We start from the raw sequence: 54,305 nt of genomic DNA on the forward strand, positions 1-54,305 counted from the left end.
GATCCTGACTAGCACCTCGTCCCCGCGAATCTCGCCGACGTCGAGGTATTCCAGGCTGACGGTCTTCACCGCGCGCATCACCGTGGCATGGGTGTCCGGCATGGTCGCTTCTTTCAGCCGTGTGCGGGTTCCGGGAGTATTAGGGCTGGTCGGTGGGGCGGATGACGATCTCGTTCACCGCGACCCGGCGGGGGCTGGTCACGATGAACGCGGCGGCTTCAGCGACGTCCTCGGCGTGCAGCGCCTCGACCTCACCGAACATCGAGGTGAAGCCCTCCGCGGCGCCTTCCTTCTGGTCGAACAACTCGCTCTCGGTGCGGCCCGGCTCGATGACGGAGAAGCGGACGTTACGGGTGGTGTACTCCTGACGCCATGCCTCGGTGGCCGAGGTGACGGCGAACTTCGTCGCGGTGTACGCGTCCTGAAGATCAACGAGCTCGACGTCATCACCAACGATGTCGTCGAAGCAGCCCGCAGCACCCTCGTCATCGGCACCACCTGACCCGACACGGACCGCAGCGAGAACGACGACACAGAGCGAAGCTGCTCACCGTAGTTTCGGGACGGAGTTAGCGGGCATTCGAGCCGTAAACAAGTCCCGACTGAAAATCGCGTTTCGCGAGGTTGGACGTGACGGTGGACAGCTAGGCCCCTACAAGTGAGTTTCGCAAGCTGTTACCGAATCGACATAGGTATCTCATAGACATCCAGCGGCCCTTGGGAGTTAGCTGACCCTAAATCGCCACCGAGCCGGACGAGTGTGACTAGCCGAGAACTCTTCCTTGATTCTCGCGCGTCGACGCTCTCACGCCCCTCTCGCGGTAGAGGAACTTCAGCTCAACGGAAGGAAGTCGATGTCATCCAACGGACGTGTATCAACCTCTCATCGTGGTCGTCTACGCCTAGCGGGCGTCGTCTCTGCGCTAGCTCTAGCGGTCGCATTGGTAGCGGTCCCGACTTCTGCAAACGCATACACGCACACAGGTCTGAGATGGGCGACGCCGAATCTCAGGATCGATACTTCGGGGGCCAGTGGGGCGTCGAAGACAGCTCTCAGTTCAGCGATAAGCCACATCTCTGACAGGACCGACGTATTGCTTCTCGGAACGAGTGCGACGGATCCAACCTGGAAAGCGAGGAATGGCAACTACGGCGCCACGGGCTGGGAGGGCTTGAACAGCACGACGCAACTGGCGGGAAGGACCTTGTCCTCGCTCAGCAGGGTAAACACACACTACGTCGCGAACACCACCGCGAACCAAGCACGAATTCGAGTCATCTGGCTGCACGAGCTTTCCCACGGACTCGGTTTGGGCCACGTGACCTCAAAGACACGCGTCATGTACACCTCCGCTTCGGTTGCCTACAACAATGGGGTCCGCAACCTGACGAGCGATGAAATCAACGGGATCAACACCCTCTACTGAGATGAGAGAAGAATGAGAATTTCGAAGACGCTGACACTGCCTGTCGCTCTCGTGGCCCTCGTCAGCATTAGCGGGTGTGCCGTCCCTACGACGACGACCGATGGATCGCGCGCCACGCTCTATTCGTCGGTCAGCCAGCTTTCGGACGATAGCGACATTGTCGTTGTCGGCCACGTTGGAGAGCAGGAGACGGCGCGAGACATCGACGACGAACTCGAGTTCACCATCTCTAAGGTCCACGTTGACGAAATCGTCAAAGCGGACGGGTCATTGCACGTCGGGGACGTCGTTGAGGTTCGACAAGTAGGCGCCCTACCTGATCCGGACGCAGACGAGATCTCCGTTCCGCCCACGCCGCTTCTCGATGGGGGGGGAACGTATCTCCTGTACCTCACGGCGTCTGGCCTGCCCGCGCCGTACGATACCCAGTTCTATGTCACCGGAGCTAATGCGGGTGCGTACCACGGTTCGTCCGCGTTTAGTCGGCAGGCGGAGGAGACCGTGACCTTCGAAGCGGTAGATCCGACAGAGGGCGAGGATCTGCCCGCGGAGTTGACGCTCGATGAGGCGGAGGCCGCGGCCGAGTGAGCCGTCCGTATCGCTCAAGGGGCCCCGGACTGACCGGGGCCCCTTTTTGTCAATGCGGCTCGAGGGGCATCGCCGGCTGACAGTGAATCTTCATTTGTGGCCCCAGGCCGCACGAACGCGATCGCGCATTTCATCGTGGGCGCCCGACGGCGGGAGACTCGCCCCCGATACGAGCTGGCCGTGACCTTCCAGCCGACGCTCGATCCGGCCGACCTCGCTCTTGGGAATGCCGGTGATCTGCGCGATATCTCTGATGCTGCGCTTCTCATGCAGGAGCGGATAGGCAGATCCGCGACATACGTCATCGCCCAGTGGATCGGCATGCCGATCGAGTCGGGTTCGACTACGTCCACTCCCTCGTCGATGACCATTCCCGGCTGGCCTAGGTCCTCGACGACGAAAAATGACCCACCTGCGCGGCGTTCCTCGAACGAGCGATCGCGTATTTCGCCGGCCACGGGATCACTCGTATCGAGCGGTTGATCACCGATAACGCCTGGGCTTACCGGTTCTCGCTGCGCGAGATCTGCACCACACACGACATCACACAGAAGTTCATCAAACCGCACTGCCCCTGGCAGAACGGCAAAGTCGAACGCTTCAACCGCACCCTGCAAACCGAATGGGCCTACCGGCAGATCTTCCTCACCAACACCGACCGCTCCACCGCCCTTGCGCCGTGGCTCGAGCACTACAACACTGAACGACGCCGCTCAGCCCTCGGAGACCGCCCACCAACCGCCCGACTGCAACCAACGTCATGACCGAGTACATCTAGAGCGTGTTGCTAAACGGCCATGCGCAGGCGCCGGCGGTCTAGGCGCTCGGTGGTGCTGCGTGATGCTCTCGGCTCGTCGGAGTGTGGGGCGCACGGCCGTCGCGTCAGGAGTCGGAACTGGGCTGCCGGTCGGGCTCGGTGAGCAGGAGGCGCAGCCTGGAGCGTGTCATTGCATCGACGTCGAGCCGGTCGAGGATGAGTCTGGGCGTTCTCTGCGATGAGGTGACCGGGGTCGGCAGGGGGCTGGCGCGCCCGAAACCTTGCCAGCGAGCGGCGAAAAGGGGTCGGTAGTTCCGTCCCCTCCTAGTACGTCGTCTCGTGTCCTGATCACTGGCATCGAGTCCGCCCGTAGGCGGGGATTGAGAAGACTTGACGCTCAGCATCGCCGGATGATCATCACGGTCGAGGGCCCAAATGCTGCCGGTAAAATGACCTGGTGTCCCGCGAACGTCGTTCGCGGACCCCCCTTATCGGTCAGAGGGCGGCGAGGAGGGCGTTGCACGTCTGTTCACAGCGCCGGCACGCCTCCGCGCATACGCGACAGTGCTCGTGCATGCCGGCGTGCTTCTCGCACTCTTCAGCGCAGCGGACGCACGCGTCCCGGCACACTTCGACAAGAGCCCGGATAAGGACGGTGTCAGAGGTGGGCCGGGCGAGGACCTTTCCCGTCGCGGCGCAGACGTCGGCGCAGTCGAGGTTACGGCGGATGCACTCGCGCAGGTCCACGACCATGTCTTCGGCGAGGCAGGCGTCGGCGCACGATGTGCAGATGACCTCGCACTCGATGCATGCAGCGATGCAATCCGCGAGAAGCGCGGTATCCACACCGTTGCTGCCGTCGGGGTGGGTCTTGAGCATGTTCTCAATGAAGGTCGTCATTGTCACTTCTCCTGTCGTGTGGTTGCCGCCTCACGACGAGGGTACGAGGAGAAGACACGTTCCCGACAGGGCTTGTGAGGTCACCACATCGAGGCGGCAGATGATGTGGTGGCCCCGTCCCGGCTTGCTGACGACGTCAGTCGTGGCGAAAGTTCATCAGCTATCCCACACGGGTGTCCAGGTCGCTCCGAAGTCGGACGTGACGCTGATTCCGCGATCGTCCGTGACGAAGGAGCGCTGACCTGTTGGGTCCACCGTGATCACTCCCGGGCCCGTAAGAACGGTGGTGGCGCGCAGGGCGCGCGGAGGCGGAGAGATGATGACTCGTTTCGGAGAGGAAAGCCGAGAACCGGGTCTGCGGGTCTGTTACAGGGACGCGAGGAGCTCCTGCATCATGACGATCTCCTCGGTCTGGTCGGCGACGATCTTCTCGGCGAACTCGACGGCGTCAGCGTTCTGGCCGTTGTCCACTTCGCCTTGAGCCATGCTGACCGCGCCCTGGTGGTGCTCGATCATCTGCTCGAGGAACAGGGTCGAGGCTTCGGCGCCGGTCGCCGCTTCGAGCGCGGCCATGTCCTCCTCGGACATCATGCCCCCGTGGTCCATTCCCTCCATTCCCTCCATGCCCTCGACGCCCCAGTTGGCAAGCCACGAGTTCATCTTCTCGATCTCCGGCTCCTGTGCTGCCTTGATCTTCTCCGCGAGAGCGGCGACCTCCTCATTGACGCCCTCCTTCTCCAGGAGAACGTCTGACATCTCGATCGCCTGCTCGTGATGCATGACCATCGCGGACGCGAACATCGTGTCCGCGTCGTTGACGTCCGCCGAGGAGGCGCTCTCCGAGGGGGAGGAGGAGCTTCCATGGTCCATGCCGGCCATCCCATCATCGGACCCGGCGCTGGAGCACCCGGCGAGGACAAGAGCGGTGGCGAGAGCGGTTGATGCGACAGCGACTCTGCGCGTGTTCATGATGTGTTCCTTCTTTCAGTGGGTGCAGGTAATTTCCCGCGCCGCTGACGGCGCGGTCGGTTTCTGTGCTGTGCAGAACCGGGAAACCGGTCCGACTGATGGAGAGAACGTGTAAAGACCGTGTGGGCAGCATCCGCAGCGGCGGTCCGCGCCGGTCGCGGTCGGTCGCGAGAATGCCCCTAGGTGGATGAGAGGGCCTAAGCGGGCGATGTGGCAACGGTGTATCCCGCCTCCGCGACGGCGGCGTTGATCTGATCAGCGGTGATCGGAGCGGTGCTCGTGACGGTCACCGTCGAGGAACCGCCGACGTTGAGCTTCACGTCCACGCCGCTGACACCGTCGATGCCCGCAAGCTCCTTGGTGACGCTCTGCACACAGTGCCCACAAGTCATGCCGTCGACGAGGACCTCGGCGCTCACGGGGCCGGCAGTGACCGACGATGTCGCCGGAGCGGCATCCGTCGCGCAGCAGACGCAAGACGAGTTCGCGTCTGTCAGTCCCAGATCGTTTCGTTCTGTCGCGCACATGGTGTTGTTTCTTTCGGTCAGGACCGCACGAGGCGCGCGATCGCAGCGCTCTCCTCATGGAGCTTCTTCAGCTACCGCTCCGCCTTCGGCGCTGGCTTCCGCGACGCAGTGGCTGAGATGGTCATTCGGGAGTGGAAGTGCCACATTCTCGGGCGCTTTCGTAGCGGCAGAAATTTGAGTGAGGATATCGATGCAATACACGTCGTCCTCGACCATGCGAACGATCCCGTGCACCTGTCCTTCGGCCGGATTGAGCCGCTCGGTCAGATCGCTCTTGTTCTCGACATACCCACTCATGCGCATACCCCCCAGGGGTACAAGCATACGGGTTGTTTCGAGCTGTGGTTAGCCCGTTCAGCTTCCCGGGCGAGTGCGGCAGCGGAGGCGGCCAGTAGCCGTGATGCACACCCACCTCTGCTACTCCGAGTTCGGCATCGTCATCGAGGCGATCCGTGGACTCGACGCCGGCGCGGCGAGCATCGAGGCGGTGCGCAGCCGCATGCAGATCGTCGACGACATCGCCGCGAGCGGCTTCGGCCACGGCCGCGGCCGGGCGTCGACGGCATTCACTCGCCGCACGTACCGAGCACGGCGGAGGTCGTCGACCTCATCGAGCGAGCGCTCCCCGCCGTGCCCGACCGGTGCTGTGAATCAACCCGGGGTCAGTGGGCGCCCGAGAGGCCGCGGTGGCGTTGGGCGACGCCCGCCGTGCCGTACGGGTAGTCGTCGACACGCGGAGTGCTCGCGTCGGTGAGGCGCTGCGTCTCCTCGTCCGAGAGCACGAGGTCCGTCGCGGCCATGTTGTCGCGGAGCTGCTCGACCGTGCGGGCGCCGAGGATGACGCTCGTCACGGCTGGGCGGTCGCCGAGCCACCGCAAGGCCACCTGCGACGACGAGACGCCGTGCCCGTCCGCGATCTCCTTCACGGCATCGACGACGTTCCACGTGCGCTCGTCGGAGTTGCGCTCCTGCCACGCCTCCATGCCGCGCGTCGGATTCTCACCCAGACGCGTCGAACCGGTCGGCGGCACGTCGCGCTCGTACTTGCCGCTGAGCCAACCGCCGCCGAGGGGCGACCACGGCAGCAGTCCGATGTTCGCGTCGAGGGCTGCGGGGACGACCTCGTGCTCGATGTCGCGGACGAGCAGATTGTACTGCGGCTGCAGGGTCACGGGGGCGGCGAAGCCGTGCGCTTTCGCGACGTGCACGGCCTTCGTGAGCTGCCAACCGAGGTAGTTCGAGAAGCCGTAGTATCCGATCTTGCCGGCGCTCACGGCGTCGTCGAGGAAGCGCAAGGTCTCCTCGATGGGCGTGTGGGCATCCCACGCGTGCATCTGGTAGAGGTCGATGTGGTCGACGCCGAGCCGCGAGAGCGAAGCGTCGAGGGCGGTGCGGAGGTGGCGGCGCGAGAGGCCGACGTCGTTCGGCCCGTCGCCCATGGGGAAGCGGCCCTTCGTCGCGATGACGAGCTGGGCTGCCTCCGTCGGGTGCTCGGCCAGCCAATGTCCGATGATCGTCTCCGAGACGCCGGCGCTGTAGACGTCGGCGGTGTCGATAAAGGTTCCACCGGCCCCGACGTAGGCGTCGAGGATCTCGTGCGACGTCTCCTCCGTGGCCTCCGCCCCGAACGTCATGGTGCCGAGGGCCTGCTCGGAGACGGCAGCTCCTGAGCCACCGAGAGTGCGGTACTGCATGCATGCTCCTTGTCGTCGTGGTCGGCGCGCAGCCGGAGCCACGACGCCTCGGCAAGTCTCGGCCCCGGGGGGAAGTGGCGCAAGGCCTCGACGCGGTTGATCCATAGCGTTCGGCTAGACGCGGCAGGGAGTCGCCACAGCGGATTCGCCCAGACTCGGTGGACGGACACGAGCACGATGGAAGGACGACCTCATGGCGCGCATCCCGGAACCGGAGCGGACACCCGACGGACCACGATACGAGGGGCGGAGCCTCGACAGACCGGACGAGGAGGTCGTGGACCAGGGATTGCGCTTCGACGTGGGAACGCTCGTGACCCGCCGCAACGTGCTCGCATTTCTCGGCCTCGGAGTGGGCACGCTCGCGCTGGCCGCGTGCTCCGGGGGACGTGGTGCATCGTCGACCGCCTCCACGGCGTCGGGATCGGCGTCGGGATCGGCGACGTCGGGCACGACGTCCGCCGGAGAGATTCCGGATGAGACGGCAGGACCGTACCCGGGAGACGGGTCGAACGGTCCAGACGTCCTCGCGGATTCCGGGATCGTGCGGAGCGACATCCGCTCGAGCATCGGCGGCGGAGCGACGGCCGCCGGGGTGCCGATGACGCTCACACTCACGATCCTCGACATGGCCGGAGGGGACGCGGCCTTCGAGGGCGTCGCCGTGTACGTGTGGCACTGCGACGCAGCAGGCGGGTACTCCATGTACTCGGACGGAATCGAGAACGAGACCTACCTCCGGGGCGTCCAGGTCGCTGACGCCGACGGCACCGTGACGTACACCTCGATCGTCCCGGCTTGTTACACGGGCCGCTGGCCCCACATCCACTTCGAGGTGTACCCGGACGTCGACTCGATCACCGACTCGGCGAACGCGGTCGCGACATCGCAGGTCGCGCTCCCCGCGGACATGTGTCGCGATGTGTATGTGCTCGACGAGTACGCGGGCTCGACGAGCAACCTCCAGCAGGTGAGCCTCGACGCCGACAACGTCTTCGGCGACGACGGGGGAGCGTCACAGCTCGCGACCGTTACGGGAGACCCGTCCTCCGGCTACACGGTCACGCTCACGGTGCGTGTCGACACCACCACGACTCCGACAGCCGGTTCGGCACCGGCTGGGGGTCGTGGCGATGGCGGCGGCGTTCCGCCGGAGCGCGGCTGAGGTCGTCAGAGATCGAGGGAACCGACCGTCAGGATTCCGGCGAGGAGCGCCACGACCAGCGCCCACAGTGTTAGCAGGACGGCCGAGAGTCCGACCACGACGACGTAACCACCGAGCACCGTCAAAACGTCGCGCACGCGCGATCGGGTGGTTGGGGGAGTGAACGTGCGCCGTAGCGCTTCCCGGGCCCATCGGTGGAGACTGCCGGAGGCGCTGCGTGCAGGGGACAGGGCGGAGGACTGTCCGCGAGGGGTGTTCGTCTGTGTGGTGATCGTGGTCATAGAGATCGTGTGGCTAGCCGTGAGGGCGGGGAGGACGGTGGCGGAGAAGGGACCGGCCCGGGGCGCCGGTCGACCGAGCGGCCCCGGGCCGGCCTGCGTCAGGCGTCGATCGCTTGCGGCGCCGCCGACTCGTCGGTCTCGACGGCGATCTTCCGCGGCTTCGCGCGTTCGGCGACCGGGATGATCACCGAGAGGACACCGTTCGCGTACGCCGCCGAGATGCCGTCGACATCCACGCCGTCGCCGAGCGTGAACTGGCGGAGGAATGAGCCGGCTCCACGTTCGCGAGCCAGCCACCGGACGTCGTCCCGTCCGTCGGCTGTGCGTTGGGCGCGGATGGTCAGCTGGGTGCCATCGACGTCGATGTCGATCGAACCGGGATCGATGCCCGGGAGATCGGCGTTCAAGACGTAGCGGTCACCGTCGCGGAACAGATCGACGGGCATGAATCGAGGTGCCCGAACGGAGTCCAGGACGGCCGCGGCGAAGCGATCCAGTTGGCTCATCGGGTCGAAGGTCAGTGCCATTGAGGATTCTCCTTTCATGCGGTGCACGGGTGCGCCCGTGCGGTACGGATACGCGATCAGGAGCTGGCCGCTCCCTTGCTGATGATGGAGATTATCTGTATTTTCGGTTGCAGATTTTTTATACGACGAAAACGTGAACCACGCAAGTCCTGGAGGGGCATCGAATGGTGGATCGGGATCCGGCGGCCCCCGTGTACGGCATCGCGGTCGCGGCGGGCCTGCTCGGAGTGCCCGAGGCCACGCTGAGACTGTACGAGAGCAAGGGGCTCCTGGAGCCGTCGCGCACTGCTGGCGGCACCCGTCGGTACAGCGACGACGACCTCGAGAGATTGCGCCGGGTCGCCGACCTGCGGGACGAGGGAGTCAACATCGCCGGGATCCGGCGCGTCCTCGACCTCGAGGACGAGAATCAGAATCTCCGAGATCGAGCGCTCGAGGACGACGGCGGGTCGGATCGCGAGTGACTCGATGGCGGGGTGGAGGAGCTCAGAGGCGATGTCCGATTTCCGCTAGCCCTGCACACTCGTGTGAGGCAGGCTGAGGTCATGGACTTCTGTGAGCGGTATCGCGTGATCGAGTCGCGCGACGCGCGGTTCGACGGTCGCTTCGTGACCGCGGTCCGCTCCACGGGCATCTACTGCCGCCCGAGCTGCCCCGCCCGCACGCCCAAGGCCGCCAACGTCACCTTCTACCCCACGAGCGCCGCCGCGCACCTCGCCGGCTTCCGCGCGTGCAAGCGGTGCTTGCCCGAGGCGACTCCCGGCAGCCCCGAATGGAACCTGCGCGAGGACGCAGCGGCCCGGGCCATGCGACTCATCGCCGACGGCGTCGTGGAGCGGGAGGGAGTCGACGGTCTGTCCCGCCGGCTCGGGTACTCGACGCGGCAGCTCAACCGCATCCTCGTCGCCGAACTCGGCGCCGGGGCCATCGCCCTCGCTCGAGCGCAGCGCGCCCAGAACGCGCGGGCTCTCATCACGGGGACGACCATGCCGATGGCCGACGTGGCGTTCGCCGCCGGCTTCTCGAGCATCCGGCAGTTCAACGACACCGTCTCCGAGGTCTTCGACCTCACCCCCTCCGCTCTGCGAGCCCGCTCGAGCGCGGGGCGGAATGCCGTGCCAGAGGCGGCCGGATCGATCCGGCTCTCGCTGCCGTACCGCGAGCCGCTCGACGTCGACGGCCTCTTCGGGTGGTTCACGCCGCGCGCCGTGCCGGGGATGGAGCTCTCGTCCGCCCGGAGGTACGCCCGCACGGTCCGCCTCCCCAAGGGCGCGGCCTTCGTCGACCTGAGCGCGCTCGAGCGCGTCACAGGCCGCCCACGGATCGACGCCCTCGTGCGCTTCGAGAACCTCGGCGACCTGCCGGCCCTCCTCGGCCGGGTCCGGCGCCTGCTCGATCTCGACGCCGACCCCGCCGCGGTCGACGACGTACTCGCTCGAGACGCACGACTGCGCTCCGCGGTGGAGCGGGTGCCCGGCATCCGCGTGCCCGGTGCGCTCGATGCGGGCGAGATGCTCATGCGCGCGCTCCTCGGCCAGCAAGTGACGGTCTCCTCCGCGCGCACGCAGCTCACGCGGCTCGTCGAGGCGCTCGGCGAGCAGGTGTCGGCGGCGGTCGCGCCGCCCGGCGATACAGGGACCGCGTGGCGGTTGTTCCCCCGGCCCCAGGCGATCGCGGAGCACGCCCACGAGGTCCTCCGCGGACCCGCCGCACGGACGGACACCGTGCGTCGCGTCGCCGCAGCACTCGCCGATGGTTCGCTCGCCATCGGCCTCGCCGATACGCGCGACGACGTCACCGAACGCCTCACCGCGATCCGCGGCATCGGCCCCTGGACGGCCGACTACGTGGTCCTCCGGGCGCTGAGCCACCCCGATGTGTTCGTGCGGAGCGACGTCGCGATCCGTGCCGGCGCGCGTGCCCTCGGTTTCCCGGACACCGACCGGGGGCTCGGCGCGGACGCCGCCGCCTTCGCCCCGTGGCGGAGCTACTTCTCCCTGCATCTCTGGCGGGCGGCCACGGATGCGCCGCCGCGCCGCCCCGCACCACCCCGACGGAAGGACATCGAATGACCGCGACAGCCGTCGTGCACACGATCGACACGCCCGATGGGGCGTTCACACTGCTCGAGGACGAGGTCGGGCGGGTGCTCTCATCCGGGTGGACGGACTCCGCGGAAGCGGTGCTCGCGCGACTCTCCGTGCGGAACCGGCCGGAGATCGCGCGTGGCGTCGCTCGGAACGCGAGCGCGGTGGAGGCCTATTACGCGGGTGAGGTGAGAGCGATCGACGCGGTGCCCGTTCGGCACTTCGGGACGGAACTGCAGAGCGTCGCGTGGGCGGAACTGCGCCGGATCGCGGCGGGCGTTCCGATCACGTATACCGAACTCGCGACGCGCACGGGCAACGCCCGCGCCGTCCGCGCCGCCGCGAGTGCGTGCGCCCGCAACGCCCCGGCGCTCTTCGTGCCGTGTCACCGCGTCGTCAACTCCGCCGGCGGCCTCGCGGGCTTCGCGTGGGGCATCCCCGTGAAGCGTGCGCTCCTCGCGCGAGAAGCATACGCCGTCCTCGGTCCCTGAAACGTGGGGACTGCGGTCTGCCGTGACGCGCTCCGACAGGCTCCGCGATCGGGACGGCGTTTCCCCGCCACCTCAGGAGGAGAGCGACAGCGTGTCCTCGAACGCGACCCAGCCGAGCATCGCGCACTTCACACGGGCGACGTACCGCGAGACGCCCTCGAGCGCCGCGGCGTCGCCGAGCGGCTCGTCGTCCTCGACGCCCTCGCCCTTCGAGCGCATGAGCTCCCGGAACAGTGCGATGCGCTCGCGAGCCTCGGAGCGTGTGAGCCCGGGGACGAGCTCCGAGAGCAACGACGCCGACGCCATCGAGATGGAGCAGCCGGCGCCCTCCCACGAGATCCGCTCGATCGTGTCGTCGGCCGCGAGGTGCAGGCGCAGCGTGATCTCGTCGCCGCACGTCGGATTCAGCTGATGCGACTCCGCGGCACCGCCCTCGGCGAGGCCGAAGCCCTTCTTCCGCTTCGAGTGGTCGAGGATGACCTGCTGGTACAGGTTCGCGAGTTCGGGGGAGCCCATCACGCCTCCCCGAAGAAGGACCGCACGCCCGCAACACCCTCGAGGAACGCATCGACGTCTGCCGTCGTGTTGTAGAGGTAGGTGCTCGCGCGCGTCGAGGCCGTGACACCGAGGCGGCGGTGGAGTGGCTGCGCGCAGTGGTGGCCCACGCGGGCGGCGATGCCGCGGTCGTCGAGGTACTGCCCGACGTCGTGGGCGTGGACGCCCTCGACGTCGATCGCGGCGAGTCCGGTGCGACGATCCGCGTCGAGCGGCCCGAGTACCCGCACGCCCCGAATGTCGGCGAGCCCGGCGAGGAGGCGCTCGCCGAGCGACCGCTCGTGCGCGGCGATCCCGTCCATCCCGACGGCGCGCAGGTATCGGACGGCCTCAGCGAGTGCGATCACCTGTGACACGCGTTGCGTGCCCGCCTCGAACCGTTGCGGCGCGGGCAGGTACTCGGACTTCTCCATCGTGACGGTCGTGATCATCGAACCACCCGTGAGGAACGGCGGCATCGTGTTCAGCAGTTCGCGCCTGCCGTAGAGGGCGCCGATGCCCGTCGGAGCGAGCATCTTGTGACCGGAGAACACGGCGAAGTCCACGTCGAGCGCGTCGAGGTCGAGCGGCAGGTGCGGAGCGGACTGGCAGGCGTCGAGGACGACGAGCGCGCCGACGGCGTGGGCCATCCGGACGAGGTCCGCGACGGGGCTGATCGCACCCGTGACATTCGACACATGAGTGAACGCGACGAGGCGGGTACGCTCACCGATGACGGCGGCGGCGGCCTCGGCGGTGATGACACCCTCGTCGTCGACCGGAACGAAGCGGAGCGTCGCACCGGTGCGGAAGGCGAGCTCCTGCCACGGCACGAGGTTCGAGTGGTGCTCCGCCTCGGTGATGACGATCTCGTCGCCCGCTCCCAGGCGGAAGCGTTCGGCGGCCTCTCCGCCGCGACCGGCGCTCGCGTTCGAGAACGCGTACGCGATGAGGTTGAGGCCTTCGGTCGCGTTCGAGGTCCACACGATCTCGTCATCGCGTGCGCCGACGAAATCGGCGACGGTGACCCGGGCATCCTCGTAGAGCTCGGTCGCGGCTGCGGCGAGCGAGTGCGCGCCACGGTGCACGGCCGCGTTCGTCGTTTCCAGGTAGCGGCGTTCCGCGTCGAGGACGACGGACGGCTTCTGCGAGGTGGCACCCGAATCGAGGTAGACGAGCGGGTGACCGTTGACCGACTGGTGCAGCGCAGGGAAGTCGCCTCTGAGGCGGAGGGCTTCCTCGTCGCCGAGGATGTCGGCGCGAGGGGCTCCCGTCGTGGGAGTCCCGGCCGGGGGCGTCTCGGAGGAATCGTGGATCGTCACTCCTCTATTGTCCGACGGAATCCGCGAGGAGGTGCCGATGGACGGGAACCGTCCACGAGGAGAGGACAGCCGGCTCGGCTGCGGAACGCGATCGGTAGGCTCGACGGATGACACTCAGCGGTACCGATGTAGGGCCCCTTGCCGGGCGTCAACGATGAAGGTCGCCGCCTTCGCGGGTCTGACGGCCGCCGGGCTGGCGCTCGTCGTCGCCGCGGTGATCCTCCTCGACGGTGCTGGGCAGCCGGCAGGGGCCCTTGCGCTCGCGAGCATTCTCGCGCTCTGGGCAGTCGGGCTCTTCTCCGCCGTCGTCCTGCTCGGGGACTGGTGGGATCCACGCGCGGCCGTCGGGCGGAGCGACCGACGCCGGTTCTTCTCCGCAGTCGCGTTCATCGGTGTGCTCGCCGCGCTCCTGCTCGCCGTGCAGTTCGCCTCGGACGGCGTGCCGCCGGCCGTCGTCTCGGGCCTGCTCGTCGCGGCGTTCAGTTACGTCGCTCTCGCCGTCGCGGTCGGCCGCATCGTGCGTCGGCGTGCCGACCTCCGCGAGTTTCAGGAGCCCGCCGATGCGCCCGCGATGTGGCTGCGTGATCTCACGCGTCACCGTGCGGGGAACGTCGCCCTGTGGTTCGCCATCGTCCTCATCGCCGGCGTCGCCGTGACGGTCCTGGTCGATCAGGTGCTGCTCATGGAGGCGGGCAGCGTGTTCCTCTCGGTGAGCATCGCCGTGAGCCTCGCGTCGCTCGTCGCCACGATCGCGTGCGCGACCGTGGGAATGAACCTGTACGGTCCCGTGCGTGATCTGCTCGGTTCCGATCGGCAGCGGAACCGGCGGATCCGGCGTGCGGTTCTCGGCCGTCGGCCGGTCGAGCTGTCGGAGGAGGAGCGCGAGCTCGCGGTCGCCTACGCGCCCTTCGCCGCCGAGGTGACCGCGTGGAATTCGGCGCAGAACGTCTTCCTCATCACGGCGATCCTCGCGCAGAATCTGCTGCGAATCGCGGATCCGGTCGCCCTCGTGGTGTCGCTGGCACTCGTCCTGGTGATCGCGATCACCCTCCCCCTGTCGTTGCGGGAGGTCGCGCGGGCGCGGCGCTTCACCGCGGAGAGCGCCGCTCGGTAGCCCCCGAACGGAGTCGGGGTCGGAGGGCATCGGTTAGCCTGAATCGATGCCCTCCCGCGTCGTCCCCCGGTTCCTCCTCGCCTCGATCGCCACGATCGGGGTGGTCGCGTTCGCCGGATGCACCTCGGTGCCGGAGCCGGACGAGCGCCGAGCGGAGGTCGTGACGACGCAGCCGGTCGAGGGCGCCTCCGTCGTCGCGGACAGCGACCCCGTCGTGCGGGCCGTGGAGACGAGTCGGCTCCTGTTCGAGTCCGCCCCGGCCGTCGTCGTGTCGCCGGCCGGCGACGCGGAGGCGACGTTGCTTTCGGCGCACGTGGCTGTCGAGCTCGGTGTCCCTCTGCTCCTCGACGACGGAGCCGACGGTGCTGCGCCCGTCGATTCCGCCGTCCCCGAGACGTCGGCATCGGCACCCGTGACCGGTAATGCGGTCGCGGAGGAGATCGAGCGGCTCGGCGCATCCACGGTCGTCGCCGTCGGGAACATCGGTGGGGGACAGTTCGACGGTCTCGACATCATCGCGAGTGACGCGGATGCGCAAGCGTTGAGCGATGCGACCGGCACATCGCTGGCGGCGGACCCCGCCGCGGCGTCGATCCCCGCCCTCGCGGAACTCGCCGTCCCCGACCGGTCGAAGACGACGTCGTCATCGTCGACCGACCCTCCGCTCGATCCGATGCCCGTGCCGGCTGCACCCCTGAAGTCGACGATCGCGCTCACGACGGACGCCCCGTCGGACGCGGCCTCTCTCGCGACCGCGCGCGCGGCGGGAGTCCCGGCGGTCGTGCTCCCCGCCGACGCGCCGGATCCACTCCGCTCCTCCGAGACGATCGCCGCGCTGCACGAGGCGGGCGCCGCTTCGACGCTCCTGCTCGGTGAGGCGTTCGGCTCTCTCCCCGATCCTGCGTGGTCGGTGCGGTCGGCCGCGTCCGGAACCCAACTGCCCGGCGGTGGTCAGCATCTCTTCGCCGACCGGCTGTTCGTCGCCCTCTACGGCGCTCCCGGCGCCCCGGTCCTCGGCGTCCTCGGCGAGCAGGATGTGGCCGCGACGATCGAGCGTGCGAAGAAGGTTTCGGCGTCGTACGACGACCTCACCGAGAAGACCGTCGTCCCGACCCTCGAGATCATCGCGACGGTCGCGGCCGGCGCGGAGGGAGCTGACGGCAACTTCTCGAACGAGTTACCGTCCGAACGGCTCGAGCCCTACATCGACGCCGCTGCCGAGGCGGGCGTGTACGTCGTGATCGACCTGCAACCGGGACGGACCGACTTCCTCACCCAGGCGAAGCTCTACGAGAGCCTCCTCGTGAAGCCGAACGTGGGCCTCGCGCTCGATCCCGAGTGGAGGCTCGAGCCCGGGGAGCGTCACCTCACGCAGATCGGCTCCGTCACGGCGGCGGAGGTGAACTCCGTCTCCGACTGGCTCGCCGCCCTCGTCGAGCGAGACGGCCTCCCGCCGAAGATGCTCGTCCTCCACCAGTTCCGGCTCGACATGATCCAGGACCGTCAGGACGTCGACACCTCCCACCCGCAGCTCGAGCTCCTCATCCACGCCGACGGACAGGGCGGCCAGCCGGACAAGCAGGCGACCTGGCGGGCGCTGCACACCGGAGCGCCGGAGGGCATCGCGTGGGGGTGGAAGAACTTCTACGACGAGGACCTCCCGATGCTCGCTCCCGAGCAGACGATGCGCGAGGTCTCCCCCCAGCCCGACCTCATCACCTATCAGTAGGGTTGCGCGTCCGCCGTCCTCGCGACGATGCGGGCAGAGAGAGCCGATCACAGGTTCGCGACCATCCGTTCGAGGGTCTTCGGTGCGACGCGCAGCAAAGGCGGAATGAGTCGCGTCTGGCCGGGGAGCGCCATCGGGCGACGGCGGCGGAGGGCGTGATGGTGTCACCCGTGATACCATCGTCGTCATGGCCATGACATTGCGTCTGACGGACGCCGAGACGGACGCCCTTCGTCGTCGCGCCGAGTTCGAGTCCCGGTCGATGCAGGACGTCGCTCGGGAAGCGGTGCGTGAGTACGTCGAGAGGCACAGCCACGACGACCTCATCGATCGCGTGCTCGACGAAGAACTTCCCCGATACGCGGAGGCGCTCGAGCGGCTCGCTCAGTGATCTATCTCTCGCTACGGGACCTGCAACGAATCGCCGAGAGGACCATCGGTCCCGATGTCCGGATTCGCGACGCCGGTCTCCTCGAATCTGCGTGTGCTCGTCCGCAGACGACCGTTCTCGGCGCTGACGCGTATCCGACGCTCGCCGAGAAGGCCGCGGCGCTCGTGCACTCTCTCGCGAAGAATCACCCGCTCGTCGACGGCAACAAGCGGCTGGCTCTCGCCGGCCTCATCGTGTTCCTCGGAGTCAACGGGCGACGCCTGACGTGGTCGAACGACGAGGCATACGACTTCATCGTGGATGTCGCGGAGGGGCGAGTCGATGAGGTCACCCCGATGGCCGCGCGCATCGAGGAGGGAAGTGTCGACCGCTGACGACGCTGGGGCATTATCATCGCCGCCGTCGCCTATCCGGGGTGCAGCTGATTTCCTCCGGACCCATCTGCCTCCGGGGAGATGCTCAGGTCCGCGGACGGTATCGCAGGGCGACCGCCCCTGATGGGAACTCCCGTACGTGACCATCCGGGCCGCCGCACACACCGGTGTCACACTGGTCGTCGTCACACCCGGTAGCGTCGGGCCGAGGGAAGGGGACGAGCATATGCGTCCACTGGTGCTGTCGGGCGGCCCCGCGGCCGGCAAGTCGACGTGTGGTCGCCGCTTAGCCGAAGAGCACGCACGAGCCGCCTTCATCGATGCCGATGACATTCGGCAACTCGTCGTCGCGGGAGGAGCGACCCTGTGGAGTGGGCCCGACGGTCGGGACCAGCATCTCCTCGGCGTCCGCAACGTCGCTGCTCTGGCGCGCAACCTCGCTGCAGTCGGTTTCGTGATCACCGTCGCGGATGTCGTCACCGAGGAAGCCTTGGCCGCCTACCGTGCCGAGCTCCCCGATTGTCTGGTGGTCCATCTCTCGCTACCGCTGGAGGAGGCGCGGAATCGCGCTGCGACTCGCCCCGTCTATCTCACGGACGACGAGTTCGACTATCTGCATGACCTTCTGTCGTCACCCCCGGAAGTCGACGTCGTGGTGGACGTCACCGGCCTGACCGTCGATGAGCAGACGGATGCGATTCGGCGTGCCTGGACGTCGGCGTCGCTGTCGGGGCGCACGGCGTGATGGACACCGCGATTCCGCTCGCGCTCGTCATCGTCGTCGGCCCGCAGGCTTCCGGCAAAAGCACGGTGGCCGCCGCGCTCGCTGCAGAGCTGCGCCGCCGGGGCGAACGAGCGGCGCTCGTCGAACTCGATCAGATCGCGGCGATGGCTCTCCCGACGCTTCCGAACTGGGAGGCAGCGCACCGCATCTTTGAGACCACCGTCGGGCTCTGGGCGCGTACCGGATTGACGTGCGTCATCGCGGAAGGGTCCGGGTCGGAGGACGAGGTGTCGCGCCTCCGTCGCCAGGCTCCGAGCGGTGCGGTGATCGTCGTCGTCGTGACGACAGTCACGCTCGAGGCGGCATTCGCTCGGGCTCACATGGACCCCACGAGGGGAATCTCGCGGGAGTGGGACTTCCTCAACGGGGTCTACGAGAAGTGGGCCGACGAGCTCGTTCGGATCGGTCCCGACGTGGTCATCGACACGAGTCGACTCACCGTCGAACAAGGCGTTCGGCGCACGATCTCTCGAATACAGTCGGCGCGGTTCGGGCCAGACTCGCTTGGCCCGAACTCCTGACTGTTCGGTGATCTGAGATGTTCACGAAGCCGTCGGAACAAGACCACCCGGCCGCTCGGACTCAGTGAGCGAGCGGTGCGGACCACGGTCGCGGCCACTTCAGGGCCACGACGAAGATCGCGACCGCGAGAGAGAGGAACGAGATCAGGAAGGCCGATCCCCAGAGCGGGAACGTCTGGGTGCTTTCGTACTGTCCCTTCGTCATGACGACCTCGGTGCCCGCAGGGAGGACCGAATAGTCGGCCGCGATCGTCGCCTGGACGGCCATGGGCAGCGCGACCGCGCCGAGAACGACGACGACGAACGCGAGCGCACCAATGACGGCCAGCCCGATCGCGCGCTGTCGTCCGGTCACGCCGAGTTTCGGATCACGAGTTCGGTCGGGACGATGTTCTCGTGTGGGACGTCGGCGACACCGCCGAGCAATTGCAGGAGGACATCGACGGCCGTCGCACCCATGAGCTCGGACGGTTGCCGAACCGTCGTGAGTCCGACCTCGCCCCACGTCGCCGCCGGGCTGTCGTCGTAGCCGACGATCGCGATGTCACCCGGCACGCTGATCCCTCGGCTCGCGAGCGCCGTCAACGCACCCGTCGCCATGAGGTCCGACGCGGAGAAGATCGCGTCGAGGTCCGGCTGGCGCGCGAGCAGCGTGCGCATCGCCTCCGCACCGCCCGACGCGGTGAAGTTCGCGTGCACGATCGCGTCGTCCGGCAGCCCGGCCTCCTGCAGGGCGCGGCGGAAGCCCGCGACGCGGTCGAGGGCGGCCGACATGTCGTCCGGTCCCGCGATGCTCGCGATCCGGGTGCGGCCGCTCTCGATGAGGTGCCGCGTTGCGAGGTAGCCTCCGGATTCGTTGTCCACGTCCACGAAATACGGAGCGCTCGAGAGTGCGACGTCGGGCCGACCGCCGTAGACGATGGGGACCGACCCCTCGAGTTGCCGCAAGAAGTCGTGACCCCGGTGGTGCGACACGACGATCGCACCGTCGACGTTGCCGCCCCGCACGTAGCGCACGGCCTTCCGGCCCGGGTCGTCCCGCGCGACGACGAGATTGAGGACGTACTCCGTATCGGCGAGGCGGCGGTCGAGCCCGCCCGTGAAGCTCGCGAAGTAGGGGTCGCCGAAGAACCGCGAGACGTCCTCGGGGACGAGCAGTGCGATCGAATGCGTCCGGCTCGAGGCGAGGGATCGCGCTGCGCGATTCGGCACGTAGCCGAGCTCGGCGATGGCCTTCTGCACGACCTCGACGACCTCGCCGCGCACGCTCGGCGAACCGTTGACCACGCGGCTGACCGTCGCGCGGGAGACGCCGGCCGCCTCCGCGACCGCCTCGAGGGTCGGTGCGTGGCGCTCGGGGTGCCCGGTGATGGTCGGCATGGTCGTCGGTTCGCCGCGACCGCTAGGCCTGTGCCGGCAGAGCGCGCGCCGCGATGATGTCGCGGTACGCGAGTCCCGAGTCCTTCACGATACGCTCCTGCGTGTCGTAGTCGACCCGCACGATGCCGAAGCGCTTGTGGTAGCCCCACGCCCACTCGTAGTTGTCGAGCAGCGACCAGTAGAAGTAGCCGCGCACGTCGACGCCGTCGGCGATCGTGTCGAGGATGGCACCGAGGTGGCCCGTCAGGAAGCGCGTGCGGCCCTCATCGTGCACCGCGCCGTCAACGAGCTCGTCGTCGAACGCGGCGCCGTTCTCGGTGACCCAGATGGCGGTGCCGGCGGGACCGGTGTATTCGCGGTCGACGTGCACGAGCAGGTCGCGCAGGAGCCAGGGCTCGATCTCCCAGCCCATCGACGTGGTCTCGAGGTCCTGCGGGTGCCAGTGCACGTTGTCCGCCGCGGGGAAGGGGGACCGGGTGGGACGCTCGGTCGGCGCCTGGCCGCCCGTCTCGAGTTCGACGGGCGTCGAGCTCACGTGCTCGCCGTGGTAGTAGTTCACGCCGAGGGCGTCGATGGGCGTCGAGATGACCTCGAGATCGCCCTCCTTCACGTACGACTCGAAGTTGTTGTCCGCGACGTCCGCGACGACGTCCTCGGGGTAGGCGCCGCGGAAGATCGGGTCGAGGAAGAAGCGGTTGAACTGACCGTCGATGCGGCGAGCCGCGTCGATGTCACCGTCGTTCGTCGGGTCGACGGGCTTCGCGACCGTGAGGTTGAGGGTGATACCGATCTCGAGCGACGGGTCTGCGGCGCGGAGCGACTGCACCGCGAGGCCGTGGCCGAGGAGGAGGTGGTGGGCGGCGGCGAGGCCGTCCTCGACCGACTGGCGCCCCGGGGCGTGCGCGCCGGCGGTGTAGGAGAGGAACGACGAGCACCAGGGCTCGTTGAGCGTCGTCCACACCCCGACGCGGTCGCCGAGCGCCTCGTGCACCGTCATGGCGTAGTCGCGGAAGAGCTCCGACGTGTCTCGGTTCGTCCAGCCGCCGCGCTCCTCGAGGGCCTGCGGCAAGTCCCAGTGGTAGAGCGTGAGCCACGGCTTGATCCCGGCGCCGAGCAGTTCGTCGACGAGGCGGGAGTAGAAGTCGAGGCCCTTCGCGTTCGCGGGTCCGCCGTCCGGTCGGACCCGGGACCACGAGGTCGAGAACCGGTAGGTCTGGAGGCCGAGGTCCTTCATGAGCGCGACGTCGTCACGGTACCGGTGGTAGTGGTCGGTCGCGACGTCGCCGTTGTGCGCGTCGATGACGGCACCGGGAACCCGGCTGAACGCGTCCCAGATCGAGTCCGTGCGGCCGTCCTCGTGGGCCGCGCCCTCGATCTGGTACGCCGCGGTCGCCGCGCCGAAGAGGAAGTGGTCGGGGAAACGGCGGGCGTCGTCGCTCATGGGGTGCTCCAGCGTATCGAGGGTCTGCGAGAAGCCTACCGCGGGGGAGAGCGCTCTCACGAGCGGTCTGTGAAGTCGCGGTCCGGGCGAACCGCGCGCTTCCGCGGCTCGTTACTCGGAGATGAAACGGATCGCGAGGGGGAAGCGGAAGACCGTCCCCCGCGATGCCTTCACGGTCCCGATGACCGTCACGATGACGTGGAGGATGCTGAGGAGCACCCACAGCGCGAGTGGGATGAGCGGGAGGGCCGCCGCCCCGGCGGAGGCCGTCGTCGTGCCGCCGTTCGTGAGCAGGGCGGCGAAGATGATCGCGAGTCCGACGAAGACGGCGGTGAGGATCGAGTACGTGAGTCCCCAGTTCGCGGCGTTCCGGGCGTTCGCGTGCGCGATGGGTCCGCGGGTCTTCTGGGTGGGATAGACCCCCGCCATGACCAGTCCGGTCATGATCTGCGCGATGATCGGGATCGGCACGTAGGCGAGAAAGCCGAGAGCCCACGCCGCCGTGCCCTTCTGGCCGGGCGGCGGAATCTGGTAGGGCTGGCGGGGCGGATCGGTGGGCGTCGTCATGATGGCGCTCCTTCGGGTCGATCGTGCGCTGTCAATGATTCTATGGAGCGGCGAATGCAGTAGACAGTATCGCTATCCGATAGCTATGCTATCCGCGTGCGTATTTCCGACTTGAGCCGATCGACGGGCGTCAGCATTCCGTCGATCAAGTACTACATTCGCGAGGGTGTCCTGGCGCCCGGTGACGCCGACGGGCCCAACCGCTCGTCCTATGGGGAGGCGCACGTCGCGCGACTGCGGCTGATCCGGGGTCTCATCGAGGGGGCCGGGGTGACCATCGCGGGCGTGAAGCAGATCGTCGCCGCGCTCGACGGAAGCATGCCGCTCAACGATTCCTTCGGAGTCGCGCAGGCGGCTGTCCCGCTCGCCGGACGCGACGCCCCCGTCGATCCCTCGTCCGACGCCGTCGAACGGGTCCTCGCCGTCACGGAGGGGATCGGTCGGCATCACCCTGCGGTCCCCATCGCCGCGCGAGCGCTCGACACCTTCGCCGTCGTCGGCGAGCCGCTGAGCGAGGCCTGGCTCGCACGATACGCGGAGGCGGCGGCGATCGTCGCGCGAGCCGATTTCGACGAGCTCGAACAGCGTTCGGACCCCGTCGACCAGGCCCGTATCGCCGCCGTTGGAACCGCCCTCGGCGACATCGTCTTCCAATCGCTGCGCCGCATCGCGCAAGCGACCGAAGGGGAGCGTCGCTTCCCCTCGCCCCCGGCATCATCCTCGTCACCAGCCGATACGGAGACCGCTTCATGACCATTCCCGAGCCCCCCACGAGACCGCCGACGGACGCATCCACTCGGACGCGCGTCCCTCTCCACCGTCCGCTCGTCGCCCTCGCGGCCGCCTCCGCGGTCGGCGTCGTGGTGTGCCTCATCGCGCTCGTCACCGATCCGCGCGAGATCCTCGGGCAGCCCGTATGGGCGAAGCCCCTCAAGTTCTCGATCTCGTTGGCGGTCTACAGCGTCACGCTCGCGTGGATGATCGGCTTGGCCACGCGGCGGCGGCTCCTCTCCGTCGTCGGGAACGTCGTCGTGGTCGCCCTCGTCCTCGAGATGGTCGTCATCATCGGAGCGGCCATCACCAACACGACGAGCCACTTCAACGTGTCGTCCCCCGCGGCGGCCGCGATGTGGTCGCTCATGGCCGTGTCGATCGTCGTGGTCTGGCTCGCGACGGTCGTCGTCGCACTCGTGCTGTTCCGCGACCCCCTCGGCGACGGGGCCCGATCCCTCGCGATCCGCGCCGGCCTCGTGATCGGGCTCGTCGGAATGGCGCTCGCGTTCCTCATGACGGGGCCGACGGCCGAGCAGTTGAACGACTACCAGGGCATCGCCGGAGCCCACGCCGTCGGGGTCGCCGACGGCGGGGCCGGTATCCCGATCCTCGGCTGGAGTACCGAGGGAGGCGACCTGCGCATTCCGCACTTCGTCGGGATGCACGCCCTGCAGGTGCTCCCATTGATCGCGATCGGGCTCGAGCTCCTGGCGCGTCGGGTGCCCGTGCTCCGAAGTGCCGTCGTGCGGTTTCGTCTCGTACTGGCGGCCGCCATCGGGTTCGCAGGGACCGTTGCGCTCGTCTCGTGGCAGGCGTTGCGTGGTCAGTCGATCGTCGCGCCGGACGCGCTCACCCTCGGCGCCGTCACGGTCCTCGGGCTCGGGGTCATTGTGGTGGTCGTTCTCACACTCATCCGCGGTTCCGCGGCCGCTCCGGACGCCGGAACGGCTGCGCCGTCACCCGTCGATTCCGTCCCGTCACGCTCCCGGGCGGGGTTCCGATGAGCGCCGCATCGACCTCCCCGGGCGGGAGCGACGGAGCCGGGCGGTGGACGCCGCGCGCGGTGCTCTACCTCGTCCTCGCAGTGATCGGACTCGTCGGAACGTGGACGTACAACGTGGTCGCGATCCTCGAGCGCCGTGACTACCTCGGCGACTGGTTCGGGAGCGGCCCGTCGGTGTCGTCACTCACGACCGACCTGCTCGTCGTCGCGATCGCTGCGGTGCTCTTCATGGTCGTCGAAGGGCGACGGCTCCGAATGCGTCGCGTCTGGCTGTTCCTGCTCGCCGTTCCGCTCCTGGCTCTTGCGTTCGCCTTCCCGCTCTTCCTCGCGTTCCGCGAGCGTGCGCTGCAGCGCGGCGGTGGCGACGCGGCCTCCTGATCGTCGGGCGAACCTGGTCGTCCACACCGCCGGGACGGCGTTCCTGCGACACCCGGCGCGCTCCCCGTACGATGGAGTGACCCCCCGCACCACAAGGAAGCATCGCCGTGACAGCATCTGCGCCCTCCGTCCGCCGTCGAGCGACCGCTCTCCTGGCGGGGCTCGTCGTCGCCACGACGTGCGTGCTGACCGGGTGCTCCGGCGATCCGGCTGCTGCCGCCGCCCCCACGTTCGACCCGGTCGACATGTCGGTGAGCGTCGTCGGCGATGTCGACGCCCCGGAAGGACCGGTGAGCGGCGGGGGAGAGATCGCGATCACCGGCCTGGGGCTCGAGGGCGTCACGCGCGTGCTCGTCGGTGGGGTCCCGGCGAGTTCCGTGACCGTCGTCGACGACACCCGGGTCACCGCTGCCGTGCCGCGGTCCTCCGACTTCCAACCGAAGACCGTCGACATCCAGGTGTTCGCGGGTGACGAGGCGGTCCCGTCCCTCTGGGCGAACTCCTACACGTACGCGACACTCACGCCCGTCGACAAGCAGCTCCAGTACGCGCTCACGCACTGGAAGGACTACAACCCCGACTTCGGCGACTACAACCCGAGCGGCGGAGACTGCGCGAACTTCGTGTCGCAGACGCTGCTCGCCCGCGGTTGGGAGATGACAGACGCCTGGTCGAACCGCAACGCCCAGGGTACGAAGACGTGGGTCTACGCTCCCTCGCTCGAGGACTGGCTCGCGAGCGAATCCGGACCGAACCTCACGCGCCTCGACGACTCACAGCGCGATCAGGTGAAGCTCGGCGACATCGCGTTCTTCGACTGGAACGGCAACGGCAACCCCGACCACGTCATGATCGTCTCCGACATCGTGCAGGGCGAGAACGGCCTCGAGATCAAGGTCGCCGGCCACAACGAGAACCGCGATTTCCGAGACATCGACGAGGCGATCACGATCGACCACCCGAATTCGACTGCGTGGTATTACCAGGTCCCCTGACCCCCCTCCCCCTCTCCTCCCTCCCCCTCACCCCCTGAAAATCGCCTATGTGCACGAAAACTCGTGCACATAGGCGATTTTCAGGGGGGAGAGAGACAGGGGGTCAGGCGATCGCGGCGTCGACGATCTGCTTGGCCTCGGCCTGGACCTGCTTGAGGTGCTCAGCGCCCTTGAAGGACTCGGCGTAGATCTTATAGACGTCCTCCGTGCCGGAGGGACGCGCCGCGAACCACGCGTTCTCGGTCACGACCTTGAGGCCGCCGACGGCCGCGCCGTTGCCAGGGGCCGACGACAGCTTTGCGATGATCGGCTCGCCCGCGAGCTCCGTCGCCGTGATCGCGTCGCCGTCGAGCTTGCCGAGCTTCGTCTTCTGCTCCTTCGACGCCGCGGCGTCGACGCGCTCGTAGGCCGGCGAGCCGAAGCGCTCGGTGAGCTCGGTGTACAGCTGCGACGGGGTTTTTCCGGTCTTCGCCGTGATCTCCGAGGCGAGGAGGCACAGCAGGATGCCGTCCTTATCGGTCGTCCACGCGGTGCCGTCGAAGCGGAGGAAGCTCGCGCCGGCGCTCTCCTCACCGCCGAACCCGACGGATCCGTCGACGAGACCGGGCACGAACCACTTGAAGCCGACCGGCACCTCCCACAGGCGACGACCGAGCGACTCGGCCACACGGTCGATCATGCTCGAGGACACGAGGGTCTTGCCGATCGCCGCGTCGTCCTTCCATCCGGGGCGGTTGGCGTAGAGGTACTCGATCGCCACCGCGAGGTAGTGGTTGGGGTTCATGAGGCCGCCATCGGGCGTGACGATTCCGTGACGGTCGGCGTCGGCGTCGTTGCCCGTGAGGATGTCGTACTCCGACCGGTGCTCGAGTACCGAAGCCATCGCGTTCGCGGACGACGGGTCCATGCGGATCTTCCCATCCCAGTCGAGCGTCATGAAGCGCCACGTGGGATCGACCTCCGGGTTCACGACGGTGAGGTCGAGACCGTACGTGTCGGCGATCGCTTGCCAGTAGTGCACGCTCGCGCCGCCGAGGGGGTCGGCGCCGATGTGCAGCCCGGCCTCCTTGATGACGTCGAAGTCGATGATGTTCGCGAGGTCGTCGACGTACGCCTTCCGGAAGTCGTAGGTCTCGACGGCGGAGGGCTCGGCGAGCTTCACGTCGCTCAGACCATCGGCGATGAGCTCGTTCGCGCGGTTCGCGATCCACGAGGTCGCGTCCGAGTCGGCCGGGCCGCCGTGCGGCGGATTGTACTTGAAACCACCGTCGGCCGGCGGGTTGTGGCTCGGCGTCACGACGATGCCGTCGGCCTCGTCGTCGTGGCCGGCGTTGTTGTACGTGATGATGGCGAGGCTGAGGGCTGGCGTCGGCACGAAGTCGTCGTACTGATCTGTCAGCACGCGCACGTCGTTGCCGACGAGCACCCCGAGTGCGGTCGTGAGGGCCGGACGACTGAGCGCGTGCGTGTCCGCTCCGATGAAGAGCGGGCCCGTGATGCCCTGGCTCGCGCGGTATTCGACGATGGCCTGGGTCGTCGCGGCGATGTGGTCCTCGTTGAACGAGGTCGAGAGCGAGGACCCACGGTGGCCGCTCGTCCCGAAGACGACGCGTTGCTCGGGCACGGACACGTCGGGCTTGAGGGAGTAGTAGGCCTCGTGGAGAGCATCGAGGTCGACGAGGTCTGCTTCGGTAGCGGGAGTTCCGGCACGGTCGGTCATGGCCTCATTCTGGCAGGGCGGGAGAGGAGGCGACCAGCGCTTGCGCCGGCGGCTGGGGAAGGCCACTCGCCCGGATCCGCGTCAATCGCTGAGAGCGACGCTGGGACAATTGGCGCCTGACCGATCGTCCCGCCGTTCTCCCCCTCTGACCCCCCTGAACACTTCCTATGTGTACCAAAATTCGTGCACATAGGAAGTGTTCAGGGGGGTTAGAGGGGTGGGTTGAGGGCGGCGAGGGCCTCGTTCATGCGCTCCGCCATGTTGGCGTAGCCCGTGTCGTCGGGGTGGAGGCCGTCGGACGCCATCCAGCTGTCCGGCGATCCTGCATAGTGGCCGTCGAGCCACCGACTCGCTCCGGGGATGTAGTCGGCGTCGATCGTCTCGGCCGCCCCCTGCACCCAGCCGATGATCGTCTCGACCGACTCCGGTCGTTCCTCCGTGTACCAGAATGGCTCGACGACGATGAAGCGGGTGTCGGGGAGGGCGGCGTGCAGGCGGGTCAGGTCCGCCGTCCCCGTTCGGAACGCGTGCTCGTCGCGGATGTCGCCAGTAGGCTTCCCCTATGTCGACACCGTCCGTCCCCTCGGCCCGCACGTACAGCTACCTGGGGCCGCGCGGGACGTTCACGGAGGCGGCCCTCGCGCAGGTCGAGGAGGCCGTCGGGCAGGAGTGGCGCTCCGTCAACAACGTCGGCGAGGCGCTCGACGACGTCGTCACGGGTCGGAGCGCGGCAGCGATGATCGCGATCGAGAACTCGATCGAGGGGGGCGTCTCCGTCGCCCAGGATGCGTTGTCGACGATGCCGGGCTTGCGCATCATCGGCGAGTACCTCGTACACGTCGACTTCGTCCTCGTCGTCCGCCCCGGCATGCGGCTCGAGGATGTGAAGGTCGTCAACGCGCATCCCGTCGCCTACGCCCAGTGCCGGGGCTGGTTGGATCGCACGCTCCCGGGGCACGCCCACGTGCCGGCATCGAGCAACGTCCAGGCGGCCGCGAGTCTGCTGGAGAACGATCTGGCCGACGCGGCCGTCGCCCCGCCCGGGATCGTCGACCACCACGCCCTCGAGATCGTCGCACGCGGCATCATCGACAACCCGAACGCGGTGACGCGCTTCGTGCTCGTGTCGACATCCCGCGAGCTGCCGCGCCCGACCGGGGCCGACAAGACGAGCCTCGTCGCCGAACTGCCCGTCGATCGAGCCGGCGCGCTGCTCGAGCTCCTCGAGCAGTTCTCCACCCGCGGCGTCAACATGAGCCTTCTCGAGTCCCGCCCCATCGGGGACGAGCTCGGTCGGTACCGCTTCATCATCGACGCGGACGGCCACATCTTCGACGAGCGCGTGGCCGATGCTCTCCTCGGCGTGCGGCGTTTCAGCCCGAGCGTCGTCTTCCTCGGGTCCTACCCGAGGGCAGACGGGGCCCGAGTGGCGTTCGATCCGCGATACTCGGACGACGTGTTCATCGACGCACGCGACTGGTTGCGCGCGATCGTGAGCGGCGAACCCACGGTGCCGCTCGACGTCCCCTAGCGACGAGAAGGACGGACCCATGGCCGATCACGACGGCATCGACCCGCGACACGACCCGATCTTCCAGCGCGGGTACGACCCCGCGGTGCACGGCGGCCCGGCCGAAGCGGGAGAGCGGTCCTCGGGGCGCTCCCGGGCCCGTCGTGAGGGCGACATCGAGCTCTTCGCACCGCCGTCGTCTCGACGCTCGGGTCGTGACGGCATCACCCCGCACGATCCGGATCCGGTCTCCTCCGGTGCGCCGCTCGCCGACGATGCACCGGAGGAGTCACTCGACCCGTTCAGCTTCCTCACGCCGGCCTCCTCGGCACGCTCCGACCACGACGGCGACGAGGGCGACGACGCCGTTCACCGTGGACCGGAGCCGACCGGCCCCGCCGACTCCGCGGTGCCCTGGAGGAACCCCTATCTCGTCGGACTCGTCGTCGGGGGCGCCGTGCTCGTGATCGCGGGCTTCCAGATGTTCCGCAGTGCGCTCGAGACCATCTACGTGGATTTCGCGCAGGGCGGCGTCATCTTCGGAAACGGCGGCACCGGAGCGGAGGAGGACCCGGATCCCTCCGGGGTCCTCGTGGCGATGCAGCTCGGCTGGTCGCTCGGCCCGCTGCTGTTCCTCATCGGCCTCGCGGCGATCCTCGCGGTCGTGGTCTTCGTCGCGGTGCGCTGGCGCCCAACGCGCCCGACGCGCCCAACGCGCCCAACGCGCCCGACGCGCCCGGCGAGCGAGGACGATGGGCCGGGTCGGGACGCGCCCGGGACGGAGCCGCTCTCGTGAGCCGCGTCCGCCCACTCGTCGCGATCGTCGTCGCGTCTCTCGCTGCGGTACTGCTCGTCGGCGGGGGCGCGCTCGTCATCGCCGACGCGAACGCGCGCGCGGTCGCCGCGAAGGGCGTCGTCGAGGAACTCCGCGAGTTCTACGCGGAGCAGGAGGGATACGACATCGGGGAACCGGCCCGGCTCGCTCGACTCGTCCTCGCCGATTCCCTCGCGAACGACGGTCCGACGCCCGTGCTCTTCACCGACGAGCAGGCGGACTACCGGGACGCCCGCTACGGGGCCTTCGGTGGGATCTTCACCTACCTCCCTCTGCAGCGCCCGTGGGCTCCGCGGCTGATCACCGTGCCGATCGCGGCCGGCGCCGTGATCGGTGTGGTCTTCCTGCTCACCCGGGCGGCGACATGGTCGCCGCGGTCACCGGGTCGTGGGAACACGTCATCCTCGATCCGGTGACGGTGACGGTGACCGTGACGGTGACGGTGACGGTGACGGTGCCGACGGCCGGGCGATCCTCCATGCGCGCAAGCAGGCACGCCTCGAGTGGTTTGGACGAGCTGTTCCCTCAGCTCGACCTCTGAGGGATACTCGACGGAAGAGGCCCGGGCCCGCGCCCGCATCGCGTCGAAGGCGACGGACGGGCATCCCGGGAGCGCGGCTCCACCCGAGTCTCGCTCCCCACGAGGGCGGGAGGTGCGTGGGGATGGACGGGAACAACGCCCCAGACGAGCATCCGGCGCCCGGCCGCGCAGCACCGACGCCGCGTGCGCGGGACCGCCGCGGCGTCGGCGCGCTCTGGAACCCCCACGTCGTCATGCTCGTCGTCGGAGGACTCGCGCTCGTCGCCATCGGGGTGCGGCTCTACCGTTCGGCGCTCGCCGTCGTCTACTCGGACTTCACGAGTCGTGGCACGCACGGACTCACGGACGTCGAATCCGCCGACCGGGATCCGGCGCAGGATCTCGTCGCGATGCAGGTCGAGTGGACGATCGGACCGCTGCTGATCGCGTTCGGTCTCCTCGCCGTCCTGGTCGGCGTGACGGTGCTCGCGGTGCGCTGGTGCGGGGGACCACGACGATGACGGGCACGCGCCGCCTCCTCGTGGGGCTCATCGGCTCCGGGCTGTCGTTCGTGCTCATCGCCGTGGGCGTCGTGCTCGTGTTCGCCGACGCGCAGGCCCGGCTCGACGCGGCGACCCGCATCGCGATCCAGTCGGAGGTGCTCGACGAGGCGCCGGTGCGAACATCCCCAGACGTCGTCGCCCGCACGATCGTCGTCGACTCCATGTCCCTCGACGGTCCGCTGCCGCGCTACTCGATCGTCGTGGTGGACGCGGCGGGTTACCGGAGGACGATCGACGACCCGCACGGCGTCGTCTTCGTCGACGAGGGCGGCTACCAGTACGTCTCCTACGGCTCGTTCGGCGGCATGGGGACCGGTTCGCCCGTTCCCCTCCCGCGCCCGTGGATCCCTCGACTCGTCGGCGCCGTCCTCGCCGCGGGACTCTCCCTCGCCGTCGCGACGGGAGCGGGGCTCGCCCTCACGTGGCGGCCCCCGCGAGCGGGCACCGACTCGAGCGAGCGAGCGGCCGCTTCGCCAGCGTAGGACCGCGTGCCACGCCTAGCGGATCGACGCGAGCGGGACGCGGACCGCGAGGGCGCTCGGTCGTGTCGAGAAGGCGACGGCCGTGCCCGAACCGAAGTCGTCGCCGTCGAGCTCGACCTCGTTCGGCTCGTCGAGTCCGATGGTGACGCCCGAGCTGCGGAGGTAGGTGATGGTCTTCCCGGCCCCGCCGCGCGCGTTCGCCTCGATGATCTGTCGTCCGATGCTGAAGCGGCGGAGGGCGCGGTTCTGCCAGGAGACGCGGCGCCACACCTGGAACCAGCCGACGATGCCCTTGGGCTGGAGAACGGCGATGTCGAGGAGCCCGTCGTCGACCGATGCGCCCGGCAGCAGTTCGATCCCGCCGGGGAGCAGCCCGCAGTTGCCGACGATCACCGTCGAGACGTGTGCACTGTGCTCGTTGTGTCCCTGCAGTCGGTACCGGACCCGGAAGGGTCGCGAGGCGGGGATGGCGCGGAGCCCCGCATCGACGTAGGCGAGCCACCCGACCGCGCGCTTCAGCGCAGGATTCGTATTCGCCATGATCTGCGCGTCGATGCCCACCCCGGCCATGACGAGGAAGGCGTGCGCGTCCGTCGACCCGTCGCCACGGGCGATGCGGGCTTCTCCGATGTCGATGTTGCGAGTGACGCCCCTGAACGCGGTCGCCACGCTTCGCGAGACATCGGACAGGGGGAGGTCGAGGTTGCGTGCGAGCAGGTTCCCGGTGCCCGACGGCAGGATGCCGAGCGGGACGCCCGTGCCGACGAGCGCCTCCGCGACGGAGCGCACGGTACCGTCGCCGCCCGCCGCCATCACGAGGCCGGCGCCGGCTGCGACGAGGACGCGTGTGAGCCCGGCGCCCGGGTCGTCGACGCTCGTCGCGACCCAGCGCGTCTCGCCCCAGCCCTCGGCGACGGCCGTCAGCTCGACGATCGGTCGCAGCGCCCCGATGTCGATCTTCACGGGGTTGTAGACGACCGCGGCCCAGCGAGATCCCGCAGCACCCATGAGGACAACCTACCCGGCGCATAGACTGGGCTGCGTGATCGATCCAGTGCTCTTGCGTGAGAATCCCGACATCGTTCGACGCTCGCAGGAGGCGCGAGGGGCCTCCATCGAGGTCGTCTCGGAGGCGCTCGATGCAGACGCGGCCAAACGGGCCGCGATCACTCGGTTCGAGACGCTGCGAGCCGAGCAGAACGCGCACGGGAAGCGTGTCGCTCAGGCTCCGAAGGAAGAGAAGGCCGCTCTCGTCGCGCAAGCGAAGGGCCTCTCCGAGCAGGTCAAGGCGGCGCAGCAGGAGCAGAACGAGGCCGACGCGCGCTACGCCGCTGCGGTCGCGCAGATCCAGAACATCGTCCTCGACGGCGTGCCGGCCGGCGGTGAGGACGACTTCGTCACGTTGCGAGAGGTCGGCGAGAAGCCGACCTTCGACTTCGAGCCCCGCGACCACCTCGAGATCGGCGAGCTCCTCGACGCCATCGACATGGCGCGTGGAACCAAGGTCTCGGGGGCGCGCTTCTACTTCCTCAAGGGCATCGGGGCGCGTCTCGAACTCGCGCTCATGAACCTCGCCCTCGACCGCGCTCTCGAGGCCGGCTTCATCCCGCTCATCACTCCGACGCTCGTCAAGCCGGAGATCATGTCGGGCACCGGTTTCCTCGGTGCGCACTCCGACGAGATCTACTACCTGCCGGACGACGACCTCTACCTCACCGGCACGAGCGAGGTGGCGCTCGCCGGGTACCACGCCGACGAGATCCTCGACCTCTCGGACGGGGCCCTCCGCTACGCCGGTTGGTCGACGTGCTATCGCCGCGAGGCCGGGTCCTACGGGAAGGACACGCGCGGCATCATCCGGGTGCACCAGTTCAACAAGCTCGAGATGTTCGTGCACACGACGCCGGATGACGCCGCAGCGGAGCACGAGCGGCTGCTCGGCTACCAGGAGCGCATGATGGCCGACCTCGGTTTGTCCTACCGCGTGATCGACACCGCGGCGGGCGACCTGGGCTCGAGCGCCGCGCGCAAGTTCGACGTCGAGGCGTGGGTGCCGACGCAGGACGCGTATCGTGAGCTCACCTCGACCTCCAACTGCACGACCTTCCAGGCCCGGCGGCTCGGTATCCGTTCCCGTGGCGAGGACGGGAGGACGGCGCCCGTCGCGACCCTGAACGGAACGCTCGCGACGACACGGTGGCTCGTGGCGATCCTCGAGACGCATCAGCAGGAGGACGGCTCCGTCGTCATCCCGGAGGTGCTGCGCCCGTATCTCGGTGGCCTCGACGTCGCGGCTCCGCGCCGATGACGGCCGCGACACGACTCGTCGCACTCGACGTCGACGGGACGATCCTGCACGAGGACGCCTCGCTCTCAGACGCGGTGCGGGAGGCCGTTGCTGCCGTCTCGGCGCGCGGACACCTCGTCACGTTCGCGACCGGCCGCAGTTGGGCGTCGACGAAGCCCGTGCTCGACGCGCTCGGGCTCGCGCCGGAGTACGTCGTGTGCGCCAACGGCGCCCTCGTTCTCGCGCGTGATGACGAGGAGGAGTCGGGGTACCGTCGCCACCTCATCGAGACGTTCGACCCGCGCGAGGTGCTCGAGACGGTGCACGCGCAGCTCGACGACGGACGTTACATGGTCGAGCTCCCGAACGGTCACCGCAAGTACACGGAGGGCATGGCCGATTGGGACCTCGAGAACGCCGAGCAGGTGCCGTTCGACGGCTTGTCGGCCGAGCCGGTCCTGCGGGTCGTGGTCGTCGCCCCGAATCAGGACGAGCAGGAATTCCTCGAGCGCGTCGAGGCGATGGGACTCCACCAGGTCGCCTACTCCATCGGGTGGACGGCCTGGCTCGACATCGCCCCGAAGGGCGTGAACAAGTCGACGGCGCTCGAGGCCGTACGCGCGGCGCTCGACATCCCGGGTGATCGTGTCTTCGTGGCGGGCGACGGCCGCAACGACATCGAGATGTTCGAGTGGGCGGTCGCGGGAGGCGGGACGGCCGTCGCGATGGGCCAGGCGCCGGAGGAGGTCCTCGCTGCGGCGAACGCTCGCACCGGGACCATCGACGAGGATGGGCTCGCGGACGCCCTCACGCAGCACCTGCTGGACTGACCCGTCCGGTTCCGACCGGGCCGATTCGTCGAACGACGCACATTCGTCGGTCAGCGGGGTGACCTGGCGCGCCCACGGAGGCCGATCGTCCGGTTGGTCTTTCGCAGCGCGAGTGATGCCCTTAGGATAGGCAAGCCTAATCCCACCACTTCTCCGAAGGACATCCGTGCGCTCTTCTCGCAGAACCCTCTCCCTCGTCGCCCTCGCGGCCGCCGGCATGCTCGGACTCGGCGCGTGCTCGAGCGGAGCCGACACCGCTTCATCCGAATCCTCGAACGGAACGGCCGGTAGCGGCTTCCCCGTCACGGTGGAACACGTCTTCGGCGAAACCGAGATCGACGCGGCACCGGAACGCGTCGCAACGATCCAGTGGGCGAACCAGGACGTGGCCCTCGCGCTCGGCGTCGTCCCCGTCGGCATGCCGGCGCAGACCTATGGCGACGACGACGGCGACGGCATCCTGCCCTGGACCTACGAGAAGCTCGAGGAACTGGGGGGCACGGACGATCTCCCGGTCCTCTTCGACGAGGCTTCGGCACTCGACTTCGAAGCCGTCGCGGACACCGCGCCGGATGTGATCCTCGGCGGTTACGGCGGGTTCACCGAGGAGGACTTCGAGACCCTCTCGCAGATCGCTCCGACCGTCGCCTACCCGGACGCTCCCTGGGGATCCACCTGGCGCGAGATGGCCGAGCTCGACGGTGCGGCCCTCGGTATGGCCGATGAGGCGGACGCGCTCATCGCCGACGTCGAGCAGCAGATCGCCGATGCCATCGCGGCCGAGCCGGCCCTCGAGGGCAAGACCGCCATGATGGGCTACTTCACGCCCGGCGACTTCAGCAGCATCGGCTACTACTCGACGGACGACGCGCGCAACAAGTACCTGGCCGACTTCGGATTCGAGACCCCGGAGAGCCTCGCGACGCTCTCTGAGGAGAACGAGGAGTTCTTCGGCACGGTGAGCGCCGAGAACGCCGACACCTTCGACGACGTCGACATCATGGTCGTCTACGGTGACGAGACCACGCTCCCCGGCCTCCAGGCCGACCCGCTGCTCTCGCAAATCCCGGCCGTCGCGAACGGTTCGGTGGTGGTGCTTGACAACAACTCGCCCCTCGCCGCCTCCGTCTCCCCGACGGTCCTGTCGATCCCGTGGGCGCTCGACGAGTTCGTCGGGAAGTTCGCGGACGCCGCAGAGAACGCCGAGTGATCATTGCGCCCGCGCGCGTCGAGGCGCCGATCGGACCCTCACGGGCCCGATCGGCGTCCCGTCGCCGTCGCCGGGTGCTCGGTCTTCTCGCGTGCCTCGTCGGGCTCGTCGTCGTCGTGGTGCTGTCCGTCTCGATCGGTTCGCGCGAGGTGTCCCTTGCGGAAGTCGTGAGCGCGTTCACGGACCCCACGGCGACGGGCCTCGCCGAGGAGGCGGTGCGCGCGCGTGTCCCGCGCACCGTGCTCGGTCTGCTCGTCGGAGCGGCGCTCGGACTGGCGGGCGCCATCATGCAGGGCGTGACCCGCAATCCGCTCGCCGACCCCGGTATCCTCGGCGTCAACACGGGCGCATCGCTCTTCGTCGTCGCCGGGATCGCGTTCTTCGGCATGACGACGTTCACCGATTACATCTGGCTCGCGCTCGCCGGGGCGGCTGCGAGCGCGGTCTTCGTCTACACCGTGGGATCGCTCGGGCGCGGTGGAGCGACACCGCTGAAGCTCGCACTCGCCGGAGCGGCCACGACCGCGGCGCTCAGTTCGCTCATCAGTGCCATCGTGCTGCCGCGCGTCGATGCCCTCCAGGTCTTCCGGTTCTGGCAGATCGGCGGGATCGGTGGGGCCGACTGGGACTCGATGGTGATGGTCGTGCCCTTCCTCGCCGTCGGTGCCCTCCTCTCGTTGCTCTCCGCCCGGTCGCTCGATGCGCTCGCCCTCGGCGACGAGCTCGCGACCGGTCTCGGCGGCAACGTCGCGGCCGCCCGGGCCGTCGCCGCGCTCGGCGGCGTCCTGCTGTGCGGAGCGGCGACGGCGATCGCGGGCCCTATCGGGTTCATCGGGCTCGTCGTCCCGCACGTCGCGCGCATGCTCACCGGCAGCCACTACCGGTGGATCCTTCCGTACTCCGTGGGATTCGGCGCGCTCCTCCTCCTGCTCGCCGACGTCGTCGGACGTGTGGTGACCCGTCCCAGCGACGTCGAGGTCGGCATCATCACGGCCATCATCGGGGCGCCCGTGTTCATCGCCGTCGTGCGCCGTCAGAAGATCAAGGAGCTGTGACGTGACGCGAGAGTTCGTCGCCGCTCCTCCCCTCGGCGGGACCGGAGCCACCGGCGTGTCCGCGCCCCGAGCCGCCGAGAGCGTGCGGATGGCGCGGAGGCGGCGTGGGCGGCGTCGCGCCGCCGTGATCGGCGCCCTCGCCGCGGCGCTCCTCTCGGTGTTCCTCGTGACCCTGACCGTCGGCAACACCTTCTACCCGCTCGGCGACGTGATCCGTGTCGTCCTCGGCGAGCAGGTCCCCGGTGCGTCGTTCACGGTCGGGACTCTGCGGCTCCCGCGCGCGATCACCGGGCTCCTCGCGGGGATCGCCTTCGGCCTCGCGGGCGTGACGTTCCAGACCATGCTCCGCAATGCGCTCGCGAGTCCCGACGTGATCGGCATCACGTCGGGAGCGAGCGCCGCCGCGGTATTCGCGATCACGGTCCTCGGCACCGGGGGAGGTGTGGTGTCGCTCCTCGCCGTCATCAGCGGACTCGGCGCGGCCCTCGCGATCTACCTGCTCGCCTACCGCAACGGGCTCTCGGGAGCCCGCCTCATCCTCATCGGGATCGGCGTCGGCGCGATGCTCGACAGCGTCGTGAGTTATCTGCTCCTCAAGTCGAGCTCTTTCGAGGTGCAAGCGGCGCTGCGGTGGCTCACCGGCAGCCTCGGGAGCGCGTTCTGGGAGGGCATCCCGCCTCTCGCGCTCAGCCTCCTCGTGTTGCTCCCGCTCATCATCGTCCTGACGCGGCGGCTCACGGCCTTGCAGCTCGGTGACGAGTCGGCGACGGCGCTCGGCGTGCGCGTCGACCGAACGCGCCTCCTGCTCATCGTCGTGGCGGTCGCCCTCGCGGGTGTCGCGACCGCCACGACGGGCCCCATCGCGTTCGTCGCGTTCCTCTCCGGCCCGATCGCCGCGCGGCTCGTGGGAGGCGGGCGCTCGCTCCTCATCCCCGCCGGTCTCGTCGGTGGTCTCCTCGTGCTCACGGCCGACCTGCTCGGGCAGTTCGCCTTCGACACGTCGTTCCCCGTGGGCGTCGTGACGGGCGCGATCGGTGCGCCGTACCTGCTTTATCTGCTCATCCGCTCGAACCGCTCGGGAGGCTCCCTGTGACCGTGTCCCACTCGCTCGAGGTCGACGGCGCGACCGTCGCGTATGGCGATCGCGTCGTACTCGACGGCCTCGACCTGATCGTCCCGCCCGGGCGCATCAGCATCATCGTGGGCGCCAACGCGTGCGGGAAGTCGACGCTGCTTCGCGCGATGGCGCGACTGCTCGCGCCGACGAGCGGCTCCGTCCTCCTGGACGGCGCCCCCATCAGGGCGATGCCCACCAAGAAGGTCGCGACCGTCCTCGGCCTTCTGCCGCAGACGCCCATCGCGCCGGAGGGGATCGTCGTCGCCGACCTCGTGGGCCGCGGCCGCTACCCGCACCAGGGGCTCTTCTCGCGGTGGACGGCAGCCGACGACGCGGCGGTCGCCGAGGCGCTCGAGGCCACCGGCTCGCTCGAGTTGGCCGAGCGGCCCGTCGACGAGCTGTCCGGCGGCCAGCGTCAGCGCGTCTGGATCTCGATGGCCCTCGCGCAGCAGACCGACGTCCTCCTCCTCGACGAGCCGACGACGTTCCTCGACGTCTCGCACCAGGTCGACGTGCTCGACCTCGTCACCGATCTCAACCGCGCCCGCGGCACGACCGTCGTCATCGTGCTCCACGACCTCAATCTCGCCGCCCGCTATGCCGACCACCTCTTCGCTGTGAAGGAGGGCCGCATCTTCGCGTCGGGCACACCGCGAGAGGTCGTGACACCCGAGACGGTCGAGGCCGTCTTCGGGATGGCGTCGCGCGTCATCGACGACCCGGTGACGGGCACCCCCCTCGTCGTCCCGATCGGTCGCCACCACTCCCTCTGAGCGACCGAAGCACTTCCGCGAGGGGAAGCAGGCGCAGAATAGGGGCATGACGACGAACGAGTTCGCGAACGAGCACGACGCCTCCCGGTACACGATGCGCCGCGACGGCGTGATCGTGAGCGCGCTCGACTACAACGACGACGGCCGCACCGTCTCGTTCACCCGCGCGTTCACGAACCTTCCGTATCGTGGCAACGGTTACGCCGCCGAGCTCACGGCCTTCGCCGTCGACGAGGCGGAGAAGGCCGGCCGCACCGTCATTCCGATGTGTTGGTACGTGGCGGACTGGTTCGCCGAGCACCCGGAGCGCGCTCACCTGCTCTCGCGGTAGGCGCGATGCACCCCCAGATCGGGGGCTGTTTCAGCGCGTTCACAGAAGGTGCTGGCAGACTCGATCAATCCGCATCGGATACACTCGGGGTCCGGCCGTGCCTGCACGACCGATCTCCGGGAGGGCTGTCCGAGCGGCCGATGGAGCTGGTCTTGAAAACCAGTGGGCAGAAATGTCTCGTGGGTTCGAATCCCACGCCCTCCGCCACAGATTCACGGGCCACGAGACACGCCTCCGCACCCAAGCGGCGGATCGCCCACTCGAGACGGTGATGCTCGCGCATCCCCGATCGGTGCATCGGAAACGACGACGATGTCGGGAGCCACGGCTCCGTTCTCCCCCCGACCCAGCGCACGTTGCGCGATCCGAAAGGCACCCTTGTGAGCGAAAGCCGCCGGTCCTCACGCCGTGTCGCCACCGACCCCACCATCACCCGGCACGCGCGCCGTCGCCGTCGGAATCCGTTCGCGACCGGGCTGCGCGTCGTCGCCGCATCTCTCGCCGTCCTTCTCGTGAGCGGCGGAACGGTCGCCGCGTACGCACTGTGGGACGTCGTCTCCGATGTGAAGCCCGCCGTGACCCTCGCGGGGCAGGACCCGAACGTTCCCAACATCGACGCGATCGACGGCGGCGTGAACCTCCTCCTCGTGGGCAGCGACAGCCGCGAGGGGCAGGGCGAGGCCTACGGTGATCCCACCGAGGAGACGAGCGTCCTCAACGATGTGACGATGCTCATGCACATCTCGGAGGACCACTCGAGTGCGACGGTCGTCTCGTTCCCGCGCGACCTCTTCGTCCCGATCCCCGAGTGCCCGAAGCTTGACGGGACGGGCACGTACCCGGCGATGTCGTCGCAGAAGATCAACACCACGCTCGGATACGGCGGACTCGCGTGCACCGTCCTCACGGTCGAGGCGCTCACGGGCCTCACGATCCCGTTCGCGGCGGAGGTGCAGTTCAACGGTGTCATCGCCCTCTCCAACGCCGTCGGCGGCGTCGAGGTGTGCGTGGCCGAGCCGATCGCCGACGACTACACCGACACGTACCTCGACGCGGGCACCCACACGCTGCAGGGCAAAGAGGCGCTGCAGTTCCTCCGAACCCGCCATGGCGTCGGCGACGGTTCCGACCTCGGACGCATCAGCAACCAGCAGGTCTTCCTCTCCTCCCTCGTGCGCACGCTGCAGAGCTCCGAGACCCTGTCGGATCCCACGAAGCTCTTCGGCATCGCGAAGGCGGCGGCGAGCAACATGCAGCTCTCGACGAACCTCGCGAACCTCAACACCATGGTGTCGGTGGCGATGGCGCTCAAGGACATCCCGCTCGAGCAGATCTCGTTCCTGCAGTACCCCAACGCCTACGGCTCGAGCGGGGGCCAGCAGGGCGTCCTGCCCCTCGACTCTGCCGCGGAGCAGCTCTTCGACGCCATCAAGGCGGACAAGAAGCTGAGCATCACGGGTTCGACGGGAGTCGGGTCCGTCACGGATCCGAACGCTCCGGCGACCGAGGAGACGGAGACTCCGGCCGACACGGATCCCACGCCGCCCGCCGACACCGAGACCACGCCTCCTCCGTCCGCTGACGACGCCGTCGAGCTCCCCGACACGATCGAGGGTCAGACGGCGAGCGACCGCACGTGTTCGAAGGGCAACAACTGAGTTCCGGGCGCTCGACCTTCTGAACTCGACGGGCCGTGCGGTCCCGAGCGATCGCCCGTGTTCGGCGGCCAACAACCGAGTTTCGGGTCGGAGCCCCTCTACACTCGACGAATGGCCCGTTCGACCCGAGACCCCGAGCAGACCGTGACGCGACACGCGCGCGGGCACCGACGGGGCCCCGTCGGTGCAGCACTTCGTGGCGTCGCGATCGCTCTCGCCGTCGTCCTCGTGAGCGGAGCCGCCGTCGCGGCTTACGCGGTGTGGGACATCGGCTCGGGCATCGCCGGAAACGCCGTCGACATCGGTCAGGACGGTGAAGCGGCGCAGATGCCGTCGGGCATCGGCGAGCTCGAGGGCGGGTTCAACATGCTCGTCATCGGAGCGGACAACTCGGCGAATCAGAACACCTCCGCCTACGGCAAGCGCGACGTGACGCTCAACGACGTCAACATGCTCGTACACGTCGCCGAGGATCACCAGAGCGCCGTCGTCGTGAGCTTCCCACGCGACCTCGTGATCCCCGTCCCCTCGTGCCCGGACCCCGACACGGGGGAGGTGCACGCCGAGGAGTACGCGGCCATGATCAACACCGCTTTCGCCAAAGGCGGGGAGAAGGGCGGCCTCGGGTGCGTGGCCGCGACCGTGACCGAGCTCACGGGCCTCGACATCGACTACGCCGCCCAGTTCACGTTCGCGTCCGTCATCCAGATGACGAACGCGCTCGGCGGCGTCGAGGTGTGCCTCGCCGACCCGATCAAGGACCGGTTCTCGGGACTCGACCTGGACGCCGGCGTGAACACGATCCAAGGGGAGCAGGCCCTCCAGTTCCTCCGCACACGGAAGGCCGTGGGCGACGGCAGTGACCTGTCCCGCATCGCCCTCCAGCAGACCTACATGTCGTCGCTCGTGAAGAAGCTCAAGAGCGACGGCACCCTCGGTGACGTGACGAAGCTGTACGGCATCGCGAAGGTGGCCTCCGAGAGCTTGTCGCTCTCGCGCAACCTCGCGAACATCAACGCGATGGTGTCGATGGCGCTCACCGTGCGGAATCTCGACCTCGAGAACATCCAACTCGTGCAGTACCCCGTGGGTGAGTCCCCGGCGAATCCCAATCGGGTCGTGCCGCAGACAGAGACGGCCGATCAGCTCATGGCCGCGATCGCGGCGGACACGGCGTTCACGTCCGACCCGGAGGCGCGCCGCGTCGGCGTGGAGGATTCCGAATCCGAGACGCCCAGCGCCCCTGAGACGGAATCGGCTCCGCCCTCGACGCCGGCGCCGGGCGAGACCGCCACCACGCCCCCGAGCGGAGTCATCGACGGGCTCGTGGGCCAGTCGGCTGCACAGGAGAGCTGCGTCGTCAAGAACTGAGCGTGGTCGCTGAGCCTGCCGAAGGGCAGCCGACCTGACGCTGCCGTGCCCCGCTTCGACGAGTTCGACGACCGAATACCGCTGTGGTTGGGTGAGCACCGCGCGTCCGTTATGCTGGAGGCCGTGCGTCGGCTCGATCGGCGCACATGGAGACGTCGCATAGTCCGGCCGAGTGCACCACCCTGCTAAGGTGGAGTCCCCTTATGGGGACCGAGGGTTCAAATCCCTCCGTCTCCGCCACTGATTTTCGTCGGATCGAGTCGGGGGGCGCCCCGCGGCGCGGGCCGTCCCCCGACTCGCGCTGTTCAGGACGCGTCGACGAACGCGTGCGCGGTGGCCGAGACGATCACGTCTGAGACCACGCCGGGCTGGGTCAGGAAGACGGCATGGCTCCCTTCGGTTGTGGTGATGTCCGCCCCGGCCCGACGTGCCATGTGGTGGAGCATCGCCGAGTCGAAGGCGTTGTCCTCCGTCGCGATCACGGCCCAGCTCGGTTTGGTACGCCAGGCCGCGTCGCCGACGGCGGCCGCGAACACCGCCATGTTCACGGGGACCTGGCTGTCTCGCAGGAAGTCCGCGTCGGCCTCACTCGCATCCGCAGCGAAACCGCTCGCGAACTTCTCGGGGTTGAGGAAGCCGTAACCGTCGTCGCCGATGTCGATCACGAACTCGGGCGTCGGGCCGAACCCCTCGTACTGCTGCCCGGAGGTCTCGCCCGAGTCCGGGATGAGGGCCGCCACGTAGACGAGACCCACCACCTTCGCATGTGATCCCGCTTCGGTGATGACCGTGCCGCCCCACGAGTGCCCGACGAGAATCGTGGGCCCGTCCTGACGATCCAGCACACGGATCGTCGCGGCGACGTCGTCCTCGAACGAGGTGAGGGGGTTCTGCACGAGCGACACGCGGTAGCCACGAGCCGTGAGGTTGTCGTACACCCCCCGCCAGCCGGATCCGTCGGCAAACGCCCCGTGCACGAGCACGACATTCTTGATTCCCTCTGTGGTGGTGTTCATGTTCTCTCCCTTTGGTGTGTTCCGTCGATGGTGTCTTCAGTCGGATGGTGTCTTCACTCGGAAATGAAGGCGAGGATGTCTTGGCCGAGCTCGAGGCGGAAGGCGCCGTCGATGCCGTGAGGTGCGCCCGGGTAGACCTTGAGGGTGCCGTGCTTCACCAGGTCGATCGCTCTGAGGGCGGCGCCGTCGATCGGCACGATCTGGTCGTCGTCACCGTGGGCGATGAGGATCGGCACGGTCAGTGCCTTCAGGTCTTCGGTGAAGTCGGTCTCGGAGAATGCTTTGATGCAGTCGTACGCGGCCGCGAGGTTCACGAGCATCCCCTGCCGCCAGAAGTCGTCCCTCGCCCCCTGAGACACGGTCGCACCCGGTCTGTTCGCTCCGAAGAACGCTTCGGTCAGGTCCTTGTAGAACTGCGAGGCGTCCTTCAACACACCCGCGCGGATGCCGTCGAAGACCTCGAGGGGGAGACCACCCGGGTTGGTGGCCGACGCCACCATCTGCGGCGGCACGGCTCCCACGGTGATGACCTTCGCCACGCGGCCGGCGCCATGCTGAGCGGTGTAGCGGACGACTTCTCCCCCACCGGTCGAGTGGCCGATGACGACCAGGTCCTTCAGGTCGAGGTGCTCGACGAGTTCGGCGAGATCCTTCGCGTAGGTGTCCATGTCGTTGCCGTAGTACGTCTTGGACGAGCGTCCGTGGCCGCGGCGGTCATGGGCGATCGCGCGGTATCCGTTGTCGGCGAGGAGCTTGACCTCGACCTGCCAGGCGTCTGAGCTGAGCGGCCAGCCATGGCTGAGCAGAACCGGCCGCCCTTCTCCTTGGTCGGTGTAGTAGAGCTCGGTGCCATCGGTGGTGGTGAAAGTGGGCATGTCTTCTCCTCGTCTGGTGGATGTGGTTGGTGTGTGTGCGGGGCGGGGTCAGGTCAAGTGGGTGAGTGCGTCGACGATCAGGTCGGCGACGGCATCCGGGTTGGAGATCATGACCGAGTGCGAAGCGCCATCGACCTCCACGGTCTTCATCGAGCCGGCTCGGTCGGCCATGAAGCGGAGGCCGTCTGCGGGGATGATCCTGTCTTCGGTTCCGAAGATGAACCACGACGGGAGGGTTTTCCACGCGGACACGGGGGCGGGCTGTGGTTCTCGGAGGGCCGTGTCGTGGATGGGGCGCTGGGTCGCCGCGGCCGCGCGCGCGTCGTCGAGCGGCACATCGGCCGCCATCTGGTTGGGGTAGAGGTCTCGGTCGACGAAGAGGTCGTGGGTCCCATCGCCCAGCGGGACCGATCGGAGCGCATCGCCCAGAGTGCTGCCAGGGAACTGCTCGGTGAGACCGAGGGACGTCTCCCCCTGCTCCGGAGCGAAGCCGGCGACGTAGACGAGACCCGTGACGGTCTCACTGGCGACGGCCGCCTCGGTGATGACAGCGCCTCCGTACGAGTGGCCGACGAGGAGCACTCGCCCACCGACGGAATCGACCGCGTGGCGCACGCTGTCTGCGTCGACGGCGAGACCGCGCAGAGGATTCGGTATCGCGAGGGCGGAAACGCTGCGCCTGCGTAGTTCGGAGATGACGTTGTTCCAGCCCGCGGATTCGGTGAAGGACCCGTGTACGAGCACGACGGTCGGATCAGCCACCGGCGTCTCTCCTCTCGTCGTGTCGTGGGATGTGTTGATCCCATTCGAGTGGTCGGGGATCGAAGAAGCCACGAGATTCGCACGCGGATCGTGCGCAATATCGACGTCCTGCATGTGCGCGTCGTACCGGAGCGCGCGTGAACGTTCGGTTGCAGCACGCCCCCGCCTTCTGCAACCCTCCAGTTATGGCAGGGGTCGTCTTCGGGAGTGGTATCGGGGCACTGTTGCGCATGTATCGTCGACGGCTCGACCTCACCATCGAGCGGCTGTCTGAGGCATCCGGTGTCAGTGACCGCACCATCAGTGATATCGAACGCGGGGTCAGTACGGGGCCGCAGCCCCGCACGGTCGCTGCCCTCGCCGACGCGCTGCGCCTCCTCCCCGAGGAGCGGGACAGCTTTCTCGCGGCGGCACGAGCCGGACGGGTGCCGACTACTCCCACCGAAGGTGTGGTCGCGTCCCCCAACAGAGCCGTGGACTTCAGCGGACGAGCGGACGAGCGCGCCCTGCTTACCTCGATGCTCCGTCCCTCACCCGAGGCATCCGGTCCCGCGGCGCCGATCGTCGTGACAGGCCCGCCCGGCGTGGGCAAGACCACGCTCGCCCTGGAGTGCCTCAACGACGTGACGCGCGACGACCTCCTCTTCGTCGATCTCCAGGGCTTCAAAGTCGCGGCCCTCAGTCCGTTGCACGTCCTTCAGGCGCTTCTGAGACAGGTGTCAGGGCCGAGCGCCGAGTTCCTGACGCTCGATGAGGCGAGCGCCGCGTGGCGCGGTCTGACTTCATCCGCGCCGTTTGCGGTTCTCCTCGACAATGCGGCGTCGGAACCACAAGTACGCCCCGTCCTCACCGCGAAGGGCGACGTGCGTGTCGTCGTCACTTCGCGGCGCACCCTGGCGGGCCTGGAAGGTGCACGGCGCGTCACGCTGGGTCCTCTCCGCCGGAGCGACAGCGTCGCATTCCTCCGACGGTCCATCACGGACGGGCAGGAAGCCGACGGGGATCTCGACGAGATCGCCCGCTTCTGCGCGGATCTACCGCTCGCCCTGAGGATCGCCGCCGCGCGCATCGCGTCGCGGCCGCAATGGACGGTGCAGGACTATGCGAACCGGCTGAGGCTCGAAGATGATCGGTTGCATCACCTCGTGGCCGGCGACCTCAACGTCGAGTCCACGTTCGCGCTGTCCTACATGGCGCTGGAAAGCGAGTCCCGGGAGTTCTTCCGCAGCCTTGCCCTGTTGCGCGGATCATCCTTCGATGCGGCGATGGCGGCGGCGATCAGTGGGTTCAGCCCGGGGCGCAGCACTGATCTTCTGGATGAGCTCGTCGATCTCGGTCTCCTCGAGAGCCTGGGGCGCGAGCGGTACCGTCTGCACGACCTCCTCCGCATCTTCGCCGGCGAGCGCCTTCGACGCGAGGAGTCGGACGAAGCCGTCATGGCGAAGCGCGACCGTCTCCTGCAATGGATCCTCGACACGACCACGTCTGCGGGACGAACCTACGGGTGTGACGAACGGACGCCCGGGCCGAAGGGCTACCGTCCTGCGCCCGCTGCGCGGCAGTGGCTGCTCACCGAGACGGCCTACTGGATCGACGCCATCCGAGAGGCGGCCCGCCGCGGCCGGCACGAGGATGTCTGCCGCGTCGTCGAAGCCCTCCTGGACTTCTCGGGGAGGGTCGCGAGCGGGGTGGACTGGTTGATGCTGCTGGAACTCGCAACCGCGAGCTCGCGGCACCTCGGGGATACGGCCCGTCTCGCTCGCTCGTTGAATGATCTCGGCGGACGGTTCACGATTCTCGGGGACGCCGATCGGGCGAGGAGCACCCTGCAGGAGGCGATGGGCGTTGCGGAAGCGATCGGCGACACTCATGAACTCGGATGCGCACTGCTCGAGTTCTCCGAGTTGGAGGACGAAGGGGGCGATGCAGCCACAGCTGCCACGCTCGCGGCTCGAGCTCGTGACATCTTTCGCCAGCGCGGCGAGATCGATCCGGAGATCCGTGCTCGCACCCGGTTGGCCAAGGCCCTGAGCTCCTACGATCGACCGGCGGCGCGAACGGAGTGCCGCACGACCGTTGCGCTTCTCGATACCCCGGACCTCTGGCCCGTCACACGTGTGCATGCGCTCACCGGGCTCGCGCGATCGTTGTTGATCATCGGCGAATGGGAGGACGCTCTCGCCATATCGGAGCGTTTCGTCGGCGAAGCCGCACTGTTCTCCGATGAGCCCGATTTCCTCGCCCGCGCCCTTCGGCATCGTGGCTTCGCGCAACTGGGACTCGGCAGGCCCGATGAGGCGCGCGTCGATCTGGAGGCTGCGGTCGGAATCGCCCGGCCCTATGCACCATCGTGGTGGACGGCGGAGATCGACAAGACGCTGGAGGAACTGCGGGGAGCGTGATGGTCGCAAGCGCTCGAGGGGAGATCTTGGGCCAGGCCACGAGCCTCAAGCGGGGAAAGGCATGGCCCCCGGGTTCACGCGACGGCTCACCGTGATCCGCTCGGGACCGTGATCGAGTCGAGGATTGCGTCTCGCACCCGCTCAGACAGTTCCCAATCCGGGGCGCCGTCGAGTTCGGAGATCAGCGTCATGATGACACCCGTGCTCGCGGCGAGGATCATCCTCGCCGCGAGCGCGGGCGGCACGGACAGGAGAGATCGCGCCTGTTCGAGCGTCTCGAGAAGCATCTGTTCGACGACGCTGACCACCCCGCACCGGTAACCCGGCTCGACTCGCGCGTAGATGTGTGCATAGAACGCGGGGTGCTCCACGCCGAACCGCACGTGAGTGTCCCACGCCCGTGCGATCGCGGAGATCTGGCCGGCCTGACCGGCAGGCACGGGGTTGTCCAACAGGAAGCGCCGGAACCCATGGCTGACGACCTCGTCGAGAAGCGCCTGCTTGTTGCCGAAATGGTGATAAAGCGTCGGGGCTTGGACGCCCGCCTTTTCGGTGATGGCGCGCGTGGAGACTGTGCCGCCCTCGGCGTGCTCGAGGAGGTCCGCGCCGACCAGCAGCAATCGGTCACGAGTAGAAAGCTCCTTTGTCACCTCACCAGCATAGCAGTGCTATATGCTCTATAGCACTGCTACCATAGCGGTGCTATACGATCGACAACCGAGGAGAAAAAATGCAGTACTACCAGGTGCTCATCAGTGCCGAGCAGACCGCACAAGGCCACCGCATTCTCGATGCCCTGATGGCGAAGCAGCTCGTGCTGGGCGGGCCGGTCGTCGGCGGCCCGGCCAAGTTCCTGTGGAACTTCCAGGACAGCGACGTGCCCGCCGAGATGCGGACGCCGAAGCTGCTGACGGACGAGCACGACTACAACTTCGTGATCACGTACACGCGCGAGGATCTGAAGGCGGAGCTCGTCGACGTCGCCGAGTCGGCGTCGCTGGAGGAGGTCTGCATGATCTCCTTCCTCCCCATCGAGACGAACCGATCCCTCAAGGAGCTCCTCGATGCCACGTTCGAGGGACGTGGTGGTGACGTGACCCCTGAGCCGGTCGGCGCTGTCGCTGCCCTCACGTTCGTTCCCAAGGACGTCGTTCCCACCCGGACCAAGAGCTCCACCGGAGAGCCCGGCACCCGCCGCTGACCAGCTCGGCACCATTCACCGTTGCCCGTGGCGACGTCGCTGGGCATCAACATCGAAGGAAGACAAAATGCAGTACTACCAGGTGTTCATCAGTGCAGAACAGACGGCTCAGGGCCACCGTATCCTCGATGCGCTCATGGCGAAGCAGCTCGTGCTGGGCGGGCCGGTCGTCGGCGGCCCGGCCAAGTTCCTGTGGAACTTCACGGAAAGCGACGTCCCCGCTGAGATGCGAGAGCACAAGCTGTTCGCGCTCGAGCAGGACTACAACTTCGTGATCACGTACACACGCGAGGATCTGAAGGCGGAACTCATCGACGTCGCCGAGTCGGCGTCGCTGGAGGAGGTGTGCATGATCTCGTTCGCTCCCATGGAGCCCAACCGATCTCTGAAGGAGCTCCTCGATTCGACGTTCGAGGGGCGGGGCGGTGACGTCACGCCCGAGCCGGTCGACGCGGTCGCCGCCGTCACGTTCGTCCCCAAGGATGTCGTTCCCACTCGAACCAAGAGCTCGACGGGAGCCCCGGGCGCGCGTCGTTGACCGACGCCGCACCGCCCGACGACGGACGCTGGGCGCGCTCACCGCGCCCAGCGTCCGTCCCTCGGTCCACTTCGTCATCGACGACGTGTGCGTCGCCATGCCGGAGGCTGTGGATCGGGCGTGGCGGCCGCCGATAAGGGAGACACCTACAAGGCGGAGATCAGGTTGTGTAGAGCGAGCGTCGTGGGCGTGGGGACGCCCACGGCTGCCGCCTCCTTCAGCACCGCCCCCGTGAGGTACCCGTACTCGAGGGCTCTGCCGTGAGCGCGGTCCAACTGCATGGATGTCGGCGCCGTGGGGGGCAGCTTCTCGATCTTCCGCCGCATCAGCGTGAGCTCGTCTTGGGTCAGGCGCACCCCGCGTGCTCGCGCCACGTCGATGCCCTCTCGGAGTACCGTCGCGATCAGTTCGCGACCGCCAGGCTCCTTCGCCACGCCGACGGTGCGCCCGGTGAGCGCGGTGACAGAGTTGAGGGCGGCGTTCATGATCAACTTCCGCCACGCCTGAGTCTCGAAATTCGGGTCCAGGCTGACGGGGAACTGCTCGGGGAACAGTCGCGCGAAATCCTGTGCCGCGGCGGTGTCCGGCAGCACGAGCTCGTCGAGTTGCCGGACGGTCACGATATCCGGACCCGTGCGTTCGGCGGAGATGAAGACGATGGCGGGGACCACTCGCTCGGGCGGAACCCACTCCGACACGCGTTCGGCATGGTCGATACCGTTCTGCAGAATCGCGATCCTCGTCTGTGGTCCGGTCAGCGCGGCCAGCCACTCGCGTGCACTGACGACCTGCTGTGCTTTGGTGGTCAGAACGATCCAATCCACCGGGTCGACCGCTGCGGGGGAGCTCGCGATCCGCGCGTCCACGCGTTCGGCACCGGAGCCGTGGTCGATCCACATGGCGGCGGTGGTCGCTCGTCGAATCAGCGTCACGTCGGCGGTGTGCGAGATCGAATCAGCCACCACCGTGCCGATCGCTCCGGCGCCGACTACCACGACCGAGGTGCGGGACTCGAGATGTTGCCGATTCGGCACGACCATTCCTTCCATCTGGATTGACTCCGCCCACGAGGCGAGGCGGTGACACGCTACCACGAATGGAAACAGATCGGTTTCCGCTGAAAACCGAACAGTCTTTGAGCACGGCACCATTCGAGGCTCGACTGACGGGGGCGTGTGATGCACGGCCGTCCGATCTGGAAACGGCACGGTTTTCCGGTGGTAGCCTCGTGCCATGACAGCGGCAGAAACGCGCGATCGAGTGCTAGAACATGCGACGGAGTTGTTCCATCGAGAGGGGTATCGCGCAGTAGGTGTCGATCGGTTGGCGTCCGCTGCCGGGATCTCGAAGAAGACCCTGTACCAGTTGTTCCGGTCCAAGGACGATGTGCTCGTGGCGGCACTCGAGGCGAGCCGTGAGATGGCGGTCGCCGATCTGCCCGACGAGCACGACGATCGCTCCGTTCGGCAGAGACTGGTCGCCGTGTTCGAGGCGCAACTCGTATATGCCTCGCGGCCGGAGTTCTCGGGATGCTTCTTCGTCAACGTCGCCACGGAGCTGCGGGATCCCGCGCACGCCGCCGTCGGGATGGCTCATCTTCAGAAGAGCGAGCTGACGAAGTACGTGCAACGCCAAGCGGAAATGGCCGGAGTGGAGGACAGTGCCTTCCTGGCTGAGCAGCTCACGGTCCTGCACACCGGCGCCGCCGACTACGCGCTGCTGACCGGGTCGTACCCGCTCAGTGTGTTTGCCGCTGTGGAGGCCCTTATCGACGCCGCCGGCATCGCGAAGTAGGCCGCGACCGACGAGTTCGCATCGTCCGCTCTCGCGACAAGGGTCCCCTGGTTCGGCCAGCGCGATCGGCTATGTCCTGGAGTGCTGAGAAAAAACGACCAAATGGAAACAGATCGGTTTCCATTGGTGTTAGCGTCATCGAACCTCACATTCGGGTGAGGTCACATCCCTCATCGATAGGACGCCATCATGCCCACACTGCACGACAGCCTCGCTCTCCCTGCCTTCACCGCCACCAACCGAATCTTCATGGCACCGATGACCCGGATGCGCGCGCCAGAGCCCGCTGACATTCCCACCGAACTGCATCGCGAGTACTACCGTCAGCGCGCCACTGCCGGCCTGATCGTCACGGAAGGTGTGCAGATCAGCCTGGAGGGCAAGGGGTATTCCGGCGCCCCGGGTATCTACACCGACGAGCAGGTCGAAGCCTGGCGCGCCGTCACCGACGCGGTGCACGCGGAGGGAGGGCGAATCGCGATCCAGCTGTGGCACGTCGGTCGCGTGACCCACCCCCACGTGCAGGGTGGTACGCCCGGTGTCTCAGCCAGCGCCCTGCCGTTCGAGGGCCGCACGAACATCAAGGACGCCGACGGCAACGTGATCTCCGTCGACGCGCCGACCCCCCGGGCCTTGCGCCTGGACGAGATTCCCCGCCTCCTCGAGGACTACCGCCACGCCACCCGCAATGCCCGCGCGGCAGGGTTCGACATGGTCGAGATCCATGGCGCGAACGGGTACCTGCTGCAGCAGTTCATGTCGATCAGCACCAATGCCCGGGATGACCAGTACGGCGGGTCCATGGAGAACCGCGCTCGTCTGCCGCTCGAGGTGGTAGACGCGGTCGTCGGTGAGTGGGATGCCGCGCATGTCGGCATCCGTCTGTCGCCGATGATCAAATTCGTCGGGCTCGACGATGCGGACGGCATGGAGATGGGCATCTATATGGCCCGTGAACTTGCGGACCGCGACCTCGGATACCTCCACCTCGTGGAGCCGGACTGGGCGGGGGGCCCCGAGTTGGACGACGAGTTCCGGACGGCCGTCCGCGACGCATTCCCCGGGATCATCATCGCCGCCGGCAGCTACGACCGGGCCAAGGGCACCCGCGTCTTGGAAGGCGGCTGGGCGGACGCCATCGCCTTCGGTCGCCCGTTCATCGCGAACCCCGACCTGCCGGAGCGCTTGGCGGTGGGCGCTGATCTGAACGATGTCGACTTCAGCCGTGTCTACGGCGGCGATGCGGCGGGCTACATCGACTACCCCGTGATGGAAACCGTCCGCTGAGGCTCCGCCGGACCTGACAGAGGGACTGAACGCTCGGACGGCGGGGGTGGGAGGATGGGCGTATGCCCGAGTCTCCCGAGGTCGATTCCCTCGGTGGCTTCCTGCGCTCGCACGCCGTCGGCCGTCGCGTCCGGACGGTCGACCTCGTCGAGTTCCGGGCGCTGAAGACGCGGGATCGGCCCTTGCGCGAGCTCGTTGCCCGAACCGTCTCGGGCGTGCGCCGCTTCGGCAAGCACCTCGTGCTCGACACCGACGGTCCGTCGCTCCTCGTGAGTTTCGGTCGTGCCGGCTGGGCGCTTTGGTCCGACGGCTCGGACCGCGATGAGTCGGCCGGTCCCGACGCGCCGCCCGTCATCGCCCGAATCGGGTTCGACGACGCCGAACTCGCCGTGACGGACGCGGGCGACTGGCTCTCCCTCGGCCTCTCGGTCGTGGACGACGCGACAATGGTTCCGGCCATCGCGAAGCTCGGCGCCGATCCGCTCTCGGACGCCTTCACGCCTGAGGTCCTCGAGGGCATCGTCGTGGGCCGCCGCAAGCGGCTCAAGGCGCTGCTCCAGGAGCAGGAGTCGCTTGCGGGGATCGGCAACGCCTACTCGGATGAGATCCTGTTCGCGGCGAGACTCCCTCCGCTCGTGCAGGCCGTCGCGCTCGACGAGGAGGAGCGCGAGCGACTCTACGCGGCGATCCGCGAGGTCCTCGGGACCGCCTTCGAGGCGCGTCGCGACGTCCCTCCCGCCGAGCTCAAGGCCGCGAAGGTCGCCGCGATGGCCGTGCATGGTCGAGCCGGCGAAGCATGCCCCGACTGCGGGGGCACGGTCCTCGACGTCCCCGGCTCGAAGGGCACAGCGCAGTACTGCCCAGAGCACCAGACCAGGGGAGTCCCGCTCCCCGAGTGATGGGGCTCACCACGAGACGTTCGTGTACCCCTTGAACGCCTCGCAGCTGATCTTCACGGAGTCGAGTTCAGCGCCCGGAGCGTAGTCCTGCTCGATGAGCACGTATCGGAAGTTCGGGAGGTCGTTGACGGCGTTGATGATCTCCTGGATCGGAAGGATCCCGGTTCCGACCTCGGTGAAGGTGTCCGGCGTCACGACCTGGTCGAACTCCGTCATCGTGATCGTCGTGTCGCGGGCGAGTACTCCGTCGAAGAGGTTGAGTGGCTGCGCGTGACCGGAGGGGAAGTCCTTCTGGTGGATCATGATGAAGCGGTCGGGGTGTTCACGGAACAGCTCGAGAGGATCGGCGCCGCCGCGGTAGGCCCAGTAGGTGTCGAGCTCGAATTTCACGAGTGCAGGATCCGTGTTCTCGAGGAGCAGGTCGTAGACCGTGCGATCGCCGAAACGCTGAAACTCCTGGAAATGGTTGTGGTAGAAGAACTCGATGCCGCGATCGGCACTCACTCGGCCGATCTCGTTGAAGAACTCCGCGCGCCTCTTGACGTAGTCGACGTCGCCATAGGGGTAGAACTCGAGGTCGCAACCGATGCGGGTGTTGCCGATCTTCTCCTGGAAGTCGAGGACGCGCGGGAGCCGCTCGAGGTTCAGTGGATTGATCTGGCAACCGATGATCGACACTCCGCGCTCACGCATGAGGTCGGCGAGGAAATCGGCGGGGATGCCGAAGCCGATCCCGTCCTCGGTGAGGGCGCGGTGGTTGGCCCCCTCGAATCGGGTGAGACCCAAATCGGCCAGCGCGTTCAGCGTTCCTTCGGGATCGGCGGCGAGAGAGTCGCGGACTGAGTAGAGCTGGATTCCGATTTCAACGGCCATGATGGACCTTCCTGACTGAGGGGTGGCTGGAGGAGGTGTGATGTCGCGAGTCAGCGGTCATTCGCCGCGCCAACGGGCGATGAGCTCGTCGAGATACCCGTCGAAAGCGGCGACGATGTCGAACTCGCGATCGAGCAGCCACTGCAGTTGGAGGCCGTCCATCATCGCGCTGAGGCGGTGGGCCTCGGTACGGGCCTCGGTGCCGGCCATCGGGAGGATCTCACCGATGTCGGCGGCCCGGACGATCTCTTCCTGGAGGCGGTCGGTGATGCGCCGGTACCGGTCGACGAAATAGTCGTGCGCGGGGTGGCCGGGCGCCGTCGCCTCGGCGCTGAGCGTGATGAGGAACTCGACCCAGGCGGGGTTCTCGTGGCTGTATCGGATGCGAGCGCGGAGGGCGTCGACATACGGGAGCCCGGAAAGCTCCGTGTTCTCGACCTGGAGTGCATCCCATCGGTCGAGGACCGCGACGAGCAGCCCGTCCTTGCTTCCGAACAGATTGATGATCTGCGATGCGGGCGCATCGACGGCCTCAGCGATCATCCGGAGCGAGCCGCCACGGTATCCCCGCTCCCCGAAGACGTGGATGGCCGTCTCGACGAGGCGTCGGCGAGACTCGATCCCGGACTTGTAGGGGCCACGTGTGCCGTTCGTCATGCGAGCGCTCGCACCACGGCGGTGGCCGCGCGCACTGCCGTCGTCATGCCCGTGAGCGTCGAGTTGCACACGAGCGCGGTCGGGATGACGCCGTTTCCCGCGACGAACAGATTGTCGAATCCCCAGACGCGGCAGTCGAGATCGCAGACGCTCGTGCCGTCGTCGACGGGTCCCATTCGAACCGTACCCGTGAGGTGGAGGGAGCCGCCGGCGCCGAGCACCGCCGACTGTGTCTCGGGGTCGAAGTCGCCGAGGAGGCGGGCGGCTGTCGCTTGGTCGCCGCGCGCGAGTTCGAGATTGGCACGGTCGCTCTCGGAGTAGCGGAAGTGCACCCGGATGCGCGGCATGCCGGTTGCGTCGACCTCGTCGTCCGAGAACTCGAGACGATTCTCGCGCTGGATCTCGGTGCGGATGTAGTACTCGATCCCCACGGCGTAGCGGGCCGGACGCCCTTCCTCGTCGGTGACGACCTTGTTCATGAGATGAACCTGGTACGGCTGGTCGGCATCGCTGTGCGGGACCCAGAGGCAGTCCGACGCCCACTCGTGGTCGGTCGGCGGCACGAGCCCCGACAGGTCGAAACCCAGCCGTTCGGGGTCGGCGTCGACGATGCCCGTCAGGAAGAAGTGCTCGTTCAGATAGCGGCCCAGGGCCTCCGGACGGATCCCCGAGGCGAACAGGAGCTGAGGTGTCCGGACGGTGTCGGCACACACGACGACCTGGCGCGCCCGGATCGTGGACGTCCTGCCGGCAGCGACGTCGCGGCACTCCGCACCGGTCGCACGGCCGTTCTCGTGGAGGATCGACGTCGCGATCGTGTCGGTGACGAGCGTGAACCGCCCGTCGAGCCCCGGCGTGCCCACCGGCGGGAAGATGACGGACGGGCTCGTGCGCACCTTGAGGCCCGTCTCGTCGGGATTGACGGCCATCGGCATGTCCTGCACGCCCCGTCCGGCGGCGGAGCGTGGATCGAAGTGCCCGGCGAGTGTCCGGACGACGGCACGGCCGGCCTCCGTCTG

General features: G+C 68.0%; 61 protein-coding genes, 2 tRNA genes and 4 pseudogenes (1 of these 67 cut by a window edge). 42 read left to right on the forward strand and 25 right to left on the reverse strand.

The features are described from left to right. Positions 1-139 precede the first annotated feature (139 nt). A pseudogene (locus tag ELQ92_RS16795) lies at positions 140-364 on the reverse strand (oxidoreductase); the annotation flags it as partial. 51 nt (positions 365-415) lie between these two features. On the opposite strand from ELQ92_RS16795, the pseudogene ELQ92_RS16835 reads away from it, so the two are divergent. From ELQ92_RS16835 to ELQ92_RS02285, 4 genes and pseudogenes are all read left to right on the forward strand, one after another. Further along, positions 416-502 (forward strand): annotated as a pseudogene (locus ELQ92_RS16835) (AAA family ATPase); the annotation flags it as partial. A gap of 352 nt (positions 503-854) precedes the next feature. Then, positions 855-1,427 carry a matrixin family metalloprotease gene (locus tag ELQ92_RS16800; RefSeq protein ID WP_128497317.1) on the forward strand — a complete coding sequence of 191 codons (573 nt, stop codon included), beginning with the start codon at positions 855-857 and terminating at the stop codon, positions 1,425-1,427. A gap of 12 nt (positions 1,428-1,439) precedes the next feature. Next, entirely contained in the window at positions 1,440-2,015 is a 576-nt protein-coding gene (locus ELQ92_RS02280) for a hypothetical protein (RefSeq protein WP_128497318.1), read from the forward strand. Positions 2,016-2,350: 335 nt separating this feature from the next. Then, a pseudogene (locus ELQ92_RS02285) lies at positions 2,351-2,779 on the forward strand (integrase core domain-containing protein); the annotation flags it as partial. Positions 2,780-3,267: 488 nt separating this feature from the next. Here the strand turns inward: ELQ92_RS02285 and ELQ92_RS02290 are convergent. The 4 genes and pseudogenes from ELQ92_RS02290 to ELQ92_RS02305 form a co-directional block, all read right to left on the reverse strand. Beyond that, positions 3,268-3,672, reverse strand: coding sequence for a four-helix bundle copper-binding protein (locus tag ELQ92_RS02290; protein WP_128493685.1), 405 nt, complete (start codon positions 3,670-3,672; stop codon positions 3,268-3,270). Between the two features lie 366 nt (positions 3,673-4,038). Further along, positions 4,039-4,641 carry a DUF305 domain-containing protein gene (locus tag ELQ92_RS02295; RefSeq protein WP_128497319.1) on the reverse strand — a complete coding sequence of 201 codons (603 nt, stop codon included), beginning with the start codon at positions 4,639-4,641 and terminating at the stop codon, positions 4,039-4,041. Between the two features lie 197 nt (positions 4,642-4,838). Continuing rightward, positions 4,839-5,060: a heavy-metal-associated domain-containing protein gene (locus ELQ92_RS02300; protein WP_243694821.1), complete on the reverse strand. Its 222-nt coding sequence runs from the start codon at positions 5,058-5,060 to the stop codon at positions 4,839-4,841. A 125-nt stretch (positions 5,061-5,185) separates the two neighbouring features. Next, a pseudogene (locus ELQ92_RS02305) lies at positions 5,186-5,465 on the reverse strand (metal-sensitive transcriptional regulator). 103 nt (positions 5,466-5,568) lie between these two features. On the opposite strand from ELQ92_RS02305, the gene ELQ92_RS02310 reads away from it, so the two are divergent. Further along, positions 5,569-5,922, forward strand: coding sequence for a hypothetical protein (locus ELQ92_RS02310; protein WP_243694885.1), 354 nt, complete (start codon positions 5,569-5,571; stop codon positions 5,920-5,922). Here the strand turns inward: ELQ92_RS02310 and ELQ92_RS02315 are convergent. After that, positions 5,831-6,862, reverse strand: coding sequence for an aldo/keto reductase (locus tag ELQ92_RS02315; RefSeq protein ID WP_128497320.1), 1,032 nt, complete (start codon positions 6,860-6,862; stop codon positions 5,831-5,833). The two genes, ELQ92_RS02310 and ELQ92_RS02315, sit on opposite strands and share 92 nt — an antisense overlap. A gap of 193 nt (positions 6,863-7,055) precedes the next feature. Between ELQ92_RS02315 and ELQ92_RS02320 the strand changes: the two genes are divergently transcribed. Next, positions 7,056-8,027: an intradiol ring-cleavage dioxygenase gene (locus tag ELQ92_RS02320; protein ID WP_128497321.1), complete on the forward strand. Its 972-nt coding sequence runs from the start codon at positions 7,056-7,058 to the stop codon at positions 8,025-8,027. 5 nt (positions 8,028-8,032) lie between these two features. Here ELQ92_RS02320 and ELQ92_RS16685 read toward each other — a convergent pair whose 3' ends face one another. Beyond that, positions 8,033-8,164, reverse strand: a complete 132-nt coding sequence (locus ELQ92_RS16685; RefSeq protein ID WP_279432148.1) for a hypothetical protein — start codon at positions 8,162-8,164, stop codon at positions 8,033-8,035. Positions 8,165-8,406: 242 nt separating this feature from the next. Further along, on the reverse strand, positions 8,407-8,835 hold the full coding sequence (locus ELQ92_RS02325; RefSeq protein WP_128497322.1) for an Hsp20/alpha crystallin family protein: 429 nt from the start codon (positions 8,833-8,835) through the stop codon (positions 8,407-8,409). 164 nt (positions 8,836-8,999) lie between these two features. Between ELQ92_RS02325 and ELQ92_RS02330 the strand changes: the two genes are divergently transcribed. The 3 genes from ELQ92_RS02330 (at position 9,000) to ELQ92_RS02340 (ending at position 11,413) form a co-directional block, all read left to right on the forward strand. Then, entirely contained in the window at positions 9,000-9,299 is a 300-nt protein-coding gene (locus ELQ92_RS02330) for a MerR family transcriptional regulator (RefSeq protein WP_128497323.1), read from the forward strand. A gap of 81 nt (positions 9,300-9,380) precedes the next feature. Then, positions 9,381-10,907: a DNA-3-methyladenine glycosylase 2 family protein gene (locus tag ELQ92_RS02335; protein WP_128497324.1), complete on the forward strand. Its 1,527-nt coding sequence runs from the start codon at positions 9,381-9,383 to the stop codon at positions 10,905-10,907. After that, positions 10,904-11,413 (forward strand): methylated-DNA--[protein]-cysteine S-methyltransferase, encoded by a 510-nt coding sequence (locus tag ELQ92_RS02340; RefSeq protein WP_128497325.1) that lies wholly within the window; start codon positions 10,904-10,906, stop codon positions 11,411-11,413. Before ELQ92_RS02335 ends, ELQ92_RS02340 begins: the two co-directional genes overlap by 4 nt. 72 nt (positions 11,414-11,485) lie before the next feature. On the opposite strand, the gene sufU is transcribed toward ELQ92_RS02340, so the two are convergent. Continuing rightward, on the reverse strand, positions 11,486-11,929 hold the full coding sequence (gene sufU, locus ELQ92_RS02345; protein WP_128497326.1) for a Fe-S cluster assembly sulfur transfer protein SufU: 444 nt from the start codon (positions 11,927-11,929) through the stop codon (positions 11,486-11,488). Continuing rightward, positions 11,929-13,200 (reverse strand): cysteine desulfurase, encoded by a 1,272-nt coding sequence (locus ELQ92_RS02350; protein ID WP_128497993.1) that lies wholly within the window; start codon positions 13,198-13,200, stop codon positions 11,929-11,931. Before ELQ92_RS02350 ends, sufU begins: the two co-directional genes overlap by 1 nt. A gap of 223 nt (positions 13,201-13,423) precedes the next feature. Here ELQ92_RS02350 and ELQ92_RS02355 point away from each other — a divergent pair, with 223 nt between their 5' ends. The 6 genes from ELQ92_RS02355 (at position 13,424) to ELQ92_RS02380 (ending at position 18,182) form a co-directional block, all read left to right on the forward strand. Then, on the forward strand, positions 13,424-14,383 hold the full coding sequence (locus ELQ92_RS02355) for a hypothetical protein (RefSeq protein WP_128497327.1): 960 nt from the start codon (positions 13,424-13,426) through the stop codon (positions 14,381-14,383). A gap of 46 nt (positions 14,384-14,429) precedes the next feature. Then, entirely contained in the window at positions 14,430-16,112 is a 1,683-nt protein-coding gene (locus tag ELQ92_RS02360; RefSeq protein WP_128497328.1) for a hypothetical protein, read from the forward strand. A 187-nt stretch (positions 16,113-16,299) separates the two neighbouring features. After that, complete coding sequence (locus ELQ92_RS02365; protein WP_208004211.1) at positions 16,300-16,503, forward strand: ribbon-helix-helix protein, CopG family; 204 nt, start codon at positions 16,300-16,302, stop codon at positions 16,501-16,503. Next, positions 16,500-16,877 carry a type II toxin-antitoxin system death-on-curing family toxin gene (locus ELQ92_RS02370; RefSeq protein ID WP_128497329.1) on the forward strand — a complete coding sequence of 126 codons (378 nt, stop codon included), beginning with the start codon at positions 16,500-16,502 and terminating at the stop codon, positions 16,875-16,877. Before ELQ92_RS02365 ends, ELQ92_RS02370 begins: the two co-directional genes overlap by 4 nt. Before the next feature lie 226 nt (positions 16,878-17,103). Beyond that, entirely contained in the window at positions 17,104-17,622 is a 519-nt protein-coding gene (locus tag ELQ92_RS16750; RefSeq protein WP_128497331.1) for an AAA family ATPase, read from the forward strand. Continuing rightward, positions 17,622-18,182, forward strand: a complete 561-nt coding sequence (locus tag ELQ92_RS02380; protein WP_128497333.1) for an AAA family ATPase — start codon at positions 17,622-17,624, stop codon at positions 18,180-18,182. The genes ELQ92_RS16750 and ELQ92_RS02380 overlap by 1 nt, the downstream gene beginning before the upstream one ends. Positions 18,183-18,243: 61 nt before the next feature. Here ELQ92_RS02380 and ELQ92_RS02385 read toward each other — a convergent pair whose 3' ends face one another. The 4 genes from ELQ92_RS02385 to ELQ92_RS02400 all read right to left on the reverse strand — a co-directional run bounded on the left by ELQ92_RS02385 (position 18,244) and on the right by ELQ92_RS02400 (position 21,570). Further along, positions 18,244-18,537: a hypothetical protein gene (locus ELQ92_RS02385; protein WP_128497334.1), complete on the reverse strand. Its 294-nt coding sequence runs from the start codon at positions 18,535-18,537 to the stop codon at positions 18,244-18,246. Next, entirely contained in the window at positions 18,534-19,562 is a 1,029-nt protein-coding gene (locus ELQ92_RS02390) for a LacI family DNA-binding transcriptional regulator (protein WP_128497336.1), read from the reverse strand. The genes ELQ92_RS02385 and ELQ92_RS02390 overlap by 4 nt, the downstream gene beginning before the upstream one ends. Positions 19,563-19,584: 22 nt before the next feature. Beyond that, on the reverse strand, positions 19,585-21,003 hold the full coding sequence (locus tag ELQ92_RS02395) for a GH1 family beta-glucosidase (RefSeq protein WP_128497337.1): 1,419 nt from the start codon (positions 21,001-21,003) through the stop codon (positions 19,585-19,587). A gap of 111 nt (positions 21,004-21,114) precedes the next feature. Further along, a complete protein-coding gene (locus ELQ92_RS02400; RefSeq protein ID WP_128497339.1) occupies positions 21,115-21,570 on the reverse strand; it encodes a magnetosome magnetite crystal formation protein family in 456 nt (151 codons plus the stop codon). A gap of 96 nt (positions 21,571-21,666) precedes the next feature. Here ELQ92_RS02400 and ELQ92_RS02405 point away from each other — a divergent pair, with 96 nt between their 5' ends. The 4 genes from ELQ92_RS02405 (at position 21,667) to ELQ92_RS02420 (ending at position 24,720) form a co-directional block, all read left to right on the forward strand. After that, positions 21,667-22,323: a MerR family transcriptional regulator gene (locus tag ELQ92_RS02405; protein WP_166426684.1), complete on the forward strand. Its 657-nt coding sequence runs from the start codon at positions 21,667-21,669 to the stop codon at positions 22,321-22,323. Beyond that, positions 22,320-23,348 carry a hypothetical protein gene (locus tag ELQ92_RS02410; RefSeq protein ID WP_208004212.1) on the forward strand — a complete coding sequence of 343 codons (1,029 nt, stop codon included), beginning with the start codon at positions 22,320-22,322 and terminating at the stop codon, positions 23,346-23,348. Before ELQ92_RS02405 ends, ELQ92_RS02410 begins: the two co-directional genes overlap by 4 nt. Next, positions 23,345-23,725 (forward strand): DUF2834 domain-containing protein, encoded by a 381-nt coding sequence (locus tag ELQ92_RS02415; RefSeq protein ID WP_128497343.1) that lies wholly within the window; start codon positions 23,345-23,347, stop codon positions 23,723-23,725. Before ELQ92_RS02410 ends, ELQ92_RS02415 begins: the two co-directional genes overlap by 4 nt. 107 nt (positions 23,726-23,832) lie before the next feature. Beyond that, positions 23,833-24,720 (forward strand): amidase domain-containing protein, encoded by an 888-nt coding sequence (locus ELQ92_RS02420; RefSeq protein ID WP_128497345.1) that lies wholly within the window; start codon positions 23,833-23,835, stop codon positions 24,718-24,720. A gap of 103 nt (positions 24,721-24,823) precedes the next feature. Here ELQ92_RS02420 and pgm read toward each other — a convergent pair whose 3' ends face one another. Beyond that, the gene (gene pgm / locus ELQ92_RS02425) at positions 24,824-26,440 is read right to left on the reverse strand and encodes a phosphoglucomutase (alpha-D-glucose-1,6-bisphosphate-dependent) (RefSeq protein WP_128497346.1); all 1,617 of its coding nucleotides are present in this window, start codon (positions 26,438-26,440) and stop codon (positions 24,824-24,826) included. A 209-nt stretch (positions 26,441-26,649) separates the two neighbouring features. Next, on the reverse strand, positions 26,650-26,838 hold the full coding sequence (locus ELQ92_RS16440) for a hypothetical protein (protein WP_208004213.1): 189 nt from the start codon (positions 26,836-26,838) through the stop codon (positions 26,650-26,652). Positions 26,839-27,002: 164 nt separating this feature from the next. Between ELQ92_RS16440 and pheA the strand changes: the two genes are divergently transcribed. From pheA to ELQ92_RS02455, 6 genes are all read left to right on the forward strand, one after another. After that, the gene (gene pheA / locus ELQ92_RS02435; RefSeq protein WP_128497348.1) at positions 27,003-27,971 is read left to right on the forward strand and encodes a prephenate dehydratase; all 969 of its coding nucleotides are present in this window, start codon (positions 27,003-27,005) and stop codon (positions 27,969-27,971) included. Between the two features lie 19 nt (positions 27,972-27,990). Beyond that, positions 27,991-28,746, forward strand: coding sequence for a hypothetical protein (locus tag ELQ92_RS02440; protein WP_128497350.1), 756 nt, complete (start codon positions 27,991-27,993; stop codon positions 28,744-28,746). Then, complete coding sequence (locus ELQ92_RS02445) at positions 28,743-29,201, forward strand: hypothetical protein (protein ID WP_128497352.1); 459 nt, start codon at positions 28,743-28,745, stop codon at positions 29,199-29,201. Before ELQ92_RS02440 ends, ELQ92_RS02445 begins: the two co-directional genes overlap by 4 nt. Then, positions 29,198-29,326: a hypothetical protein gene (locus ELQ92_RS16690; RefSeq protein WP_279432149.1), complete on the forward strand. Its 129-nt coding sequence runs from the start codon at positions 29,198-29,200 to the stop codon at positions 29,324-29,326. The genes ELQ92_RS02445 and ELQ92_RS16690 overlap by 4 nt, the downstream gene beginning before the upstream one ends. Positions 29,327-29,448: 122 nt before the next feature. Next, the gene (locus ELQ92_RS02450) at positions 29,449-29,826 is read left to right on the forward strand and encodes a hypothetical protein (protein ID WP_128497354.1); all 378 of its coding nucleotides are present in this window, start codon (positions 29,449-29,451) and stop codon (positions 29,824-29,826) included. Beyond that, complete coding sequence (locus ELQ92_RS02455) at positions 29,823-30,350, forward strand: hypothetical protein (RefSeq protein WP_128497355.1); 528 nt, start codon at positions 29,823-29,825, stop codon at positions 30,348-30,350. The genes ELQ92_RS02450 and ELQ92_RS02455 overlap by 4 nt, the downstream gene beginning before the upstream one ends. Positions 30,351-30,365: 15 nt before the next feature. Here ELQ92_RS02455 and ELQ92_RS02460 read toward each other — a convergent pair whose 3' ends face one another. Beyond that, positions 30,366-31,358, reverse strand: a complete 993-nt coding sequence (locus ELQ92_RS02460) for a diacylglycerol/lipid kinase family protein (protein ID WP_128497357.1) — start codon at positions 31,356-31,358, stop codon at positions 30,366-30,368. A 34-nt stretch (positions 31,359-31,392) separates the two neighbouring features. Between ELQ92_RS02460 and serS the strand changes: the two genes are divergently transcribed. The 11 genes from serS to ELQ92_RS02515 all read left to right on the forward strand — a co-directional run bounded on the left by serS (position 31,393) and on the right by ELQ92_RS02515 (position 41,222). Continuing rightward, on the forward strand, positions 31,393-32,658 hold the full coding sequence (gene serS / locus ELQ92_RS02465; protein ID WP_128497358.1) for a serine--tRNA ligase: 1,266 nt from the start codon (positions 31,393-31,395) through the stop codon (positions 32,656-32,658). Next, a complete protein-coding gene (locus ELQ92_RS02470) occupies positions 32,655-33,467 on the forward strand; it encodes an HAD family hydrolase (RefSeq protein WP_128497360.1) in 813 nt (270 codons plus the stop codon). Before serS ends, ELQ92_RS02470 begins: the two co-directional genes overlap by 4 nt. A 166-nt stretch (positions 33,468-33,633) precedes the next feature. Then, complete coding sequence (locus ELQ92_RS02475; protein WP_243694822.1) at positions 33,634-34,677, forward strand: iron-siderophore ABC transporter substrate-binding protein; 1,044 nt, start codon at positions 33,634-33,636, stop codon at positions 34,675-34,677. Then, positions 34,677-35,732 carry a FecCD family ABC transporter permease gene (locus ELQ92_RS02480; protein WP_208004237.1) on the forward strand — a complete coding sequence of 352 codons (1,056 nt, stop codon included), beginning with the start codon at positions 34,677-34,679 and terminating at the stop codon, positions 35,730-35,732. Before ELQ92_RS02475 ends, ELQ92_RS02480 begins: the two co-directional genes overlap by 1 nt. Before the next feature lie 88 nt (positions 35,733-35,820). Then, entirely contained in the window at positions 35,821-36,825 is a 1,005-nt protein-coding gene (locus ELQ92_RS02485) for a FecCD family ABC transporter permease (protein ID WP_128497996.1), read from the forward strand. Next, entirely contained in the window at positions 36,822-37,622 is an 801-nt protein-coding gene (locus ELQ92_RS02490; protein ID WP_128497361.1) for an ABC transporter ATP-binding protein, read from the forward strand. The genes ELQ92_RS02485 and ELQ92_RS02490 overlap by 4 nt, the downstream gene beginning before the upstream one ends. A gap of 46 nt (positions 37,623-37,668) precedes the next feature. Beyond that, positions 37,669-37,953 (forward strand): GNAT family N-acetyltransferase, encoded by a 285-nt coding sequence (locus ELQ92_RS02495; protein ID WP_128497363.1) that lies wholly within the window; start codon positions 37,669-37,671, stop codon positions 37,951-37,953. Positions 37,954-38,072: 119 nt separating this feature from the next. Next, positions 38,073-38,160, forward strand: a tRNA-Ser gene (locus ELQ92_RS02500). A 173-nt stretch (positions 38,161-38,333) separates the two neighbouring features. Continuing rightward, on the forward strand, positions 38,334-39,611 hold the full coding sequence (locus tag ELQ92_RS02505; RefSeq protein ID WP_128497364.1) for an LCP family protein: 1,278 nt from the start codon (positions 38,334-38,336) through the stop codon (positions 39,609-39,611). A 111-nt stretch (positions 39,612-39,722) separates the two neighbouring features. Then, a complete protein-coding gene (locus ELQ92_RS02510; protein ID WP_128497366.1) occupies positions 39,723-40,982 on the forward strand; it encodes an LCP family protein in 1,260 nt (419 codons plus the stop codon). A 148-nt stretch (positions 40,983-41,130) separates the two neighbouring features. Beyond that, positions 41,131-41,222: transfer RNA gene (locus ELQ92_RS02515), tRNA-Ser, on the forward strand. Between the two features lie 65 nt (positions 41,223-41,287). Here ELQ92_RS02515 and ELQ92_RS02520 read toward each other — a convergent pair. Genes ELQ92_RS02520 through ELQ92_RS02530 form a run of 3 tightly spaced genes read right to left on the reverse strand, consistent with a single transcriptional unit; the run spans position 41,288 to position 43,635 of the window. After that, positions 41,288-41,998, reverse strand: coding sequence for an alpha/beta fold hydrolase (locus ELQ92_RS02520; RefSeq protein WP_128497367.1), 711 nt, complete (start codon positions 41,996-41,998; stop codon positions 41,288-41,290). A 53-nt stretch (positions 41,999-42,051) separates the two neighbouring features. Then, positions 42,052-42,873 carry an alpha/beta fold hydrolase gene (locus tag ELQ92_RS02525; RefSeq protein WP_128497369.1) on the reverse strand — a complete coding sequence of 274 codons (822 nt, stop codon included), beginning with the start codon at positions 42,871-42,873 and terminating at the stop codon, positions 42,052-42,054. 48 nt (positions 42,874-42,921) lie between these two features. Further along, the gene (locus ELQ92_RS02530) at positions 42,922-43,635 is read right to left on the reverse strand and encodes an alpha/beta fold hydrolase (RefSeq protein WP_243694823.1); all 714 of its coding nucleotides are present in this window, start codon (positions 43,633-43,635) and stop codon (positions 42,922-42,924) included. 185 nt (positions 43,636-43,820) lie between these two features. Here ELQ92_RS02530 and ELQ92_RS02535 point away from each other — a divergent pair, with 185 nt between their 5' ends. Further along, complete coding sequence (locus ELQ92_RS02535) at positions 43,821-46,037, forward strand: helix-turn-helix domain-containing protein (RefSeq protein ID WP_128497372.1); 2,217 nt, start codon at positions 43,821-43,823, stop codon at positions 46,035-46,037. An 86-nt stretch (positions 46,038-46,123) separates the two neighbouring features. Here the strand turns inward: ELQ92_RS02535 and ELQ92_RS02540 are convergent, their stop codons facing one another. Continuing rightward, entirely contained in the window at positions 46,124-46,687 is a 564-nt protein-coding gene (locus ELQ92_RS02540; RefSeq protein ID WP_128497374.1) for a TetR/AcrR family transcriptional regulator, read from the reverse strand. Positions 46,688-46,767: 80 nt separating this feature from the next. On the opposite strand from ELQ92_RS02540, the gene ELQ92_RS02545 reads away from it, so the two are divergent. Continuing rightward, positions 46,768-47,238 (forward strand): hypothetical protein, encoded by a 471-nt coding sequence (locus ELQ92_RS02545; RefSeq protein ID WP_128497376.1) that lies wholly within the window; start codon positions 46,768-46,770, stop codon positions 47,236-47,238. A 67-nt stretch (positions 47,239-47,305) separates the two neighbouring features. Beyond that, positions 47,306-47,776 carry a hypothetical protein gene (locus ELQ92_RS02550; RefSeq protein WP_128497377.1) on the forward strand — a complete coding sequence of 157 codons (471 nt, stop codon included), beginning with the start codon at positions 47,306-47,308 and terminating at the stop codon, positions 47,774-47,776. A gap of 146 nt (positions 47,777-47,922) precedes the next feature. Here the strand turns inward: ELQ92_RS02550 and ELQ92_RS02555 are convergent, their stop codons facing one another. After that, entirely contained in the window at positions 47,923-48,927 is a 1,005-nt protein-coding gene (locus ELQ92_RS02555; RefSeq protein WP_166426685.1) for a ketopantoate reductase family protein, read from the reverse strand. Positions 48,928-49,009: 82 nt separating this feature from the next. Between ELQ92_RS02555 and ELQ92_RS02560 the strand changes: the two genes are divergently transcribed. The 3 genes from ELQ92_RS02560 to ELQ92_RS02570 all read left to right on the forward strand — a co-directional run bounded on the left by ELQ92_RS02560 (position 49,010) and on the right by ELQ92_RS02570 (position 51,756). Further along, positions 49,010-49,570, forward strand: a complete 561-nt coding sequence (locus ELQ92_RS02560) for a TetR/AcrR family transcriptional regulator (protein WP_128497379.1) — start codon at positions 49,010-49,012, stop codon at positions 49,568-49,570. A 189-nt stretch (positions 49,571-49,759) separates the two neighbouring features. Further along, positions 49,760-50,857, forward strand: coding sequence for an alkene reductase (locus tag ELQ92_RS02565; protein WP_128497380.1), 1,098 nt, complete (start codon positions 49,760-49,762; stop codon positions 50,855-50,857). A gap of 62 nt (positions 50,858-50,919) precedes the next feature. Further along, entirely contained in the window at positions 50,920-51,756 is an 837-nt protein-coding gene (locus ELQ92_RS02570) for a DNA-formamidopyrimidine glycosylase family protein (protein WP_128497382.1), read from the forward strand. Between the two features lie 6 nt (positions 51,757-51,762). On the opposite strand, the gene ELQ92_RS02575 is transcribed toward ELQ92_RS02570, so the two are convergent. The 3 genes in view from ELQ92_RS02575 to ELQ92_RS02585 are tightly spaced (at most 57 nt apart) and all read right to left on the reverse strand, a layout consistent with a single transcriptional unit that may run on beyond the window. Continuing rightward, on the reverse strand, positions 51,763-52,629 hold the full coding sequence (locus ELQ92_RS02575) for a sugar phosphate isomerase/epimerase family protein (protein WP_128497383.1): 867 nt from the start codon (positions 52,627-52,629) through the stop codon (positions 51,763-51,765). 57 nt (positions 52,630-52,686) lie between these two features. Continuing rightward, positions 52,687-53,286, reverse strand: a complete 600-nt coding sequence (locus ELQ92_RS02580) for a TetR/AcrR family transcriptional regulator (protein ID WP_128497384.1) — start codon at positions 53,284-53,286, stop codon at positions 52,687-52,689. Next, on the reverse strand, positions 53,283-54,305 hold the 3' portion of the coding sequence (locus tag ELQ92_RS02585) for a GMC oxidoreductase (RefSeq protein ID WP_128497385.1). 492 nt of this gene lie beyond the right edge of the window; 1,023 of the gene's 1,515 nt are visible here — the last part of the coding sequence; its start codon lies beyond the right edge, outside the window — the gene reads right to left on this strand; it ends in the stop codon at positions 53,283-53,285. The genes ELQ92_RS02580 and ELQ92_RS02585 overlap by 4 nt, the downstream gene beginning before the upstream one ends.

This window comes from Labedella populi (genome assembly GCF_004078655.1).
Lineage (GTDB): Bacteria > Actinomycetota > Actinomycetes > Actinomycetales > Microbacteriaceae > Labedella > Labedella populi.

Bases quoted from the DNA above. Each gene is read 5' to 3' on its own strand.
- ELQ92_RS02555 (WP_166426685.1), bottom strand. From the start codon at position 48,927: ATGGTGCCGTGCTCAAAGACTGTTCGGTTTTCAGCGGAAACCGATCTG.
- ELQ92_RS02280 (WP_128497318.1), top strand. From the start codon at position 1,440: ATGAGAATTTCGAAGACGCTGACACTGCCTGTCGCTCTCGTGGCCCTC.
- ELQ92_RS02495 (WP_128497363.1), top strand. From the start codon at position 37,669: ATGACGACGAACGAGTTCGCGAACGAGCACGACGCCTCCCGGTACACG.
- ELQ92_RS02340 (WP_128497325.1), top strand. From the start codon at position 10,904: ATGACCGCGACAGCCGTCGTGCACACGATCGACACGCCCGATGGGGCG.
- ELQ92_RS02310 (WP_243694885.1), top strand. From the start codon at position 5,569: ATGCACACCCACCTCTGCTACTCCGAGTTCGGCATCGTCATCGAGGCG.
- ELQ92_RS02565 (WP_128497380.1), top strand. From the start codon at position 49,760: ATGCCCACACTGCACGACAGCCTCGCTCTCCCTGCCTTCACCGCCACC.
- ELQ92_RS02520 (WP_128497367.1), bottom strand. From the start codon at position 41,998: ATGAACACCACCACAGAGGGAATCAAGAATGTCGTGCTCGTGCACGGG.
- sufU (WP_128497326.1), bottom strand. From the start codon at position 11,929: ATGGGCTCCCCCGAACTCGCGAACCTGTACCAGCAGGTCATCCTCGAC.
- ELQ92_RS02440 (WP_128497350.1), top strand. From the start codon at position 27,991: ATGGCCGATCACGACGGCATCGACCCGCGACACGACCCGATCTTCCAG.
- pheA (WP_128497348.1), top strand. From the start codon at position 27,003: ATGTCGACACCGTCCGTCCCCTCGGCCCGCACGTACAGCTACCTGGGG.
- ELQ92_RS02315 (WP_128497320.1), bottom strand. From the start codon at position 6,862: ATGCAGTACCGCACTCTCGGTGGCTCAGGAGCTGCCGTCTCCGAGCAG.
- ELQ92_RS02510 (WP_128497366.1), top strand. From the start codon at position 39,723: ATGGCCCGTTCGACCCGAGACCCCGAGCAGACCGTGACGCGACACGCG.
- ELQ92_RS02460 (WP_128497357.1), bottom strand. From the start codon at position 31,358: ATGGGTGCTGCGGGATCTCGCTGGGCCGCGGTCGTCTACAACCCCGTG.
- ELQ92_RS02360 (WP_128497328.1), top strand. From the start codon at position 14,430: ATGCCCTCCCGCGTCGTCCCCCGGTTCCTCCTCGCCTCGATCGCCACG.
- ELQ92_RS02395 (WP_128497337.1), bottom strand. From the start codon at position 21,003: ATGAGCGACGACGCCCGCCGTTTCCCCGACCACTTCCTCTTCGGCGCG.
- ELQ92_RS02525 (WP_128497369.1), bottom strand. From the start codon at position 42,873: ATGCCCACTTTCACCACCACCGATGGCACCGAGCTCTACTACACCGAC.
- ELQ92_RS02535 (WP_128497372.1), top strand. From the start codon at position 43,821: ATGGCAGGGGTCGTCTTCGGGAGTGGTATCGGGGCACTGTTGCGCATG.
- ELQ92_RS02545 (WP_128497376.1), top strand. From the start codon at position 46,768: ATGCAGTACTACCAGGTGCTCATCAGTGCCGAGCAGACCGCACAAGGC.
- ELQ92_RS02580 (WP_128497384.1), bottom strand. From the start codon at position 53,286: ATGACGAACGGCACACGTGGCCCCTACAAGTCCGGGATCGAGTCTCGC.
- ELQ92_RS02560 (WP_128497379.1), top strand. From the start codon at position 49,010: ATGACAGCGGCAGAAACGCGCGATCGAGTGCTAGAACATGCGACGGAG.
- ELQ92_RS02295 (WP_128497319.1), bottom strand. From the start codon at position 4,641: ATGAACACGCGCAGAGTCGCTGTCGCATCAACCGCTCTCGCCACCGCT.
- ELQ92_RS02330 (WP_128497323.1), top strand. From the start codon at position 9,000: ATGGTGGATCGGGATCCGGCGGCCCCCGTGTACGGCATCGCGGTCGCG.
- ELQ92_RS02485 (WP_128497996.1), top strand. From the start codon at position 35,821: ATGGCGCGGAGGCGGCGTGGGCGGCGTCGCGCCGCCGTGATCGGCGCC.
- ELQ92_RS02575 (WP_128497383.1), bottom strand. From the start codon at position 52,629: ATGGCCGTTGAAATCGGAATCCAGCTCTACTCAGTCCGCGACTCTCTC.
- ELQ92_RS02400 (WP_128497339.1), bottom strand. From the start codon at position 21,570: ATGACGACGCCCACCGATCCGCCCCGCCAGCCCTACCAGATTCCGCCG.
- ELQ92_RS02550 (WP_128497377.1), top strand. From the start codon at position 47,306: ATGCAGTACTACCAGGTGTTCATCAGTGCAGAACAGACGGCTCAGGGC.
- ELQ92_RS02355 (WP_128497327.1), top strand. From the start codon at position 13,424: ATGAAGGTCGCCGCCTTCGCGGGTCTGACGGCCGCCGGGCTGGCGCTC.
- ELQ92_RS02410 (WP_208004212.1), top strand. From the start codon at position 22,320: ATGACCATTCCCGAGCCCCCCACGAGACCGCCGACGGACGCATCCACT.
- ELQ92_RS02450 (WP_128497354.1), top strand. From the start codon at position 29,449: ATGGACGGGAACAACGCCCCAGACGAGCATCCGGCGCCCGGCCGCGCA.
- ELQ92_RS16750 (WP_128497331.1), top strand. From the start codon at position 17,104: ATGCGTCCACTGGTGCTGTCGGGCGGCCCCGCGGCCGGCAAGTCGACG.
- ELQ92_RS02470 (WP_128497360.1), top strand. From the start codon at position 32,655: ATGACGGCCGCGACACGACTCGTCGCACTCGACGTCGACGGGACGATC.
- ELQ92_RS02570 (WP_128497382.1), top strand. From the start codon at position 50,920: ATGCCCGAGTCTCCCGAGGTCGATTCCCTCGGTGGCTTCCTGCGCTCG.
- ELQ92_RS02365 (WP_208004211.1), top strand. From the start codon at position 16,300: ATGGCCATGACATTGCGTCTGACGGACGCCGAGACGGACGCCCTTCGT.
- ELQ92_RS02335 (WP_128497324.1), top strand. From the start codon at position 9,381: ATGGACTTCTGTGAGCGGTATCGCGTGATCGAGTCGCGCGACGCGCGG.
- ELQ92_RS16800 (WP_128497317.1), top strand. From the start codon at position 855: ATGTCATCCAACGGACGTGTATCAACCTCTCATCGTGGTCGTCTACGC.
- ELQ92_RS02320 (WP_128497321.1), top strand. From the start codon at position 7,056: ATGGCGCGCATCCCGGAACCGGAGCGGACACCCGACGGACCACGATAC.
- ELQ92_RS02380 (WP_128497333.1), top strand. From the start codon at position 17,622: ATGGACACCGCGATTCCGCTCGCGCTCGTCATCGTCGTCGGCCCGCAG.
- ELQ92_RS02290 (WP_128493685.1), bottom strand. From the start codon at position 3,672: ATGACGACCTTCATTGAGAACATGCTCAAGACCCACCCCGACGGCAGC.
- ELQ92_RS02325 (WP_128497322.1), bottom strand. From the start codon at position 8,835: ATGGCACTGACCTTCGACCCGATGAGCCAACTGGATCGCTTCGCCGCG.
- ELQ92_RS02415 (WP_128497343.1), top strand. From the start codon at position 23,345: ATGAGCGCCGCATCGACCTCCCCGGGCGGGAGCGACGGAGCCGGGCGG.
- ELQ92_RS02390 (WP_128497336.1), bottom strand. From the start codon at position 19,562: ATGCCGACCATCACCGGGCACCCCGAGCGCCACGCACCGACCCTCGAG.
- pgm (WP_128497346.1), bottom strand. From the start codon at position 26,440: ATGACCGACCGTGCCGGAACTCCCGCTACCGAAGCAGACCTCGTCGAC.
- ELQ92_RS02455 (WP_128497355.1), top strand. From the start codon at position 29,823: ATGACGGGCACGCGCCGCCTCCTCGTGGGGCTCATCGGCTCCGGGCTG.